Below are 55,780 nucleotides of genomic sequence, written 5' to 3' on the forward strand. Positions count from 1 at the left end.
GCAATGGCTGCACACCTACAATCACCACCGCGGACACACCGCGCTGAAGGGCCAACCACCCGCCAGCCGCGTCCCCAACCTCACGGGTCAATACACCTAGGGCAGGGACGAGCCCGGCGGGAGAAGGCGCGCGAAGAGTGGTCCGCCGCAGAAGCCTGGGTCGAGTCGGACCGGTTCTTCACCCACGAGAACGGCGAGCCGCTCCATCCCGACTGGGTGAGCCGACGCTTCAAGCGCCTGGTGGAACTGTCCGGGCTTCCGCCGGTCCGCCTTCATGATCTCCGGCACATCTCCGCCAGCCTGTCGCTGCTCCAGGGGAACGACATCAAGGTCGTCCAGGAGCGGCTGGGGCACAGCTCCCGCCAGATCACTTCGGACACCTACACCAGCGTCCTCCCCGAACTGGCACGCCGCGAGGCCGAGTCCATGACGTCCGTGATCCCGCGCAGCGTGCCCTACGACGTGCTCCGTCCGCTCACCCTTCCCAAGAAGCTCTTCAGCGACGGCATGGCCGTCGTCTATGCCGACGCCGCCCGCAGCGCCGAGGGGGCCTGGACGATCAGCGTAAAGGCTCGGCACAACAGCCGCTCGCTCGGCAAGATCAGGACGGCCGCCGCCAGCCAGGAGAACGCGACGCAGGCCGCGATCCACTGGGTGCGAGACCACTGCAGGGAAGCCGGCCTGAGGATCTTGTCGGCGGACAAGATCACCGCACACCTTCCAGAGCCAGGGAGGCGTCAGCATCACCTTGCCCGCTTCGTCATCGACGGCGGGATGGAGATGGGACCCGAAGCGTGGGCGCCGGTCCCTGTTGCCCCGGGCGACTCCGAGGTCGGCGAGGAAGATCGAGAACCATCTCAGGAAGCCGCGTAGCCCCTCGTGACCCGAACGGTGCCCTCCGGGCCCCTGTAGGGTCCCTGGATCTTGGTTCGGGCGAGTGAACGGGGGTCGCCACCCTGGAGTGGCGACCCCCGTTCCTACGTTTTCGCAGGTAGAAACGGTTCTGCCCGCGTAGTTGGTGGTGGGGCGGGTGGGACTCGAACCCACGGCCGGCGGATTATGAGTCCGCTGCTCTAACCGGCTGAGCTACCGCCCCATAGCGGCGTGTCGCGTACATGTGTACGCGCCGTCTGCCGCAGCATAGCCGCTCATACGATCTCCTGCTTCGGATGGTCGACTACGCATGCCCTGAAGGACTTCAGCGCACTCCGCACGGTTCCCGAGCGGCTGAAACAGGACACGATCAGGACATGAAAAAGGACCCCTGCGGGGTCCTCGTTCAACCTGCTCCCCCGACTGGACTCGAACCAGTAACCTGCCGGTTAACAGCCGGCTGCTCTGCCAATTGAGCTACGGAGGACCGAGCTCCCCCGACTGGACTCGAACCAGTAACCTGCCGGTTAACAGCCGGCTGCTCTGCCAATTGAGCTACGGAGGAATGCCTCGTTGCATCGAACGTACCTACCTGGGTATTCGCCAGGGGGCGGGCGCTCGCTGCGACACATACATTAGCGCAAGCAGGGGGGTGCTCCGCCAATCGGTACTCCCACGAGGGAAGGCTGGCCGCCATGCGCTACAAGCTCACGTTCGTCGTCGGGCTGGCTCTGGGCTACGTCCTCGGCACTCGCGCCGGACGCGAACGCTACGAACAGCTGAAGAAGTCGGCACGTCAGGTGGCGCAGAACCCCGCGGTCCGCAACACCGCGGAGACCGCCGCGCAGCAGGGCCGCGTGTACGCGGGCAAGGCGTACCACGCGGTCAGCGACAAGGTCGGGGAGCGGGTTCCGGCCTCGGTGTCCGCGCGCCTGCACCACCTGCGCGACCGCCACCCCAACGGCGAGGTCGAGGACGACTGGGGGACCAGCAACACCTGATCCCGTCCGATACGAAAGCGGCCCCAGGTCGGCACACCCCCGCCACGCTCGGCCCATAGAATTTCGCCATGGGGATAGTCGCCGGGTTGGACAGCTCGCCCGAGTTCACTCGTATCGTCGTCTGCGACGCGGACACCGGAGCCGTGCTCCGGCAGGGCTACGCGCCGCATCCCGTCGAAGGACGTCCGTCCGACGTCGATCCCCAGGCCTGGCTGCTCTCCCTCGGGGAGGCGGCCGGCGGGGGTCTGCTGGAGGGCGTGCAGGCCATCGGCGTCTCCTCGCAGCAGAACGCCGTCGTGCCGCTGGACGCCCAGGGCAACACCACCCGGCCCGCGATGGTCGGGGGTGACAAGCGGGCCCAGGTCGCCGCGGCCGATCTCATCGACGCGCTCGGTGGCCGGGAGGCCTGGGCGCAGGCCGTGGGGTGCGTGCCGCAGGCCGCCCAGCCGGTGACGAAGCTGCGCTGGCTGGCCAAGACCGAGCCGGACAACGCGATGCGCACCGCTGTTCTCATGCAGGCCCACGACTGGCTGGTGTGGCAGCTGCTCGGCCGGCCGGTGCGCCGCACCACCGACCGCGGCGGGGCCTCCGGCACCGGGTACTGGTCCGCCGCCACCGGCACGTACCGCACCGACCTCGTCGAGCTGGCGCTCGGCCACCCGGCCATGCTGCCCGAGGTCATCGGACCCGCCGACGCCGCCGGTACGACCCCGGAGGGGCTGCTGATCTCCGCCGGGACCGGCGAGACGATGGCCGCCGCGTTCGGGCTCGGCCTCGGGCTCGGGGACGCCGTGGTCTCCCTCGGCGCCTCCGGTTCGGTCATGGCCGTCCACTCCGAGGCGCTGTTCGACCCGAGCGGGACGATCACCACACTGGCCGACGCGACCGGCATGCACCTGCCGGTCGTCACCACCCTGAACGCCGTACGGACCCTGCGCGGCACCGCCGAGCTGCTGGGGGTGCCCGATCTGGAGAGCCTGTCCGAGCTGGCGATGAAGTCGACGCCCGGGTCGCACGGGCTGGTGCTGCTGCCCTATCTGGAGGGCGAGCGGACCCCGAACCTGCCGCACACCGCGGGCACGCTGGCCGGGCTCAGACGGGAGGCCATGCGGCCGGAGCATCTGGCGCGGGCCGCCTTCGAGGGCATGCTGTGCGGGCTCGCGGACGCGCTCGACGTGCTGCGCGGCCGGGGCGTGGCGGTGCGCCGGGTCTTCCTGCTGGGGGCGGCCGCCGAGCTGCCCGCGGTGCAGGCGTCGGCGCCGTCGCTGTTCGGCGCCCAGGTCGTCGTACCGCAGCCCGCCGACTACGCGGCGATCGGCGCCGCCCGGCAGGCCGCCTGGGCGCTGGGTGCGTCACAGGGCACGCTCGACGCGCGTATACCGCCCGCCTGGCAGGGCGCTACGGCCCAGGTGCTGGAGCCGGGCGAGGAGCTGGCGGTCGGGCAGGCGGTGCGCCAGCAGTTCGTGTCGGTGCGGGAGCAGACCCACCCCGGGGCGTTCGGAAGGTGACCCACCACCACCCCGGGGCGTTCGGAAGGTGACCCACCACCACCCCGGGGCCTCGGAAGGTGAGGGGGAAGTAAGAGAACGGTGCGAGCCGTACCTCTAAGGCCGTAAAGAGGGCCGCTGACGGCTTAATCGGTTGAGGTAACGCGGGTGGAGTGTCCGACGATAGGGGCCAGGGGCAACCAAACCGCCCCGCTGCCGCCGACTCCGAGAGACACAGCGTGCTCATACGACTCCTGCGGACCTACCTCAGGCCCTACCGGAAACCCATCGCTCTGCTGGTGCTGCTGCAGTTCCTGCAGACCTGCGCCACGCTCTACCTGCCCACCCTGAACGCGGACATCATCGACAACGGTGTCGTCAAGGGCGACACCGGCTACATCCTCAGCTTCGGCGCCCTGATGATCGGCATCTCGCTGGCCCAGGTCGTGTGCAACATCGGGGCCGTGTACTTCGGCGCCCGGACCGCCGCGGCGATCGGCCGGGACGTCCGGGGCGCCGTCTTCGACCGGGTGCAGTCCTTCTCCGCGCGCGAGGTGGGCCACTTCGGCGCGCCCTCGCTGATCACCCGTACCACCAATGACGTGCAGCAGGTCCAAATGCTGGCCCTGATGACGTTCACCCTGATGGTCTCGGCGCCGATCATGTGCGTCGGCGGCATCGTGCTGGCCCTCGGCCTCGACGTACCGCTGTCGGCGGTGCTGGTCGCGGTGGTGCCGGTGCTGGGCATCTGCGTGACCCTGATCGTGCGGCGGCTGCGGCCGCTGTTCCGCGCCATGCAGACCCGCCTGGACACGGTGAACCGGGTGCTGCGCGAGCAGATCACCGGCAACCGCGTCATCCGGGCCTTCGTGCGCGACGAGTACGAGCAGCAGCGATTCCGGCGGGCCAACGCCGAGCTGACCGAGATGTCGCTGGGCACCGGGAACCTGCTCGCGCTGATGTTCCCGATCGTGATGACGGTGGTGAACCTGTCCTCGATCGCGGTGGTCTGGTTCGGCGCGCACCGCATCGACAGCGGCGGGATGCAGATCGGCGACCTGACGGCGTTCCTCGCCTATCTGATGCAGATCGTGATGTCCGTGATGATGGCCACCTTCATGTTCATGATGGTGCCCCGCGCCGAGGTGTGCGCCGAGCGCATCCAGGAGGTGCTCGACACCGACTCCAGCGTGGTGCCGCCGGCGGCGCCGGTCACCGAGCTGCGCCGGCACGGGCATCTGGAGATCCGCGGCGCCGGCTTCCGCTATCCGGGTGCCGAGGAGCCGGTGCTCAAGGGCATCGACCTGGTGGCACTGCCCGGCGAGACCACCGCCGTGATCGGCTCGACCGGCAGCGGCAAGTCCACCCTGCTGGGTCTGGTCCCCCGGCTGTTCGACGCGACCGAGGGGCAGGTCCTGGTCGACGGCGAGGACGTGGCCGCCGTCGACCCGAAGGTGCTGGCCAGGACGGTCGGGCTGGTCCCGCAGAAGCCGTACCTGTTCGCCGGGACCGTGGCGACCAACCTCCGCTACGGCAATCCCGACGCCACCGACGAGGAGCTGTGGCACGCGCTGGAGGTGGCGCAGGCCAAGGAGTTCGTGGAGCGTCTGGAGGGCGGGCTCGACGCGCCGATCTCGCAGGGCGGCACCAATGTCTCCGGCGGCCAGCGGCAGCGCCTGGCCATCGCCCGGACTCTCGTGCAGCGTCCGGAGATCTACCTCTTCGACGACTCCTTCTCCGCGCTCGACTACGCCACCGACGCCGCACTGCGCGCCGCGCTGGCCCGCGAGACGGCGGAGGCGACCGTGGTGATCGTCGCCCAGCGGGTGGCGACCATCCGGGACGCGGACCGGATCGTCGTCCTCGACGAGGGACGGGTCGTCGGCACCGGACGGCACCAGGAACTGATGGCGGTCAACGAGACCTACCGGGAGATCGTGCTCTCCCAGCTGACGGAAGCGGAGGCCGCCTGATGGCCGGGCCCATGGGGCGGATGATGGCCGGGACGGGGCCGGACCACCGCTCGCTGAACTTCAAGGAGTCGGGCAAACGGCTGGTCGCCCAGTTCAAGCCGGAGCGCGTCACGATCGGTGTGCTGCTCCTGTGCGTGGTGCTCAGCGTGGGGCTCTCGGTCGTCGGGCCGAAGATCCTCGGGCGGGCCACCGACCTGGTCTTCGCGGGCATCGTCGGCCGCGAGATGGAGCCCGGGGCGAGCAAGGAACAGGTCCTGGAGGGGATGCGGGAACGCGGTGACGGCGATGTCGCCGACATGCTCCGCTCCACCGACTTCACGCCCGGCGAGGGCATCGACTTCACCGCCGTCGGCCATGTGCTGCTGCTCGCGCTCACCGTGTTCACCGCGGCCGGACTGCTGATGGCGGTGGCGACCCGGCTGGTGAACCGGGCCGTGAACCGCACGATGTTCCGGCTGCGCGAGGACGTGCAGGGCAAGCTGTCGCGGCTGCCGCTGTCCTACTTCGACAAGCGGCAGCGCGGTGAGGTGCTCTCCCGCGCCACCAACGACATCGACAACATGCAGCAGACCCTCCAGCAGTCGATGGGCCAGCTGATCAACTCCATCCTCACCATCATCGGCGTGCTCGCGATGATGTTCTGGGTGTCGTGGATCCTGGCGCTGGTGGCGCTGGTGACCGTGCCGGTCTCCTTCGTCGTCGCCACCCGCGTCGGCAAGCGGTCCCAGCCGCACTTCGTGGCGCAGTGGCGCTCCACCGGCAAGCTCAACGCGCACGTCGAGGAGATGTACACCGGGCACACCCTGGTGAAGGTGTTCGGGCGGCAGGAGGAGTCGGCCAAGCAGTTCGCCGAGCAGAACGAGGCGCTGTACGAGGCCGGGTTCAAGGCGCAGTTCAACAGCGGGATCATGCAGCCGCTGATGATGTTCGTGTCGAACATCAACTACATCCTGGTGGCCGTGGTCGGCGGACTCCGGGTCGCTTCGGGGGCCCTGTCCATCGGTGACGTGCAGGCATTCATCCAGTACTCGCGGCAGTTCTCCATGCCGCTCACCCAGGTCGCCTCCATGGCGAACCTGGTGCAGTCCGGGGTGGCCTCCGCCGAGCGGATCTTCGAACTCCTCGACGCGGAGGAGCAGTCGGCGGACCCCGTGCCCGGGGTACGGCCCGAGGAGCTGCGCGGGCGGGTGGCGCTGGAGGGCGTGTCCTTCCGGTACGACCCGGACACGCCGCTCATCGAGGACCTGTCGCTGACCGTGGAGCCGGGGCAGACCGTGGCCATCGTCGGGCCGACGGGCGCCGGGAAGACCACGCTGGTCAACCTGCTGATGCGGTTCTACGAGGTGTCCGGTGGGCGGATCACGCTCGACGGGGTGGACATCGCCACGATGTCCCGGGACGAGCTGCGTGCCGGGATCGGGATGGTGCTGCAGGACACGTGGCTGTTCGGCGGGACGATCGCGGAGAACATCGCGTACGGGGCGGCGCGGGACGTGACTCGGGGGGAGATCGAGGAAGCGGCGCGGGCCGCGCACGCGGATCGGTTCATCCGGACGTTGCCCGACGGGTACGACACGGTCATCGATGACGAGGGGGCCGGGGTCAGTGCGGGTGAGAAGCAGCTGATCACCATTGCTCGGGCGTTCTTGTCGGATCCGGTGATTCTGGTGTTGGACGAGGCGACGTCTTCTGTGGATACGCGGACGGAAGTGTTGATTCAGAAGGCCATGGCGAAGCTCGCGCATGGGCGGACGTCGTTTGTGATCGCGCATCGGCTGTCGACGATTCGGGATGCGGACACGATTCTCGTGATGGAGAACGGTTCGATTGTCGAGCAGGGCTCTCATGGGGAGCTGCTCGATTCTGACGGTGCCTATGCGCGGCTGTACAAGGCGCAGTTCGCGGAGGCGGTGGCTGAGGTGGACTAGGCCGTTGCCCGGCGTCGGGGTGCCTCCCCCAGAGGGGGGACCCCCAGCCCACCCGTGCCGCCCTGCGGCACGACTGCCCGCAGCTACGTCGGCAGCGGCGGCACGCCGAGCTTCAGTCCAAGTAGCCCCTCAGTTGGTCTGCGAAAGCGTGGTCCCTCAGTTTGTTGAGGGTCTTTGATTCGATCTGGCGGATGCGTTCCCTTGTGACGCCGAAGATGCGGCCTATCTCCTCCAGCGTGCGCGGGCGGCCGTCGGCCAGGCCGTAGCGGAGTTGGACTACCTTGCGTTCGCGTTCGCCGAGGGTGGAGAGGACCGCTTCCAGGTGTTCCCGTAGGAGGAGGAAGGCCGCTGATTCGACGGGGCTCGCGGCGTCTCCGTCCTCGATCAGGTCGCCCAGCGCCACGTCTTCCTCCTCGCCCACCGGGGCGTGCAGGGAGACCGGTTCCTGGGCGAGGCGGAGTACCTCGCTGACGCGTTCCGGGGCGAGGTCGAGGTGGGCGGCCACCTCGTCCGGGGTGGGTTCGTAGCCGCGTTCCTGGAGCATGCGGCGCTGGACGCGGACCACGCGGTTGATCAGCTCCACGACATGGACCGGGACCCGGATGGTGCGGGCCTGGTCGGCGAGGGCCCGGGACATGGCCTGGCGGATCCACCAGGTGGCGTAGGTGGAGAACTTGTAGCCGCGGGCGTAGTCGAACTTCTCGACGGCGCGGATCAGGCCGAGGTTGCCCTCCTGGACCAGGTCCAGCATGGTCAGTCCGCGGCCCACGTACCGTTTGGCGACGGAGACCACCAGGCGCAGGTTCGCCTCGATCAGGCGGCGCTTGGCCATCCGGCCCATGACCACCAGGCGGTCCAGGTCCAGCGCCAACTGGCTGTCCAGGTCAGGGGTGTTGCTCAGCTTCTCCTCGGCGAACAGGCCCGCCTCGACGCGGCGCGCGAGTTCGACCTCCTCCGCCGCGGTCAGCAGCGGGATGCGGCCGATCTCCCGCAGGTACTGGCGGAACAGGTCCGAGGACGGTCCGCCGGTGTCGGCGCGCGGGACGCGCACCGGCTCGGGCAGGTCGTCCAGGACGGCCGGGGTGTCCGGCTCGGCCTCGGGGTGGAGCAGCGCGCGGTTCTGCGGGGGCACCGCGACGAGAACGTCGGACTCGGCGTCCGGCTGCTGCGGCCCGGCCGTACTGCTCTCGGTCTGGGTGAGGGTCTGGGTCTGCACGGGGGCGACCTCCAGGATGATCGCTGCTGAAGTGTGCGGCAGCGCGGCTTCGAGGGCGGAGTCGGCGGCCTCGCCGCTGTCCGTCCCGTACGCGATGAGCGGAACCGCGGGGGTCTGTGACCCGTGGGGGACGGGTCGGCCGCGCTCCGAGGACTCAGGCACCGGAACCCAGTGTGGGGTAGAACACATCGCCGCCACGAGGGGCGTGCGGTGACTTTTTGCGTCCGGGTCGTGACCGCCCGGTTATCGCGGGGCCCGGAGGGGCTAAAGAGCTGCGGATCCGTGCTCGCGGAGGGCCTGGTCGTACTGCTGGAGAACCCACAGTTCGTTCTGGACCGCGGCCAGTTGGGCCGGGTCGCCGCCGGCCGAGAGGCGGGCCATCTGGGACTGGATGTCCCGGATGCGGCGTTCGACCGCGCGGCGGCGGACAGTGACGAGCTGTTCGCCCGCGTAGTTCTCGTCCACGGTGCGGCGCAGGATCGCCTCGACGGCCAGCTCGGTGACCATGGCGCGCACGGAGTCGTCGGGGGCCGCCTCGCGGACCCGGACCAGGAAGTCCTGCGGGTCGTGGACGCCGTACTCGGCGCCGCCCGCCTCCATGATCGCCTGGCGTACGGCGGCGTAGGGGGCGGCGGTGAACTCGTCGACGCCGTACGCGTCGAAGGCCGGGGAGACCAGTTCGGGGCGCTGGAGGGCGAGCTTGAGCAGTTCGCGCTCGGTGGCGTAGACGGGGTTGCGCAGGTTCAGCGCCGGGCCGCTGCTTCCGGCGGGGCGGGGGGCCGCCTCGTACGGCTGGTGCGGGCCGCGCGCGGGGGCGGGGCCCTTGCCGCCCCGGTCGCGGGCCCAGCGGGCGAGCTGGGCGACGCGCTTGACGACGAACTGGGTGTCGAGGATGCCGAGCATCCCGGCGAGCTGGACGGCGACCTCGTGCTGGGCGCCGCTGTTCTTGATGCGGGCGACGATCGGGGCTGCCTCGTCCAGGGCGGCGGCGCGACCGGCCGGGGTGTCCAGGTCGTAGCGGGAGACGATCTGGCGCAGCGCGAACTCGAAGAGCGGGGTGCGGGGTTCGGCCAGTTCGGCGACCGCCTCGTCGCCCTTGGCCAGGCGCAGTTCGCAGGGGTCCATGCCGTCGGGGGCGATGGCGATGTAGGTCTCGGCGGCGAACTTCTGGTCGTCCTCGAAGGCGCGCAGGGCCGCCTTCTGGCCGGCCGCGTCGCCGTCGAAGGTGAAGATCACGCGGGCCGAGCCGTTGTCCATCAGCAGCCTGCGCAGGATCTTGATGTGGTCGCCGCCGAAGGCGGTGCCGCAGGTGGCGATGGCGGTGGGGACGCCCGCGAGGTGGCAGGCCATGACGTCGGTGTAGCCCTCGACGACGACCGCGCGGGAGGACTTGGCGATCTCCTTCTTGGCGAGGTCGATGCCGTAGAGGACCTGCGACTTCTTGTAGATCGCGGTGTCGGGCGTGTTGAGGTACTTGGGGCCGTTGTCGGCCTCGTAGAGCTTGCGGGCGCCGAAGCCGACGACGTCGCCGCCGATGTCGCGGATCGGCCACATCAGGCGGCCGCGGAAGCGGTCGATGGGGCCGCGGCGGCCCTCCTGGGCGAGCCCGGACAGGAGCAGTTCCTTGTCGCTGAAGCCCTTGCCGCGCAGGTACCGGGTGAGGTGGTCCCATCCTTGCGGGCTGTAGCCGACGCCGAAGTGGACGGCGGCGGCCTGGTCGAAGCCGCGCTCGGCGAGGAAGATCCGGCCGGTCTCGGCCTCGGGGCTCATCGCGAGCTGTTCCGCGTACCACTCGGCGGCGATCTTGTGGGCCTCGACCAGGCGGATGCGTTCGCCGCGCTGGTGGGAGGGGTTGTAGCCGCCCTCCTCGTAGCGCAGGGTGATGCCGGCCTGGGCGGCGAGCCGCTCGACCGCCTCGGAGAAGGAGAGGTGGTCGACCTTCATCACGAACGTGATGGTGTCGCCGCCCTCCTGGCAGCCGAAGCAGTGGAAGAGCCCCTTGCTCGGGCTGACCTGGAAGGACGGCGACTTCTCGTCGTGGAAGGGGCACAGGCCCTTGAGGTTGCCGCCACCGGCGTTGCGCAGCTGGAGGTACTCCGAGACCACGGCGTCGATCGGGACCGCGTCCCGTACCGCCTTCACGTCCTCGTCGTTGATCCGTCCTGCCACGCGTGAATTCTACGGGGCGGCTCTGACACTCCTGACAGCTACGGGGCGAGGCTGTCCAGCGGGGTGCGCGGGTCGGCGAGGGTCTCGGCGGTCACCTGTGTCCTGGTCCGGATCATCCGCTGGATGGGGTCCGTGACGTCCCACACGTTCACGTTCATCCCGGCGCGCACCCGGCCGTCCTTCAGCCAGAAGGCGATGAACTCCCGCTTTCCGACGTCGCCGCGGATGACGACCTCGTCGTAGGAGCCGGGGGGTGCCCAGCCGGAGTACTCCATGCCCAGGTCGTACTGGTCGGAGAAGAAGTAGGGGACGCGGTCGTAGACGACGTCCCGGCCGAGCATGGCGCGGGCGGCGGCCGGGCCGCCGTTGAGGGCGTTGGCCCAGTGCTCGACGCGCAGGCTGGTGTCGAACAGGGCGTGCGGGAAGCTGGCGACGTCCCCGGCGGCGTAGATGTCGGGGTCGGAGGTGCGCAGCCGTTCGTCGACGAGGACGCCGCGGCCGTGGGCGCGGTCGGCGATGGTGAGGCCCGCCGCCTCGGCGAGCCCGGTGCGCGGGGCGGCGCCGATCGCGGCGAGCACGGCGTGCGCGGGGTGCTCCTCGCCGTCGGAGGTGCGGGCGGCGAGGACGACCCCGTCCTGGCCGCTGATCTCGGTGAGCCGGGCCCCGAAGTGGAAGCGCACCCCGTGCTCGCGGTGCAGCTCGGCGAAGAGCTGGCCGAGCTCGGGGCCGAGGACGCCGTGCAGCGGGGTCGGTTCCGGTTCGACGACGGTGACCTCGGCGCCGTACTCGCGGGCCGCGGCCGCGACCTCCAGGCCGATCCAGCCCGCTCCGGCGATCACGAGGTGGCCGTTGTCCCGGCCGAGCGAGGCCAGGACGCCCTTGAGGCGTTCGGCGTGGGCGAGCCGGCGCAGATGGTGGACGCCGGCCAGGTCGGTGCCGGGGATGTCCAGGCGGCGGGGTTCGGCACCGGTGGTGAGGAGCAGTTTGTCGTAGTGGACGACCGTGCCGTCCTCGCCGAAGCGGACCGTCCTCGCCGCGCGGTCGATGGCGTCGACGGTCTGGCCGAGGTGGAGTTCGATGTCGTTGCGCGCGTACCAGGCGGGCTCGTGCACGAAGACGCTGTCGCGCTCCTCCTTGCCGAGCAGATAGCCCTTGGAGAGCGGGGGCCGCTCGTAGGGGTGGTCGCGCTCGTCGCTGATCAGTATCACGCGGCCCGTGAAGCCCTCCGCCCGCAGCGTTTCGGCCGCCTTCGCGCCGGCGAGTCCGCCTCCGACGATGACGAATGTCTGATCCGCGTCGACCACTTGATGCCTCCTCGTAGGGGTGCCGCCACATGGGAGCGTCCCGCACGGAGCGTGATGGGGGAAGAGGGTGTGGCCCGATCAGGCCACGGAGGGTCACATTCGGGCGGGTTTCACTTCACTGTGATCTCCTCGCTGTCAGGGTGCCCCCCATTAGGCGTACACGACTGTCACGGGTGCCCCCGTAGGACACGCACGACTGTCACGAGTGCGCCCCGCCGGACGCGACACGTCTGTCACGGGTGCCCCGTAAGGCGTACATGAAGCGAACGGGCCGAGGCGTCGGTGAGGGACGCGATCTGGTCCACGATCACCCGCTTGCGCGCCCGGTCGTCGGGCGCGGCGTCGAACAGCGCCCGGAACTGCGGGTCGAGCCCGTCCGGTGCCCGCGCGGTGAGCGCCTCGGCGAGTTCGGCGACGACGATCCGCTGGTCGGCGCGCAGCCGCTCCTGTTCGGCGCGCTGCATGACGTACCGGTCGGCGACGGCCTTCAGGACCGCGCACTCCATCCGCGTCTCGCGCGGTACGACGAGTTCGGCGGCGTAGCGGGTGAGGCGGCCGGTGCCGTAGGCGGCGCGGGTGGCGGTCTCGGCGGCCAGGCAGAAGCGGCCGATGAGCTGGCTGGTGGCGTCCTTCAGCCGGGCCTGGGCGACGGCGGTGCCGTCGTAGCCGTGCGGCCACCACGGCTCGTCCAGGAGCCGGTCGAGGGCGGCGGCGAGTTCGGCGGGGTCGGTGTCCTCGGGGACGTAGCGGCCGATGGCGACCGCGAAGACCTCCTGGCGTTCGGGTTCGGCGTGCAGGAGGTTGGGGTCGATGTGTCCGGCGTGCAGTCCGTCCTCGACGTCGTGCACGGAGTACGCCACGTCGTCGGACCAGTCCATGACCTGGGCCTCGAAGGTGGTGCGGGTGCCGGGGGCGCCCTGGCGGACCCAGTCGAAGACGGGCCGGTCGTCCTCGTAGACGCCGAACTTCGGGGAGCCGGGGTCGCTGGGGTGGGCGCCGCGCGGCCAGGGGTACTTGGTGGCCGCGTCGAGGGTGGCGCGGGTGAGGTTGAGTCCGACGGAGCCGTCGGCGGTGAACCGCTTGGGCTCGATCCGGGTGAGCAGCCTCAGCGACTGCGCGTTGCCCTCGAATCCGCCGACGTCCTTGGCGAACTCGTTGAGCGCCTGCTCGCCGTTGTGCCCGAACGGGGGGTGCCCGAGGTCGTGGGAGAGGCAGGCGGCCTCCACCAGATCGGGGTCGCAGCCGAGGGCGGCGCCCAGCTCCCGGCCCACCTGGGCGCACTCCAGGGAGTGGGTGAGCCGGGTGCGCGGGCTGGCGTCCCAGGCCTGCCCGTACGTGCCGGGCGTGACGACCTGGGTCTTCCCGGCGAGTCTGCGCAGTGCGGAGGAGTGCAGGACCCGGGCCCGGTCCCGTTGGAAGGCGGTCCTCCCCGGCCGCTTGTCCGGCTCCTTGGACCAGCGTTCCACTGACGGTGTGTCATACCCCGCGGGCGGGATGTGGTTCTCGTGCGCCATGCGTCGACAGTAAGCGCACGGTGCGCCCTTACGCCGACGCCAGTACCGCTTCCTGGCCAGTGACCGGCAGCTTCAGGGTCTGGTCGTAGCGGTGCAGGAGGAGGCGGGCCATGGCGGGGTGGGCGCCCAGGGGGGCCGAGGCGATCCAGGGGGCCTCGGCCGCGCACTCCGTGGCGAAGCGGCCCGGGGCCGTGAAGTAGGAGGCGACGGCGATGCGGTCGTGGCCGCGGGCGGTGAGGTGGGTGAGGGCCGCGCGGACCGTGGGGGCGGCCGTGGTGGCGTAGGCCGGGACGACCTCCACGCCCAGGCGCCGGGACAGCAGGGACGCCGTGCGGGCGGTGTCCGCCTTCGACTCGGGGTCCCGGGAGCCGGCGGCGGCCAGGACCACGGCGGTGCCGGGGCGCTCGGCCCAGCCCGCCTCGGCCAGCCGGTCGTGCAGGGCCTCGACCAGGAAGGGGTGCGGGCCGAGGGCTTTGGCCACCCGGGCCCGTACGCCCGACTCGGCGGCCATCTCGGGGATGTCCCGCTTCACGTGGTAGCCGCGGCTGAGCAGCAGCGGCACCAGGACGGCCTCCTCGCTGTCGAGGGCGGCGAGGGTGTCCGGGAGCAGGGGGGCGTTCAGTTCGATGTGGCCCAGGTGGACCGGGAGGCCGGGGCGCATCGCGCGGACCCGGTCCAGGAGGGACCGCACCGTGCTCAGCGCGCGCGGGTCGCGGCTGCCGTGGGCCACGACCACCAGCGGGGGCGGTGTGGGGCGGCGCCGCCCGTCGAGCGAGACGAGGCGGAGCTGGCTGGCGAGCTGGCTGCTGATCCGGTTCATGAGATGCGCCGTACTGTCGAGGGACGTGGACTCGTCGGGACGTGGTTTCGACGCCGTCATGAACCGATGGTGGGGGCCGGAGGTTGCCGCCTCGTTGCGCGGGCGTCACGGGTCTTTTCCGTGGGTTCACCGTCCGGGCCCCAGGCGCTGTGAGCCGTCTTGACCTGCGCTTTCTCGACGTCACGTGACCTTGCTCACGCAACCCCCACCCCCGTCCCGGCGTCCTAGGGTGCATGAGGATCCGCCTCCCGCGCCTCCCCCGTACCCGCACCGGACAGCGCCGGGCGGTGCAGTCGCTGATGGCCGTGTGCGTGCTGGCGCTGCTGCCGTCGACCTGGCTGTACCTGAGCACCGGCGACCGCCTGCGCACCCTGGAGGACGCTCCCCGCACCGACGTGGCCGTCGTCTTCGGCGCGGGTCTGTGGCAGGGCGAGCCCTCGCCGTACCTGGCGCACCGGCTGGACGCGGCGGCCGAGCTGTACCGCGCCGGGCGGGTGGAGGTCGTGCTGGTCACCGGGGACAACAGCCGCGAGGACTACGACGAGCCGGACGCGATGCGCGCCTATCTGACCCGGCACGGGGTGCCCGACGCGCGGATCGTCAGTGACTACGCGGGCTTCGACACCTGGGACTCCTGCGTGCGCGCGAAGAAGATCTTCGGGGTCGACGAGGCGGTACTGATCAGCCAGGGCTTCCACATCCGGCGCGCGGTCGCGCTGTGCGAGGCGGCGGGCGTCACCTCGTACGGCGTCGGCGTGGACGACCTGCACGACGCGACCTGGTACTACGGGGGCACCCGGGAGATCCTCGCGGCCGGCAAGGCGGCGCTGGACGTCGTGTTCCGCCCGGACCCGCACTTCCTCGGGCCGAGGGAGAAGGGCGTGGCGGAGGCGCTGGCGAGCGCCCGGTGAGCGGTCCCTCACCGGCGCCGGACGGCGACGGGGAGGTCGCCGTGCGCTCCGCGTAACAATCAGCCGCATCGGCGTGTAACACGGACGAAGCACGCTGGTGAGCATGGAGAACACCGCCACGCCCACGCACTGCCCGTACTGCGCCCTGCAGTGCGGGATGAATCTGACGCCCTCCCCCGACGGGACGGTCGAGGTGAGCGAGCGGGCGGACTTCCCGGTGAACCGGGGTGCGCTGTGCGGCAAGGGGCGTACGGCGCCGGCGGTCCTGTCGTCGAGCGTCCGCCTGACCTCGCCTTTGGTGCGTTCCGGGGACGGCGAGCTGGTGCCCGCCACCTGGGCGGAGGCGCTGGACCGGATCGCCGGGGAGCTGGGCCGCGTACGGGCGGAGCACGGTCCGGACGCGGTCGGGGTCTTCGGCGGCGGCGGTCTGACGAACGAGAAGGCGTACACGCTCGGCAAGTTCGCGCGGGTGGTGCTCGGCACCTCCCAGATCGACTACAACGGCCGCTTCTGCATGTCGTCCGCGGCGGCGGCCGGGATGAAGGCGTTCGGGCTCGACCGGGGGCTGCCCTTCCCGCTGGAGGACATCCCGAAGTCCGGCTGTGTGATCCTCGTCGGCTCCAACCTCGCCGAGACCATGCCGCCCTCGCTGCGCTTCTTCAACGAGCTGCGCGAGAACGGCGGCAGGCTGATCGTCATCGACCCGCGCCGCACGAGGACCGCCGAGCAGGCCGATCTGCACCTCGCGCCCCGGCCCGGCACCGATCTCGCGCTCGCGCTGGGCATGCTGCACCTGGTCGTCGCCGAGGGTCGCACGGACGAGGAGTACATCCGTGAGCGCACCACCGGCTGGGAGGAGGCCCGCGCGGAGGCGCTGGCCCACTGGCCGGAGTACGTGGAGCGGATCACCGGCGTCTCGGTGCCGGAACTGCGCGAGGCGGTACGGATGTTCTGCGAGCCGGAGTCGGCGATGGTGCTCACCGCGCGCGGCCCCGAGCAGCAGTCCAAGGGCACCGACACCGTGGGCGCCTGGATCAACCTGTGCCTGGCCACCGGCCGTCCGGGCCGCCCGTACTCCGGCTACGGCTGCCTCACCGGCCAGGGCAACGGCCAGGGCGGGCGCGAGCACGGCCAGAAGGCCGACCAGCTCCCCGGCTACCGCAAGCTGGACGACCCCGAGGCGCGGCGGCACGTGGCCGAGGTGTGGGGCGTGGACCCGGACTCGCTGCCGGGCCCCGGGCGCAGCGCCTACGAACTGCTGGACGCGCTGGGCTCGGACATCAAGTCGCTGCTGCTGATGGGCTCCAACCCGGTGGTGTCGGCGCCGCGGGCCGCGCACATCGAGGAGCGGCTGCGGTCGCTGGACTTCCTGGCCGTGTGCGATGTCGTCCTCTCGGAGACGGCGGCGCTGGCGGACGTGGTGCTGCCGGTGACGCAGTGGGCGGAGGAGACGGGCACGACGACGAACCTGGAGGGCAGGGTGCTGCTGCGCCGCCGGGCGATCACCCCGCCCTCGGGGGTGCGCAGCGACCTGGAGGTCATGCACGAACTCGCGGACCGGCTGGGCGTGGAGAAGGGCTTCCCGACCGACCCCGAGGAGGTCTTCGAGGAGCTGCGCCGGGCCAGCGCGGGCGGCGCCGCCGACTACTCCGGGATCACCTACCGCCGGCTGGCGGAGGAGAACGGGGTGTTCTGGCCGTGCCCGGCGGAGGGCGGGGACACCGAACACCCCGGGACGCCGCGCATGTTCGAGGACCGGTTCGCGACGCCGGACGGGCGGGCCCGGTTCGTACCGGTCACGCACCGGGCGACGGCCGAGGAGCCGGACGCGGAGTACCCGGTGCTGCTGACCACGGGACGGGTGGTGTCGCAGTACCAGTCGGGCGCCCAGACCCGCCGCGTGGACGAGCTGAACGCCGCCGCGCCGGGCCCGTTCGTGGAACTGCACCCACGGCTCGCGGCACGGCTCGGGGCGGCCGAGGGCGACCCGATCGCGGTGACCTCCCGGCGCGGGCGGGCGGTGGCCCCGGCGCGGATCACGAACGCCATCCGCCCCGACACGGTCTTCATGCCCTTCCACTGGCCGGGCGAGGGCCGCGCCAACACGCTGACCAACCCGGCGCTGGACCCGACCTCGCGGATGCCGGAGTTCAAGTCCTGCGCGGTGCGCGTGGAGGCGGTGCGCGGCTGATCAGCGGCGGGTCTTCCGGTCGACTGATCAGCGGCGGGTCTTCCCGTCGCCTGATCAGCAGCGCGCCTTCCCGTCGGCTGATCAGCAGCGCGCCTTCCCGTCGACTGATCAGCAGCGCGCCTTCCAGTCGACTGATCAGCAGCGCGCCTTCCAGTCGCCGCCCTCGATGAGCCTGCCTTCCTTCCGCAGGCGGGCGGCGACGCGCGGGGCGGCGACGTAGACCCAGGCGCGCACCCGGCGCGATCCGCTGAGGACGACGTCCCGCTCGATGCGTTCGTAGAGGTTGCGCGGGTCCCCCGGCCGGTACTCCTCCAGCCGGTCCAGTACGGCGAGCAGGGCGTCGTACTCCTCCGGGCGGGCGGTGACCAGCTCGCCGTGCACGCTCGGCCCCGGTTCCGCCACGACGTAGGGGTAGCCGGGGCCGTCGTAGAGCAGGGCGTCGGGCAGGACCGCCGGTTCCTCGGCGAGGACGCGGCCGTGCAGGAAGGCGGCGTGGTTGGGCTGGCCGGGGCGCAGGGTGCCGTAGACGAAGAACGGCAGGGGCGGGCTGGTCACGGAATCCACGGAAACGATTCTGTCCTCTCACACATCTCCACGGGACCGCCCTGGCCACCGACCTGTCATGGCCCCTTAAATCGCAGGACAAGATCGCAGGACAAGATCGCGGGCCGAGATCACCGCCCCGTCTCCGCCCGTGTCCCCAGGCGCCCTCCCGAGGAGATCCATGAGCCGGATACGGCCGTACGTCCGAGGTTCCCGTCTCGCCACCGCAGGTGTGGCCGCCACCGCCGCCGGGCTGCTGGCCGCGACGCTCACCCCGAGCGCGGGAGCGGCCGGTGCGCCCCGGCCGACACGGGCGAAGGCGATCGAGAACGCGGCCGGGGCGCTGGCCGGCCACGCCGCCGAACTGGACCTGACCTCCGCGCAGGAGACGAAGGTCCGGGACGTGATCGTGGACGCGGACGGCACCCAGCATGTGCGCTACGACCGCACGTACCGCCGACTCCCGGTGCTGGGCGGCGACTTCGTGGTCCACCTCGCGAAGGACGGCACGTACCGCAGCGCGTCCCGCGCCGCCCGCGGCTCCGTCGCCCCGGCCGGGGGCGTCACCCCCGCCCTCCCCGCCACCCGCGCCGCCGACCTCGCCCTGAACGCCCTGCGCGCCGCCAACCTCGGCGAGGCGCTGCGCCAACTCACCGCGAAACCCCGGTTGGTGGTCGACGCCCTGCACGGCGAGCCGAGGCTGGCCTGGCGCACGGAGGCGGTGGCCCGCGACGCACGGGGCAACCCGGTCGGCCGGACCGTCCTGACCGACGCCCGCACCGGCGCGCAGATCGACATTTGGGACACGCTGGAGACGGTGGGCGGGGACGGGAAGTCGCTGTACAGCGGGACGGTGCCGCTGAACACGACGGAGTCGGGGTCGTCGTACGAGCTCAAGGACGCCACCCGCGGCGGCACCTACACGGGCGACGCGGCGAACCGGACGGACCTCTGCCTGCTGGTCACGATCTGCCTCACCCGCGCCCCGGCGACGGTCTTCACGGACGCCGACAACCACTGGGACGCGGGCGCCGCGGTGGACGCGCAGTACGGCACCGACATGACGTGGGACTACTTCGAGGAGGTCCACGACCGCACCGGCATCGCGGGCGACGGCAAGGGCTCCTTCAACCGGGTGTACTACGGGACGCGGTACAACAACGCCTTCTGGGACGACAGTTGCTTCTGCATGACGTACGGCGACGGTGACGGGACGACGTTCGGCCCGCTGGTCTCGCTGGACGTGGCGGGCCACGAGATGACCCACGGCGTCACCTCGAAGACGGCGGCCCTGACGTACTCCGGCGAGTCCGGGGGCCTCAACGAGGCGACCTCGGACATCTTCGGCACGCTGGTGGAGTTCCACGCGCGGAACGCCTCGGACCCCGGGGACTGGATGATCGGCGAGAAGGTCGTCCGCGACGCCTTCGGCCGCTCCGCCCTCCGCTACATGGACAAGCCCTCCAAGGACGGCAGTTCGGCGGACTGCTGGACTTCCAGAACCGCCTCCCTGGACGTCCACTACTCCTCCGGAGTCGGCAACCACTTCGCCCACCTCCTCGCCGAGGGCAGCGGCGCCAACTCCTCCACCTGCGACGGCTCGACGGTACCCGGCATCGGCCGCGCCAAGCTGGGCGCCATCTGGTACCGGGCCCTGACGGTCTACATGACCTCCTCGACCAACTACGCGGGCGCCCGGACGGCAACCCTGAACGCCGCGAAGGACCTCTACGGGGCGGGGAGTGCGGAGTACGCGGCGGTGGGGGCGGCGTGGGGGGCGGTCAACGTGGGCTGAGGGCCGCGTCGACCACCAGGTCGTGCACGCGGCGCGGGGCCGTGCCCAGAAGTTCGGGCAGGTCGGAGTGGCCGGAGGCCAGGAAGCCCGCTGCCGTGTTGGAGAGCAGGGACAGGGTGTGGGTCATCTGGTAGGGCTCCAAGGGCTGGGTGAGGAGGGCGGCTCGGGTGCTTGTCAGGGTTGTGGGGTGGTACGTGATCGGGGTGCCGTGGTGCTTGGTCAGGAGGTCGGCTATGTCCTCGCCGCCCAGGGCTGTCGCTCCCTCCAGTTCGTAGGTGCGGTTCGCGTGGGGGGTGGGGGTGCCGGCCGCGAGGGCGCGGTCCGACTCCGCCGCCACGCGCACCGTGACGTCCGCCAGGTCCTGCCTCGCCACGACCGACATACGGCCCGTGCTCCCGTACGCCGCCTCGAAGACGCCGGTCTCGGCGGCCCGTGCGGCGGACTGGGACGAGAGGGCGCCCAGGAGTTCGGCGTAGAGGCCGTTGCGGAGGACGGTGGTGGTGAAGGGGGACCGGGACAGGCGGGACTCCGTCCACCGGTGCGGGGCGGCGAGGGTGGTGTGGTCGCCCGATGCGGCGAGGCTTGTGTAGATCACGTGGCGGATTCCGGCCGCTGCCGCCGCTTCGGCCGCCGCGTCGTGGCGGGCCATCACGATGTCGTCCTCGGCGTATCCGGCGGAGATCAGCACCAGGACGTCGACCCCGGCGAAGCCCTCCGTCAGGGTCGCCGGGTCGTCGAAGTCGATGCGGCGGGCGGTGCGGGCGTCGGGGGTGCGGGTGCCGGGGATCGCGTCGATTCCGTCCAGTTCCGACAGGCCCCGGTACACCAGGCCGCCGAGGGCTCCGGACACTCCGGTCACGAGAATCATTCGGGCGCTCCATGCGTTGGTTGCTGTTGAACAGCACCGAGCATCCGTCGAGTTCGGCGGTCCCGTAAGGAGGCACTTTCGTGTCAGGCCCTAACACCGCGGTTGGTTCCCAGGTCAGCGGCGTTCCACAGCACGGACCTTGTGGTGACGACGACTGCGGCATTCGCGATGTGCTGGACCGGCTCGGCGACCGGTGGACCGTGCTCGTGGTCGTCGAGCTCGCCAAGGGGAGCCGTCGTTACGGGGAGTTGGAGCGCGCGATACCCGGCATCTCGCAGCGCATGCTGTCCCTCACCACCAAACGGCTGTGCCGCGACGGACTCACCGAGCGCATCGTGCACCCCACGCTCCCGCCCCAGGTCGAGTACCGGCTGACCCCTATGGGCCGCAGCCTGTCCACCATGATCTCGGCGCTGGCCGACTGGTCCCGAGACCACAAGGGCGCCATCGCGGAAGCACGGGTGCGCTGGGACGGGAGTGTGATGTGAGAAGTGCTCAAGCCGCGTACGGGCTGCGCTCCTTGGCCTCCTTCAGTGCCCTCCCCCACCACTCCAGCTGATCCAGCATCGTCTTGGCCGCCGCGTCCGGCGCCGTGGGGTCCTTCAGGCGGCCGGAGTCGTCGAAGGCGGCGCCCGCGTTGTGGAAGGAGACCGTGTCCCGGACGGTGACGGCGTGGAGCTCGGCGAAGACCTGGCGCAGGTGTTCCGCGGCGCGCAGTCCGCCCGCCAATCCGCCGTAGGAGACCAGGGCGACGGGCTTGGCCCGCCACTCCTCGTAGTGCCAGTCGATCAGGTTCTTCAGGCCGGCCGGGTAGGAGTGGTTGTACTCCGGGGTCAGCACGACGAACGCGTCTGCGCGGGCCAGCTTCGGGGTGACGTCGGCCAGGGCGGCGGCCGCCTCCGCCGTACGGGCGAAGGAGGTCGGCAGGTCGAGCGCGGCCACGTCCACGACCTCGGGTACGAGGTCCTCGCGGCGCTCCACGTGCTCCAGCAGCCAGTCGGCGACGACCGGGCCGAACCGGCCGTGGCGGTTGCTGCCGATGACGACGGTGACAGTCAGGGGTTCCGTTGCGGAAGTCATGCCGTCAGGCTCGTACCTCAAGCTTTGTTGAGGTCAAGCGGCGTCCCCGGCCCGTCTCGGGTCACCCGTTCACACCCGCCGCGCGCACACTCGCCGGACGCCCGCCAGAACACCGTCTGACCTGGACAAACACCGAGCGCGGCCGATGTGCCTGACACCCATTCACCCCAATTCTGACGCCCACTCAGGAAGCGGCGCGCGCCCGCTGCCCCTACCTCTGGAGGACAGTGACCCACCGCTGACCCAGGGAGCAACGATGCGCCTGACCGCCCGTCTGCTGACCGGGACCGCGCTCGCCGTCTCCGCCGCCGGACTGGTCTGCGCCCCGGCGTACGGCGCGGGGTCGGGCGGTCTGGGGGTCTCCCCCGCCTCGGTCGTACCGGGTGACCCGGTCACCGTCACCACCACGGCCTGCGCGGACGGCGGTACGGCGGCGGGCGACGCCAGCGCGGTGGGCGCCGGGGCGTTCACGCTCACGCCGGGCGCCCCTGGCCGGGGCGCCGTCGGGCAGTTCCAGGTGCCGGAGAGCGCGCAGCCGGGGACGTACGAGATCACCGCGGCCTGCGCCGGGGGCGGCCGGAAGGTGACCGGTGACCTGGTGGTGACGCTCACCGCGCACCCCACGCATCCGCGGGGTGGCGTGAAGACGGGGGTCGGTGGCGCGCTCGGCCCCGACCCCGTGCAGACCGCGGCCGGCGTGGCGGCTCTCGCCGTCGCCGCCGCGGGCGGTACCTGGCTCCTGCATCGCCGGGCGAGAGGCGACGGGATCTGACGGGCACCCTCCGCTGTCCGTCCCGCCGGTACCGCATGTCCCCTCCCCCTCCGGGTCCGACGCCCCTCGCGGCCCGGAGGGGGAACAGGGCCCGTCCGTCCAGGAGGCCGAAGCGTGTTCGCGAAGCGTGGCAACACCGCGAAGCCCCGTGATACCACGGCCAAGCGTGGCAACTCCGCGAGGCCCCGTGACACCACGGCCAAGCGTGGCAACACCGCGAAGCCCCGTGACACCACCGAGAAACGCGGCACCACCGCGATAGCCGCCGTCACCGCCGTCGCCCTCTGCTCCGGTCTCTGGCTGCTGCACAACGGCACCGCCCCGCACCCCCCGCCGCAGCCCACCGCCGCCCAGGCGCACCCCGACCCCGACCCCGCCGCCCGCCGGCCGTCCGCCGCGCCCGCGCTGCCGCCCTCCCCGCCGGACCGCATCCGCATCCCCACGATCCGGGTCGGCGCCCCCCTCATGGGCCTCGGCCTCACCCCGTCCGGCAGCCTGGACGTGCCGCCGGCCGAGCGGGAGAACCTGGCGGGCTGGTACGAGTCCGGCACCACGCCCGGCGAGCGGGGCACCGCGATCGTCGCGGGCCACGTCGACAACGCCGAGGGCCCCGCCGTCTTCTACCGGCTCGGCGCGCTGAAGAAGGGCGCCACGGTGGAGGTGGACCGGCGCGACGGCTCCACGGCCGTCTTCACGGTCGACGCGGTCGAGGTGTACGACACCCACGCCTTCCCCGACGAGAAGGTCTACGGCGCCGCCCGCCGCCCCGAACTGCGGGTCATCACCTGCGGCGGGGGCTGGTCACGCAGTACCGGGTATCAGGGCAACGTCGTCGTCTTCGCGCACCTCACCGGCAGCCGGTGAGCCCAGGACGTGCCGCTTCCCCCAGGTTCCGAGCGGCACCAGGGCGTCGTTGAGGGTGAGGCCCCTCGGGGTCAGGGAGTACTCCACGCGCGGCGGCACCTCGTCGTACTCCTCGCGGTGCACGATGCCGTCCGACTCCAGCTCGCGCAGCTGGGCGGCGAGCACCTTCTCGGTCACGCCCGGCAGCCCGCGCCGCAGCTCCCCGAACCGGTGCGGGCGCACCGACAGCTCCCACAGGATCAGCACTTTCCACTTGCCGCCGATCACGTCCATCGCCGCGTCCACACCGCAGACGTACGAGCCCGGCCGTCGCGCCGTCGCCATCCCTGTTCCCCGTCCCTCGCTCTGCCCCGATCGCTCTGCCTCGATGCTTACGTCGAGGTAACCACCCACTCCAAAGTACGTACTTGAGCAGGCAGTTCAGCCTCCTTGAGGCTAAACGACATGACTGACAGCACCTCTTCCCCGCTGACCAAGACCCCCCTCACCCTGCTCGGCACCGGTGCCATGGGCACCGCCCTGGGCCGGGCCTGGCTCGCCGCCGGGCACCCCCTGACCGTCTGGAACCGCACCCGCGCACGTACCGAGGAGCTGGCCGCCGAAGGCGCGACCGTCGCCGACAGCGCCGCCGCCGCGGTGGCCGCCAACCGCCTTGTGATCGTCTGTCTCCTCGACGACGACTCCCTCGGCGAGGCCCTCGCCGGCGCCGATCTCACCGGCCGGGACCTGGTGAACCTCACCACCGGCACCCCGGCCCAGGGCCGCGCCCGTGCCGCCTGGGCCGAGGCGCGCGGGGCGCGGTTCCTGGACGCCGGGATCATGGCCGTACCGCCGATGATCGGCAGCCCGGAGAGCGGGGCGTACGTCTTCTACAGCGGCTCCGCCGCGCTGTTCGAGGAGCACGGGGCGACCCTCGCCGTCCCCGCCGGTACCGCCTACGTCGGCGCCGACCCGGGCTTCGCCGCGCTGCACGACGTGGCGCTGCTCAGCGCCATGACCGGCATGTTCGCGGGGGTCTTCCACGCGTTCGCGCTGGTGCGCCGGGAGGACATCGCGCCGAAGGAGTTCGCCGGGCTCCTCCAGAGCTGGCTGACCGCGATGGCGCACTCGGTCCACAAGACCGCCGACCAGTTGGAGACCGGCGACTACGGCAAGGACGTCGTCTCCAACCTCGCCATGCAGGCGGCGGGCAACGCCACACTGCTGCGCACGGCCCAGGAGCAGGGGGTGAGCGCCGAGCTGCTGAAGCCGTACATGAACCTCATGGACGAACTGCTCGCCCAGGGGCGGGGCGAGGAGGACACCACGGGGATGGTGGACCTCCTGCTCCGGCGGAGCAGCTAGGCCAGCCACTGCTCGTACGCCATGTTCGCCACGAGCGCGAACACCACCGTCAGCAGGACGATCCGGACGAAGCCGCTGCCCTTCTTCAGGGCCGTGTGGGCGCCGAGCGTGCCGCCCGCCAGGTTGAAGACGGCCATCAGGGCGGCGAGCTGCCACAGGACCGTGCCCTGCCAGGCGAAGGTGGCGAGGGCGCCCGCGTTGGTGCAGCAGTTGACGATCTTGGCGGTGGCCGAGGCGGTCACCAGGTCTAGGTGGAGTACCGCGGTGAGGGTGAGGACGAGGAAGGTGCCGGTGCCGGGGCCGATCAGTCCGTCGTAGAAGCCGATGCCGAGGCCGGCCAGGCCGATCGCGGCGAGGACGCGGCGCGGTCCCGCCGGGCCGGTCGCCGGGGCGGTGCCGAAGGCGGGGCGGAGGATGACGAAGGCCGCGACCGCCAGCAGGACCACCATGATCACGGGTTTCAGGACTTCCGTGCTCATCCCGGCCGCCAGGAACGCCCCGCCCGACGAGCCCGCCAGCGCGGCCACGCCGATGCGGACGGCGAGGCGGACGTCCACCGTGGTCTTGCGGGCGTACGTCACCGCCGCGCCCGTGGTGCCTACGATCGCGACCGCCTTGTTGGTGCCCAGGGCGTAGGCGGCCGGGGTGTTCGCGGGCAGGCCCAGCAGCAGGGCCGGGAGGAGCAGGAGCCCGCCGCCGCCGACCACGGCGTCGATCCAGCCCGCCGCGAGGGCGGCGATACAGAGGACGACGATCATGGCCAGGGATATGTCGGGCATGATCGCGACCCTATGGGACGGGATACATGCGCTGTCCATCTACCTGAGGGCCTTCTGAGGTTCCGGGCAGGCCGCGTCCCGTCCTCACAGCCCACGTCGGGCGGGGTCCGGGAACCCTCACACCCGGACCCCGGCACCGCTGAGGGCAGAGTTCCCCGCGTGAAACAGACGTGATGCTGCCGGGTAACACCCGCACCGCACGCTCAATGGCATGACCTCGAATACGCGTGTGGTGGTGATCGGCGCCGGCCTCGCGGGCGTACGGCTCGCCCGGCGGCTCGGCGAGCTCGGCACGCCCGCGCTGCTGATCGGCGAGGAGGAGCACCGGCCCTACAACCGGGTGCTGCTCGCCGAAGTGCTGGCCGGGCGGTACGCCCCCGAGGTGATCGCGCTGCCGACGCCCGACGGACTGCTCCGCACCCGGGTCACCGGCATCGACCGCGAGGCGCGCACCGTCGCCTGCGCGGACGGCTCGGAGATCGCATACGACACGCTGGTCCTGGCCACCGGCTCCAACCCGGTGCTGCCGCCGCTGCGCGGACTGTTCACCCCGGACCACGAGCTGCCCGAGGGCGTGCACGCGTTCCGGACCATGGACGACTGCCTGGGACTGTCCAAGGCGGTACGGCCCGGAGTGCGCGCGGTCGTCATCGGCGGCGGGCTGCTCGGGGTCTCCGCGGCCCGCGCGCTCGCCGTGCGCGGCGCCCAGGTGATGCTCGCCCAGCAGTCCGAGCGGCTCATGGAGCGCCAGCTCGACCCGGGCGCCTCCAAGCTGGTGCTGCGGCACCTGAAGGACCTCGGGGTCGAGGTGCACACCGAGTGCCGGGTGCGCGACGTGCGCTGCGTCGGCGGGGCGGTCCGCTCGGTGGAGATGGCCGACGGCTACGCCCTCGACGCCGACCTGGTGGTACTGGCCTGCGGGGTGCACCCGAGGGTCGGTCTCGCCAAGGACGCCGGGCTCGCCGTCCACAAGGGCGTCCTCGTCGACGACGAGCTGCGCACCTCCGACCCGCACATCCGGGCCATCGGCGACTGCGCCCAGCACGACGGCGCCCTCTACGGCCTGGCCACCCCGGCCCTGGAACAGGCCGACGCGCTCGCCGAGCTCCTCGCCGGGGACGGCACCGCCCGCTACACCGGCACCCGGTCCCTGACCCGGCTCACCCTGAACGGCAACACCGCCTTCGACCTCGCTGCCTTCGGCGAGACCGAGGCGCTCCCGGGCGACGACGTCGTCCAGCTGACCGACGCCACCCGCGGCACCTACCGCAAGGTCGTCGTCCGCGACGACCGCGTGATCGGCGGGGTACTGGTCGGCGAACTCGGCACCGTCGGCGCGCTCGCCCGCGCCTGGGAGGGAGCAGAGCCGCTCCCCGCGGACGGCGCCCCCCTGCTCCACCTGCTCACCAACGATGGAGGCTCCTGATGACCGCCACCCCGGGGGCCACCCCCACGATCGCGCTCGTCGGCCACGGCATGGTCGGCCAGCGCTTCCTGGAGGCACTCGCCGAGCGCGGCCTGACCGCCACGCACCGCGTGGTCGTCCTCTGCGAGGAGCCGCGCCCCGCCTACGACCGCGTCGCGCTGACCTCCTACTTCTCGGGCAAGACGCCCGAGGACCTGTCGATGACCGACATGGAGTTCATCGAGAAGCACGGGATCGAGCTGTACGTCGGCGACCCCGCGCTGAGCGTGGACCGCGAGGCGAAGAAGGTCACCGCGAAGTCCGGCCGGGTCTTCGACTACGACATCCTCGTCCTCGCCACCGGATCCTTCCCGTTCGTGCCGCCCGTACCGAACAAGGACGCCACCGGCTGCTTCGTCTACCGCACCATCGAGGACCTGCTCGCGATCGAGGAGTACGCCAAGCGCTCCACGACCGGCGCCGTGGTCGGCGGCGGTCTGCTCGGCCTTGAGGCGGCCGGCGCGCTCAAGGGCCTCGGACTGACCTCCCACATCGTGGAGTTCGCGCCCCGGCTGATGCCGGTGCAGGTCGACGAGGGCGGCGGCGCCGCGCTGCTGCGCACCATCGAGGACATGGGCCTGAGCGTGCACACCGGTGTGGGCACGCAGGAGATCGTCGTCGACGAGTCGGGCACCGTCACCGGGATGAAGCTGTCCGACGGCTCCGAACTCGCCACCGACCTGGTCGTCTTCAGCGCCGGTGTCCGCCCCCGCGACCAGCTCGCCCGCGACTGCGGTCTGACGGTCGGCGAGCGCGGCGGCATCGCGGTGGACGAGCAGTGCCGTACGGTCTCCGACCCGAGCGTGTTCGCGATCGGCGAGTGCGCGCTGGCCGCCGACGGCCGGGTGTACGGCCTGGTGGCCCCCGGTTACGAGCAGGCCGAGACGGCCGCCGCGACCATCGCCGCCGACGAGGCCGCCTTCACCGGCGCCGACCTGTCCACCAAGCTGAAGCTGCTCGGCGTGGACGTGGCCTCCTTCGGTGACGCGCACGGCACCACCGAGGACTGCCTGGACGTCGTCTACTCCGACTCCCGCGCGGGCCTGTACAAGAAGCTGGTCATCGGCCGCGACGGCACGCTGCTCGGCGGCATCCTGGTCGGCGACGCGGAGGCGTACGGCACCCTGCGGGCCTTCACCGGCTCGGTCCCGCCGGTCTCCCCCGAGTCCCTGGTGCTGCCCGCCGGCGCGGGCGCCCCGGCGCAGCTCGGCCCGTCGGCACTGCCGGACGAGGCGGTGATCTGCTCCTGCCACAACGTCACCAAGGGCACGATCCGCGGCGCGGTCACCGAGCACAAGTGCACCACCGTGCCCGAGGTGAAGAAGTGCACCAAGGCCGGTACCGGCTGCGGCAGTTGCGTCAAGGTCCTCGGCCAGCTGGTCAACGCCGAGCTGGAGGCGTCCGGCGTCGAGGTCGACAAGGGCCTGTGCGGCTGCTTCGCGCAGACCCGCGAGGAGCTCTACGAGATCGTCCTCGCCCTGCGCATCAACACCTACCAGGACCTGCTGGACCGCTACGGCCGCGACGGCGCCAAGGGCGGCGACGGCTGCGAGATCTGCAAGCCCGCGGTCGCCTCCATCATCGCCTCGCTCGCCCCGACCATCGGCGCCGAGCCGTACGTCCTGGACGATGTGCAGGCGCCGCTGCAGGACACCAACGACCACTTCCTGGCGAACCTGCAGAAGAACGGCTCGTACTCGGTCGTGCCGCGCATCCCCGGCGGTGAGATCACCCCGGAGAAGCTGATCGTGATCGGGGAGATCGCCCGCGACTTCGGGCTCTACACCAAGATCACCGGTGGTCAGCGGATCGACATGTTCGGCGCGCGGGTCGAGCAACTGCCGCTGATCTGGACCCGGTTGGTGGACGCCGGCTTCGAGTCCGGCCACGCCTACGGCAAGTCGCTGCGCACCGTGAAGTCCTGCGTCGGCCAGACCTGGTGCCGCTACGGCGTGCAGGACTCCGTCCGCATGGCGATCGACCTGGAGCTGCGCTACCGGGGGCTCAGGTCGCCGCACAAGCTGAAGTCGGCGGTCTCCGGCTGCCAGCGCGAGTGCGCGGAGGCCCAGTCCAAGGACTTCGGCGTGATCGCCACCGCCAACGGCTGGAACCTCTACGTCGGCGGCAACGGCGGCGCCACCCCGCGCCACGCGGACCTGCTCGCGCAGGACCTCTCCGACGCCGAGCTGATCCGCCTCATCGACCGGTTCCTGATGTTCTACATCCGCACCGCCGACCGCCTGGAGCGCACCTCGACCTGGCTGGAGCGGATCCCGGGCGGCCTCGACCACGTCCGCGACGTGGTGGTGGAGGACTCCCTCGGCATCTGCGAGGAGCTGGAGAGCCTGATGGCGGCGCATGTCGCCCACTACCGCGACGAGTGGGCCGAGACCATCAACGACCCCGAGAAGCTGGCCCGGTTCGTGTCCTTCGTCAACGCGCCCGACACCCCCGACCCGGTCGTCGGCTTCGTCCCCGAGCGCGACCAGATCAAGCCCGACCTGCCGCTGCTGTCCATCGGCGTCCGTCCCCTGGAAGGGAGCAACCAGCGATGACCCTGGCCCCCGAGACAACCGACCTCAAGGTCCAACTCCGGCTCGGCGACGACGAGTGGTTCACCGTGTGCGACCTGGGCCGACTGCTCCCCGGACGCGGCGCGGCGGCCCTGCTGCCCGACGGCAGCCAGGTGGCGCTGTTCCGGGACCGCGCAGGAGAGCTGTACGCCATCGACAACCGGGACCCGTTCACCGGGGCCGGGGTCCTCTCCCGGGGTCTGACCGGCAGCCTCCAGGGCCGCCCCTTCGTGGCCTCGCCGCTGCTGAAGCAGCGCTTCGACCTCGCCACGGGGCAGTGCCTGGACGACGAGACGGTACGAGTGCGGACGTACACCGTACGCGCGTCCTGAGTACCGCGCCGGGCCCGGCCGACCTCGTTCGGCCGGGCCCTCGGCATGCCCGCCGACGCCACAGTCCAGGCTACGCCCCGGCGCGCGCGGCACCCCGCACCACCGGCCCCGACCTGCGGCTGTGCCCCTCCCGCCGGGTGTGCCGCACCACCTCGCGCGCCTTGTCGCCCCCGCGCTACCGCAACCCGGCGCCGACGGCCCGCTGTCCCTGGGACTGCCGGCCGCCCACCTGGGTCGCGGCCGTTCGGACATCGGGGGATGACCATGCGCATCGCACGCACACACCGCCGCGCCACCGCGCTCGGCCTCGCCGCTCTCTGCACGGCCGTACTCGCCACCACCACGGCCTGCGGCTCCCCGGACGACGGCTCCACGAAAGGCCGCTCGCCGAAGGCCGCCCGGACCTCCGGCGGCTCCGGACAGGCCCTGGAGAACAAGGCGTACGGCTACAACCCGGCCATCTGGGCCACCCGCCGGGACAGCAGCATCGGCGTCTACGGCATCAGCCTGCACGGCCGGAGCTTCACCATCGGCGGGCAGGTCAAGCTGGTGCTGTTCCGGGACGGCGGGGTCCCCGGCGTGCCCGTCTGGTACCGGACCACAACCGCCCGCTCCAAGCCGAACCGGCACGGCGGCGCCTTCGACGTCACGACCGGGCTGCTGGACTGCACGGCGTACGGCTACGGCACGGACTCCACGCTGATGGCCCTGGACGTCACCACGAACACCTGGTCGAGCAAGGCCCGCGTCTCCACGGGGTGCAGCCGCTGAAAAACTCGGTGGCCGACCGGGGCGGGCGCTGCTTCCATGGCGGACATGGTGTCCTCCGACCGTCTCCTCGCCTTCGCGGCCATGTCGTTCCTGCTGATCGTGGTCCCCGGCCCCAGCGTGCTGTTCGTCATAGGCCGGGCCCTCGCGCAGGGGCGCAGGGCGGCGCTGATGACGGTGGCCGGGAACACGGTGGGGGCCTACGCTCTGGTCCTCGGTGTGGCCCTGGGCGTCGGCCAGGTCGTGGAGCGGTCGGTGCTGGTGTTCACGCTGCTGAAGCTGGCGGGCGCCGCCTACCTGGTGTACCTGGGCGTGAAGGCGTGGCGGGAGCGGGGCGCGCTGCGGGCGGCCTTCGCCGAGGAGACCCGGGCGGCGCCGCACGGGGGGCTGCGCACCTTCCGGGAGGGGTTCGTGGTCGGGGTGACCAACCCCAAGACGATCGTGTTCTTCGCGGCCGTGCTCCCCCAGTTCGTGGACCCCGGCGCGGGGCACGCGACGGCCCAGATGCTGCTCCTCGGCCTGGTCTTCAACCTCATTGCCCTGACCTTCGACAGCCTCTGGGGCCTGGCGGCGGCCACCGCCCGCACCTGGTTCGCCCGCTCCCCGCGCCGTCTGTCGGCGGTGGGCGGAGTCGGCGGCCTGACGATGATCGGCCTGGGTGTCACGGTCGCGGTGACGGGCCGCAAGGACTGACGCTCACGCGAGTACGTCGCAGGCGACCCCGGTCAGCCGCTCCGACGCCTCCCACAGGAGCCGCCCCATCCGGTCGTCGAGCGTCCACGGGGCGCGGCGGGCGGGTGCCGGGGAGACGCCGACGAGGGGCGGCCCGGTGAAGGAGTCGGGCCGGACGCCGGGGGCGGTGGCCGCGTACAGCGTGGGCAGGGCGCCGGACTGCGCCGAGCGGGCGAAGAAGCGGTTGCCGGTGCGCATGAGGGTCTCGGTGACGCGGCGGCCGGTCATGCGGGGGGCGGCGGTCTGGAGGTTGGTGGCCGCGTAGCCCGGGTGGGCCGCGGCGGCCACCACGTCGGAGCCGTGGGCGGCGAGTTTGCGGGACAGTTCGTGGGTGAACAGCAGGTTGGCGGTCTTGGAGCGGCCGTAGGCGAGCCAGCGGTGGTAGCGGCGCTCGCTGTTGAGGTCGGTCAGGTCGACGTTGGACACGGCGTGCATCCAGCTGGAGACCGTGATCACCCGGGCTCCCGGGGTCCGCAGCAGGGCGGGGAGCAGCAGTCCGGTGAGGGCGAAGTGCCCCAGGTGATTGATCCCGAACTGCTGCTCGAACCCGTCCGCGGTCGTGCCGTACGGCAGCGCCATCACCCCGGCGTTGTTGACGAGCAGGTCGAGCCGGCCGTACGGCAGACCCGCCGCGAACTCCCGTACGGAGGCCAGGTCCGCCAGGTCCAGCCGGGCGAACTCCACGTCCGCGCCCGGTACTTCGGCGGCCAGCCGGTCCCCGGCCTGAGTGCCGCGCCGTTCGCTGCGGCAGGCGAGGACCACCCTGGCCCCCTTGCGGGCCAGTTCGCGTGCCGTGACGTACCCGATGCCGCTGTTGGCGCCGGTGACCACGGCCACGCGTCCGCTCTGGTCGGGGATGTCCTCGGTGTTCCAGCCGGCCATGGACGGCTCTCCCTTTCGCCGGAGGGGATCCCTTCAGCGTACGAGCGAGGAGTTCTCCGCGTACCCGTCCGGCATGGGCCTGGTGTCCAGGTAGAACCACTCGGCCCCGGGGCCCGGGAAGGTGGCGGGCTGCGGCTCGGCCGGCGCCGCGGCGGGCGGCTTGGGCGGGGTCGCCGGGCCCGGCATGAGCAGTTCCACGCGCAGTCCCAGCTTGCGCTGCTGGGCGGTGAACTCCTCCACCTGGTTGCGGCAGGCGTGGTCCAGGTGGGTCACCCCGGTCAGGTCGAGGCGGATGCGCGGCTTGCCGGCCGCGGCGGCGTTCTCCAGCGCCTCGATCACCTGGGGCAGCCGGAGGAAGGTGGCGTTGCCCGCCATGACGACCTTCGCGGTGTCCTCCTCCAGGTGCTGGCGGATCACGGTCCGCGACATGCGCAGCGCGGCCAGCACGATCCCGGCGACGAGACCGACGATCACCCCTTCCAGCAGGGCGGTCGCCACGATCACCAGGGTGGTCACGGTCATCACCACGAACTCGCCGCGGTCCTGCCGCCACATCTTCGGGAACTCGTCGGGCGCGAACAGCTTCCAGCCGCTGTGCACCAGCACCCCGGCCAGCACCGAGATCGGGATGAGCGCCAGCACCATCGGCAGCAGCAGCGCGAAGGCGAGCAGCCACAGGCCGTGCAGGGTGCGTGAGAGCCGGGTCTTGGCGCCCGCCTGGACGTTGGCCGAACTGCGGGCGACGACCGCGGTGATGGGCAGCGCGCCGAGGAGTCCGGCGACGGCGTTGCCGGTGCCCTGGGCGATCAGCTCGGTGTTGTACTGCGTGCGCGGTCCGCTGTGCATACGGTCCACGGCGGCAGCGGTGAACAGGCTCTCCGCCGAGGCGATGACCGTGAAGGTGAGGATGGAGGTGAGGATCGCCGGGTCCGCGAGCCCCGCGAACTGCTCGGCTCCGGGGAACTGGATCGCGGCGGCCAGATTGCCGACCTGGAGGGTCTTCACCTCCACGCCGGGCAGCGCCGCGACCGCACAGCCGAGGCCCACGGCGACCAGTGGGGCCGGCGCCTTGCCGAGCGGCGCGGGCACCTTCTTCCACAGGAAGCTGAGCACGATGGTGACCACGCCGAGCCCGACCGCGATCATCATCTGCGGGTCGGCCAGCACGGCGGAGAACAGTCCGGGCAGCCCGGCCATGTTCTCGATGGGGGTGCCGGGCGCCTTCGCGTCGGACATCGGGTAGAGCTGGCTGACCATCAGCGGCAGTCCGATACCGGCCAGCATGCCCTGGACCACGGCGAGGGAGATCGCCTGGAACATCCGGCCGAGCCGGATCAGTCCGAGCACGATCTGGAAGATGCCGGAGAACAGCACGATCACCCCGAGGACGGCCACGCCGTTCTCCGCGACCGTCTCCGCGACCAGCGCGGCGAGTCCGGCGGCGGGGCCGCTGACCTGGAGCGTGCTGCCCCGGATCGCGCCCACCACCAGACCGCCGATGACCCCGGAGACGATGCCCAGCTCGGCCGGGACCCCGGAGGCGACGGCCACGCCGATGCACAGCGGCAGGGCGACCAGGAAGACGACGAGGGAGGCGTTAATCTCGGCGCCGAGGTCGAACCCGGCGCCCTTGCCCCCCGGTTTGATCCCCGCCGCCTTCCTGGGGCGGGCGTGGCCGCGTCCCCGTGCGTGCGCCCCGCTCATGCGGCGTGCACCCGGAAGCGGTCGTCGGCGTCCAGCTCGTGCACACGGCCGGTGTCGACCTCGTAGTACCAGCCGTGCAGCCGCAGCTCGCCCTTCGACAGGCGACGGCGCACCACCGGGTGACTGCGCAGCGCGGCGAGCTGGTTGACGACATTGCGCTGGGCCACGTCGGACAGCGACGGATCGTCGTCGGCGGTGGAGGTGAGCACCTCGGCCAGCGCCGGGCGGGCCGGGCGCAGCCAGGCGTCCACGCCGGGCAGCGCGGACAGGTCGTCGCCGTCGATGAGCGCCCGCATCGCACCGCAGTGTGAGTGACCGCACACGACCACGTCCTGAACGCCGAGCACCTCCAGCGCGTACTCGACGGTGGCGGCCTCCCCGGAGGCCCCGCTGCATCCGTACGGGGGCACGATATTGCCCGCGTTGCGCAGCTCGAATATCTCTCCGGGGCGCGCGCCGGTGATCAGCGCGGGGATTACACGCGAATCCGAGCAGGTAATGAAGAGCGCTTCGGGGCATTGCCCTTCGGCCAGTTTCCGATATTCGTCGCTCTCGAAATCGACGCGCCGCCCGAACGCACGGGCACGGTCCAGCAATGCCTTCAACTCTGCCTCCTGCAAGGGGAGTTCGGCCAGATGACAGCAGCGTAGAGAGGCCCGCACCAGACGAAGGTTAAGAGAAGGCCAGGGCCGGGAAAGAAGCTGGACATTGTTTGTCGGGCACCCGGCTCACATAGACCAACAACCGCTTACTGAGCGTCTTGTCACACCCGGTCGCTCTATCGTGTCGTAGCGTTGAACCGCTGTAGGTTGGCAACTCCACGACACTTCATTCGTGTTGTCCCGATTCCACGGAGAGACAGGACGTATGGGCATACGAGTGCTGCTCATCGAGGACGACGAGACGATCGCCGAGCCGCTCACCGAGGGGCTGGGACACTTCGGCCTGACGGTCGATCACGTCGCCACGGGCACCGAGGGTCTGAGAGGCCCCTACAACGACGTCGTCCTGCTCGACCTGGGGCTGCCGGACATGGACGGCATCGACGTCTGCCGGGGCATCCGGCAGGTCTCCGACGTGCCGATCGTCATCCTCAGCGCGCGCGGCGAGGAGGCCGACCGGGTGCTCGGCCTGGAGCTGGGCGCCGACGACTACCTCGCGAAGCCGTTCAGCGTACGGGAGTTGGTGGCCCGGGTGCGGGCGGTGACCCGGCGCTCGCAGCGCACCCCGTCGGCCGTCCCCTCGGCCGCCGCCGGACACTCCTCCACCGGGCACTCCTCCGCCGGGCACTCCTCCACCGGATACTCCTCCGCCGCCTACGAGCCGGTCCCCGAGCCGGCCCCCGTACCGCCGCTGGACGCCGCGCTCGAACCGCCGCACGATCCGGGCCCGTTGGTCGTCGACCGCCGCACCCACCAGGTGTGGGTGGGCGAGACACCCGTCGCGCTGACGCCGAAGGAGTTCGAACTGCTGGCGCTGCTCACCGAGGACCCTGGCGCGGTGTACTCCCGGCAGCAGATCCTGGACCGGGTGTGGGACCCGCACTACACCGGGCCGACGAAGACCCTGGACGTCCATGTCGCCGCGCTGCGCAAGAAGTTGGGCCACCCCGCGTGGATCCAGACCCTGCGCGGGGTGGGGTTCCGGCTGGCGGTGCAGGGCGGGCCGGGACCGCAGGACTCCGCATGACGACTCGGCTGCTTCTCACCTACGTGGGCCTGACCCTGCTGGTGCTGCTCGGCCTGGAGATCCCGCTGGGTCTGCGCTACGCGGCCGACGCCCGGGACCGGATCACCGACGCGGCGCGGGCCGAGGCCGAGTCGGCGGCGGCGTACACCGCGCTCAGTATGTCCGGCGGGCAGGGCGGCTCGGGCCTGTCGAAGCGGGCGGTGCACTGCGCGGAGCGCGTCGGCGGGCGGATGGTGATCGTCGACGGCGCGGGCCGGGTGCTGGCCTCCTCTCACCCGCTGTCCGCCGAGGCGGCGGGTGAACTGCCCCGGCGGCCCGGGATCGCAGCGATGCTCAAGGGCGCGGACACCATGGACGTGCGCACGGCGACGGTCGACGGCGCGGAACAGCTGTCGGTCACTGCTCCGGTGGCCGACGGCATGCAGGGGGCCGTCTGGCTCACGGTGCCGACGAGCACCGTACGGGACCGGGTGAACCAGGTGTGGCTGCTGCTGTGGGTGGGCGGGCTCGTGGTGCTCGGCGCGGTCGCCGTGGTCGGCCTCGGCCTCGCCCGCTGGGCCGGGCACCCGATCCGTGAACTGGAGCGCGCCACGCACGCGTTGGCCGAGGGCGGGATGCCCGCGCCGGTCCCGGTCACCAAGGGCCCGCGGGAAGTGCGCAGGCTGGCGGCGGCGTTCAACCGTACGGCCGCCCGGCTCGCCCATCTCCTCGCCGCGCAGCGGGCGTTCGCCGGCGAGGCCTCGCACCAGCTGCGGACGCCGCTCGCCGCGCTGAGGCTGCGCCTGGAGAACCTGGAGCCGAATGTGCGCGCGGCCGGCCGGGGCAGCCTCGCCGCCGCGGTGACCGAGACCGACCGGCTGGCCCGGATGGTCGAGGGCCTGCTGGCGATGGCCCGCCTGGAGGAGGACGCGGCCACACCGCTCCCGGTCGACGTGGGTGAGGTGTGCGCCGAACGGCACGCGACCTGGCTGCCGTTGTTCCAGCGCGAGGGCGTCGACCTCGTCCTCTTCGCGGGCAGTGTGGGCCCGGTACTGGCGGTACCGGGGGCGGTCGAACAGATCCTGGACAACCTGCTCTCCAACGCCCTGCGGGCCTCCCCCGTCGAGAGCACGGTGACGATCGAACTCCGGCTCTCCCGCAACGCCCGCGCCCTGCGCGACAGCCGCCCCCACTGGGTCGACCTGCATGTCACCGACGAGGGCCCCGGCATGAACCCGGAGCAGCGCAAACGCGCCTTCGACCGCTTCTGGCGCGCGCCGGGCGCCCCCAAGGGCGGCACCGGGCTCGGCCTCTCCCTGGTCCAGCGCCTGGCGATGGCGAGCGGCGGCTCGGCCACCCTGCACGCGGCGACGACGGGCGGCCTGGACGCGGTGGTCCGCCTGCCGTCCGCCCAGCCACCGGCCGTACCGCGACCGCGGGGCCGCCCGGGAAGCCGCCGCAGGGAGGCACCGGCACTGCCCGCGTAACGCTCCGCCGCGAACGGAGAGCTACCGCTCGGTCACGTCACGCTTGCATCACAGGTCCGTCCAACCGCCGTTTCCCCACCGGCACTCCTCAATACGGTTCAACACCTCACAACCATTGGGGGGTTGCCATATGAGGCATGTCCGCACATCCACGGCGCTGGCCGTGGCCGCTCTCGCCCTGACCCTGTCCTCCGGCGCGGCCGTGGCGCACGACGGTGACCATCCGTTCGCGAACTGCCCGGAGGCGTACGAGAACGGGTACGCCAACATCACCGCGGACGACGAACACTACGGCGGGCATCTGGACCGCGACAATGACGGCATCGGCTGCGACCAGCCACCGGCGGACTTCGAACCGGCCGCAGACGCCGCCGAGGACGACAGCACCGACCTCGCCGCCACCGGCGGCAACAGCACCACGCCCTATCTCGCGGGCGGCGGAGCCGCGGTCCTGCTCGCGGGCGGCGGCGTCCTGCTGGCCGTCCGCCGCCGCCGCGGCGCCCCGCAGTAGGCAACACGGAGGGGCGGCGCCCCCGCACGGGCGGCGCCCCTCCGGAATCAGGGGTGTTACTTCGTCGCCGTCGTGCCCGTGCTCGCGGTGCCGCCGCTGTGGAACAGCGGGAACAGGTCGCTGAGGTCGATGGGCAGCAGCCGGACGCTTGTGCCGCAGTCGGAGTCGCCCAGCACGACCACGGACGCGGTGACGGCGCAGAGCACCTCGCCCACGCGGGGCTTCGCAGCGCTCGGCTGCGGTGCCGCGGAGGCCGGGGTCGCCCCGACCGTCAACGGCAGGGCGAGGCCCAGTGCCAGAGCGGTGCCGAGCGTGCCGATGCGGCGTCTGAGGGTGTGGACGGCCATGGTCGTGGCTCCTGTCGCGGGAGAGGGGGTCCGGTCGCGACGGCCACTGTGCCCCGACGGCCCCCGGTCCTCCCTCGACCGACCGCGATGACCTGCGCCAATGCACTCGATCGGCACGCCCCGGTGACACGACCGGAGCACGCCCAACGCCGAGGGGCGGCACCCCCGCACGGGTGCCGCCCTTCTTCTGGCGATCCGGAGCCGCCGTGGATCGGTACTGAGGGTCGGGGACCCACAGCGGCTCCGGAGTCGGTGAGGTCAGCGGTGGTCGCTGCCCTCCGACTGGGTGGCCGCGCGGCCCGCTTCGAGGCGGGCGACCGGGATGCGGAACGGGGAGCAGGAGACGTAGTCCAGACCCACCTCGTGGAAGAAGTGGACCGACTCCGGGTCACCGCCGTGCTCGCCGCAGACGCCGAGCTTGAGGTCGGGACGGGTCTCGCGGCCCGCCTTCGCGGCGGACTTCACCAGCGAGCCCACGCCGTCCTTGTCGATCGTCTCGAACGGGCTGACGCCGAAGATGCCCTTCTCCAGGTAGGCGGTGAAGAACGAGGCCTCCACGTCGTCGCGGCTGAAGCCCCACACCGTCTGGGTCAGGTCGTTCGTGCCGAAGGAGAAGAACTCCGCCGCCTCCGCGATCTGGCCCGCCGTCAGCGCGGCGCGCGGCAGCTCGATCATGGTGCCGATGGCCAGCTTCAGCTTGGTGCCGGTCGCCGCCTCGACCTCCGCGATGACCGCGTCGGCCTCCTCGCGGACGATCTCCAGCTCCTGGACCGTGCCGACCAGCGGAATCATGATCTCGGCGCGCGGGTCGCCCTTGGCGTTCTTGCGCTCGGCGGCCGCCTCGGCGATCGCGCGGACCTGCATCGTGAACAGGCCGGGGATGACCAGGCCCAGGCGGACACCGCGCAGACCCAGCATCGGGTTCTGCTCGTGCAGCCGGTGCACGGCCTGCAGCAGCCGCAGCTCGTTCTCGTGCGGGTCCTTGCGGGCCTCGGCGAGCGCCACGCGTACCGACAGCTCGGTGATGTCGGGCAGGAACTCGTGCAGCGGCGGGTCGAGCAGACGGATCGTCACCGGCAGGCCGTCCATCGCGGAGAACAGCTCCACGAAGTCCTGCTTCTGCAGCGGCAGCAGCGCCTTCAGGGACTCCTCGCGCTCCTCCTCGGTGTCGGCCAGGATCAGCCGCTCGACCAGCTCGCGCCGGTCGCCGAGGAACATGTGCTCGGTACGGCACAGGCCGATGCCCTGGGCGCCGAAGCGGCGGGCGCGCATCGCGTCCTCGGCGTTGTCCGCGTTGGCGCGTACTCGGAGCCGGCGCTTGCGGTCGGCGAACGCCATGATCCGGTGCACGGCCTCGACCAGCTCGTCGGCGTCGTTGGCGCCGGCGTGCATCCGGCCCTCGAAGTACTCCACGACCGGGGACGGGACCACCGGGACCTCGCCCAGGTAGACCTTGCCGGAGGAGCCGTCGATGGAGATGACGTCACCCTCCTCCACGACGTGCCCGCCGGGCACGGTCATCCGGCGCCGCTTGGTGTCGACCTCAAGCTCCTCGGCGCCGCAGACACAGGTCTTGCCCATGCCGCGCGCCACGACGGCCGCGTGGGAGGTCTTGCCGCCGCGGGAGGTCAGGATGCCCTCGGCGGCGATCATGCCGTCCAGGTCGTCGGGGTTGGTCTCCCGGCGCACCAGGATGACCTTCTCGCCCGAACGCGACCACTTCACCGCGGTGTACGAGTCGAAGACGGCCTTGCCGACCGCCGCGCCCGGCGAGGCGGCGATGCCCCGGCCGATCTGCTCGACCTTCGCCTCCTCGTCGAACTTGGGGAACATCAGCTGCGCGAGCTGCGCGCCGGTGACCCGCTGCAGCGCCTCGGCCTCGTCGATGAGGCCCTGGTCGACGAGCTGGGTGGCGATCCGGAAGGCGGCACCGGCGGTGCGCTTGCCGACCCGGGTCTGGAGCATCCACAGCTGACCGCGCTCGATCGTGAACTCGATGTCGCAGAGGTCCTTGTAGTGGTTCTCCAGGGTCTCCATGATCGTCATGAGCTGGTCGTACGACTTCTTGTCGATCGTCTCCAGCTCCGCGAGCGGGACGGTGTTGCGGATGCCCGCCACCACGTCCTCGCCCTGCGCGTTCTGCAGGTAGTCGCCGTAGACGCCCTGGTGGCCGGAGGCGGGGTCGCGGGTGAAGGCGACGCCGGTGCCGGAGTCGGGGCCAAGGTTGCCGAAGACCATCGAGCAGACGTTGACGGCGGTGCCGAGGTCGTGCGGGATGCGCTCCTGGCGGCGGTAGAGCTTGGCGCGGTCGCCGTTCCAGGAGTCGAAGACCGCCTTGATGGCGAGGTCCATCTGCTCGCGCGGGTCCTGCGGGAAGTCCCGGCCGGCCTCGGTCTTGACGATCTTCTTGAACTTGGTGACCAGCTTCTTGAGGTCGGCGGCCTCCAGCTGGGTGTCGTCCGTGACCTTCTTGGCGGCCTTGGCCGCGTCCAGCGCGTCCTCGAACAGCTCGCCGTCCACGCCGAGGACGGTCTTGCCGAACATCTGGATGAGGCGGCGGTAGGAGTCCCAGGCGAACCGGTCGTCGCCGGCCTGCTTGGCCAGACCCTGCACCGACTTGTCGGAGAGGCCGATGTTCAGGACCGTGTCCATCATGCCGGGCATGGAGAACTTGGCACCGGAGCGGACCGACACGAGGAGGGGGTTGTCGGCCTGGCCCAGCTTCTTGCCCATGCGCTGCTCCAGCGCGTCGAGGTGCGCACTCACCTCGTCACGCAGTGCCGCGGGCTCCTCGCCGCTCTCCAGGTAGACCTTGCAGGCCTCGGTGGTGATGGTGAAGCCGGGGGGTACCGGAAGGCCCAGGTTCGTCATCTCGGCGAGGTTCGCACCCTTACCGCCAAGAAGGTCCTTGAGGTCCTTGTTGCCCTCGGTGAAGTCGTAAACGAACTTTTTGTTTTCCGACACGGGTCCCAGCTCCTAGAGGACTCGGTGGCTGCCCTGACGGCGAGGAACATACCCAGATCGAAGGCGTCTGGGTACGTCCACTTGTGCGTCATGAGCCTGTAACCAGCGCTCTTCCAGGAGATCGAAAGTCAAGGCTTGGCAAGGAACGGGGGCCGAATGCGTTCACTTCTTGAAGGCTCCTATCGGCCCCGAGCGCCCAGGGTGCTCATATGAGCACCCTTTGCCACGTCTGATTTCGATCGATGAACGATCAAGGGGTGGCACCGAGTGCCACCCCTTGAGGAAGTGCAGTAGCCCTTCAGGCGCTCATCTGAGCGCAACCCCTATCAAGAGTGGCGAGAATCACGCTTCCGGCGGCGGCGAAATTTCACCATGCGGACGCGTCGTGGGACCGCAACACGGATGTCATACGCGGAACCGGAACCCACGCCACCGGTCGCTTCCCAGGGCCGAACCGGAACGCACACCATCGGTCGCTTCCCAGTGCCGAACCGGAACCCACGCCACCGGTCGCTTCCCCGTGCCGAACCGGAACCCACGCCACCGGTCGCTTCCCCGTGGCGAACCGGAACCCACGCCACGGGGGCGCCGCCGCGCTCACACCCCCAGCGCCGCCAGCCGCTCCTCGACCCGCTCCGGCGCGTACAGGTACTCGACGACCAGCGCACCCGCCCCCACCAGCCCGGCCCGCTCCCCGAGCCGGGAGGTGACGACCTCCAGGTGGGCCGTGGAGCGCGGCAGCGCACGCTGGTAGAGCAGCTCGCGCACCCCGGTCACGAACGCCGTCCCGGCGAGATCGCCAGCGATCATGAGCACCCCGGGGTTGAGCAGCGTCACCACGGTCGCCAGTACGTCCCCGACCTGCCGCCCCGCCTCCCGGGCGAGCCCCAGCGCCTCCGGGTGCCCGGCCGCCAGCAGGTCCCGTACGTCCGAGCCGGAGGCCGCCCGCACCCCCGCCTCGGCCAGCTTCCGGGCGACGGCGCCGCCGCTGGCGACGGCCGCGAGACAGCCGTAGGACCCGCACCGGCACAGCGCGTCGGCGCCCACCCGGATGTGCCCGATGTCCCCGGCGCCGCCGTCGATGCCCCGGAAGAGCGAGCCGTCCACCACGACGCCCGCGCCGATACCGGTGGAGACCTTGACCAGGACGAACGCGGAGCAGTCCGGGTAACCGGTGCGCTGCTCGCCGTACGCCATGAGGTTGGCGTCGTTGTCCACCAGGACCGGTACCCGGGGTGCGCCGGTGTGCTCGGTGAAGGCCCGGGCGAGGCGGCCGGTGATGTCGTAACCGTCCCAGCCGGGCATGATCGGCGGCTGGACCACGCGCCCGGTCTCGCTGTCCACCGGTCCGGGCACGGCGAGGCCGATCCCGCACACCTCGTCCGCCGTGTGTCCCGCCTTCTCCAGCAACTCGGCGAACCAGCGGCCCAGTTCCCCGAGGACCGTCTCCGGGCCGTCCTCGACGACCAGCGTGCCGCCGTGCTCGGCGAGGATCTCGCCGGTCAGCGACAGGACGGCGGCGCGGGCGTGCCGGGTGTCCAGGTCGGCGGCGAGGACGACGGCGTGCTCGTCGTCGAACTCCAGGGTGATCGACGGGCGCCCGCCGAGCGGGGAGCCGACCGGTCCGCCCGCGCCCTCGCGCAGCCAGCCCGCCCGGAACAGCCGGTCCAGGCGCTGCCCCACGGTGGCCCGGGAGAGCCCGGTGACCTGTTGCAGGGCGCCGCGCGTGGTGGCCCGGCCGCTGCGGACCAGTTCCAGCAGATCGCCGGCGCTGACCTGACCTCGACCCGTCATGCGCACCCCCTTGTGTTTCTCAAGCTTGCATTACATATTGAGTTTTGCGTGTTAAATAGACGTAACCCTACGGTAGCTACCGCTGAACCGGCAGCACAGTCGTCTCCCGGGGAGTCCCGAGTGGATCGCACCGCCCAGCTGGTCCTCCGCCCTGCGCGGGGGGCGATTGCATACGATCCGGCCGTTGAGGCCGATTCCCTGCACGCCGGGGCCGCCCGGGTGCTGGAGTCGAACTGGACCGGCCGCTCGACGGTCCCCTCACGCGGCCTGTATCCGCACCAGTGGTCCTGGGACTCGGCGTTCATCGCGATCGGCCTGCGGCACCTGTCGCCGTTACGGGCCCAGACCGAGCTGGAGACCCTGCTGTCCGCCCAGTGGGGCGACGGACGGATCCCGCACATCGTCTTCAACCCCTCCGTACCGCTCGACGCCTACTTCCCGAGCCCCGACTTCTGGCGCTCCTCGACCGCGGGGCGCGCTGCGGGCGCCCCGCGCACCGTACAGACGTCCGGCATCGTGCAGCCACCGGTGCACGCGCTGGCCGCCTGGCTGGTGCACTGCGCCGACCCCGGGCTGTCGCACGGGCGGGGCTTCCTGGCCCGGGTCTACCCCGCCCTCGCGGCCTGGCACCGCTATCTGCTGCACCGGCGGGACCTGGGCGGCGGCGGGCTCGCCTCGGTGGTGCACCCGTGGGAGCAGGGCATGGACAACAGCCCCTGCTGGGACGCCCCGCTGGCCCGGGTGCTGCCCGCCCCGGCCCGCTCCTTCCGCCGCGCCGACCTCGACCACGGCGCCCCCGAGGACCGGCCCACGGACCTGGACTACGGGCGGTACGTACGCCTCGCCACCGACTACCGGGACGCGGGGTACGCCGACGACCGGGACCGGGCGGGTCACGGGCGGCCCGGGCACGGGGCTGGCTCCTTCGCGGTGGAGGACCCGGCGTTCAACGCCCTGCTCATCGCCTCCGAGCACGCCCTGGCCCGTATCGCCCGCGAACTGGGCGCCACCGGCACCGCCCGGCACGCCCGCGCCGAGCGCCTGACGACCGCCCTGCTGGAGCGGCTGTGGGACCCGGAGCGCGGCATGTTCCTGTGCCGGGACGTACGCGGCGGCACCCTGGTCCCCGAGCGGTCCGTCTCGGGGCTGATCCCCCTCCTCCTCCCCACACTCCCGAGGGAGATCACCCAGGCCCTGGTGCGCACCCTGCGCGGTCCGCACTTCTCGCTCGGCACGACCACCAGCCTGGTGCCGAGCTACGACCTGCTCGGCGAGGCCTTCGACCCGCACCGCTACTGGCGGGGACCGGCCTGGTTCAACACCGCCTGGCTGCTGGAGCGCGGTCTGCGCACCCACGGCGAACGGGCCGCCGCGGACGAACTGCGGGGATCAGCACTTGAGTTGGCGCACTCGTCGGGTTTCGCCGAGTACGTCGACCCGTACACCGGTGAGGCCTGCGGCACCGCCGACTTCAGCTGGACGGCCGCGCTCGCGCTCGACCTGCTGCACGACGAGCCCGTACGGGACTCGCACGGCGTCAACGACATCAAGGGAGGGGACCGGGGATGACGGACCGGCATCATCTGCTCGTGCACGGGGAGACGTTCGCCGCCGTGGGCGACGGCGGGGACATCAGCGGCGTCCGGGGCGGCGCCGGCTTCCCCGACGGGTTATTCGTACGGGACGGCCGCCACCTCAGCCGCTGGCAGCTGACGGTGGACGGGGCGGTGCCGGAGACGCTGTCGCCGGTGGCCGACGGGGACACCGCCCGCTGTGTGCTGGTCCCCCGGGGCGGCCGTCAGGAGCCGCCCGCGTACACGCTCTTCCGCGAACAGGCGGTCGGGGACGGCTCGTTCGTCGAGTCACTGCGGGTGACCAGCAACCTCCCCATCCCGGCCACGGTCCGGCTGGCGATCACCGCCGACGCCGACTTCGCGGACCAGTTCGAACTCCGCTCCGACCACCGCACCTACACCAAGACCGGCGCCACCCGCTCCCGCCACGTGCTGGAGCACGGCGTGGAGTTCACCTACCAGCGCGGCGAATGGCGGTCCTGTACGACCGTGTCGGCGGAGCCCGCCCCGGACGCCGTCGAGGAGACCGGCACCGGGGCCCGGCGCCTGGTGTGGACGCTGGAGCTGGAGCCGCACGGCACCGCGGAGCTGGCGCTGCGCGTGATGGCCCGCGCGCACGGCGACAAACGGGCGCTGCGCGTCCCCAGCTCCCCGGCCTCGCTGAACAAGCAACTCCTCGCCCTGGAGGGCGACTTCGTGGAGGGCGTGTCCTTCCCGACGGGCTGGCCGGAACTGGCCGCGGCCTGCGCGCGGGGCCTGGCCGATCTGGCCTCGCTGCAGATCCCGGCGGCGGGTCTGGACGGCGAGGAGGTCAGGGTCCCGGCGGCCGGGGCCCCGTGGTTCCTCACCCTGCTGGGCCGGGACGCCCTGCTCACCTCCCTGTTCGCCCTCCCCTACCGCCCGAGCCTGGCGGCGGCCACGCTCCCCGCGCTGGCCGCGACCCAGGCCCAGGAGTCCGGCGCGGCCTCGGTGGCGCAGCCCGGCAAGATCGTGCACGAGGTACGGCACGGCGAACTGGCCCACTTCGGCCAGGTCCCCTTCGGCCGCTACTACGGCTCGGTCGACGCCACGCCCCTCTTCCTGGTCCTGCTGGGCGCGTACGCGGAACACACCGGCGACACCGCGCTCGCCCGCCGCCTGGAACCGCACGCGCGTGCCGCCGTCGCCTGGATGCTGGACCACGGCGGCCTGACCTCGCGCGGCTACCTGGTGTACCGGGCCGACCGCGGCGGCCTGGCCAACCAGAACTGGAAGGACTCCCCCGGCGCCATCTGCTGGGCCGACGGCACCCGCGCAAGCGGCCCGGTGATGGCGGCGGGGGCCCAGGGTTACGCGTACGACGCCCTGCGCCGCACGGCGTGGCTCTCCCGCACGGTGTGGGGCGACGAGACCTACGCGGCCCTGCTGGAACAGGCCGCGGGCGACCTCAGGGACCGATTCCAGCGGGACTTCTGGATGCCGGAGCGCTCCTTCCCGGCGCTGGCGCTGGACGGCGAGGGGCGCCAGGTGGACGCGCTGGCCTCGGACGCCGGCCATCTGCTCTGGTCCGGCCTGCTGGACAAGGAGTACGGCGAGCTGGTGGGGCGCCGCCTGCTCGAACGGGACTTCTTCTCGGGGTGGGGGGTACGCACGCTGGCCGCGGACCAGCCCGCGTACCACCCTCTCTCGTACCACCGCGGTTCGGTCTGGCCGCACGACAACGCCCTGATCGCCCTGGGCCTGGCCCGCTACGGCCTGCACGACGAGGCCCGCACGGTGGCCCACGCCCTGGTCGACGCGGCGACCACCACCGGCCACCGCCTCCCCGAGGTCCTGGCGGGCTACGGCCGCGACACCCACCCGGAACCGGTGCCGTATCCCCACGCCTGCGTCCGGGAGTCCCGCTCGGCGACGGCGCCCCTGGCGCTCCTGACGGCTGTAGGAGGTGCCTGACGTCCTGGTTGGCCTGCCGTTTGCCGGGTGTTTGCCGAGCGCTGCCCGGCCCGGCTGAACAGCGAGGGTGACGGGCCCGTACGAACCTGCGGCGGGCCCAACGCCCTCCACCCACAGGCCCGCACGGAAGGACGACAGGGGTGCCCGTCTCGACGCGCGTCACCGAGGAAGAGTCAACACCTGCGAAGAAGCCGACGAACATGGCACGGCCCGCGGCAGCCGACGACGCGGACGCGGCCACCGCCCCACCCGCAGCCGTGGACGACTCGGACACACCCCCCACCCCACCCCCACCCCCGCCCGCACCCGACGACGACGCGCACGCACGCCCCACCCCACCCCCACCCGCACCCGCGCCCGCCGACGGCGAGGAGCCCCCACAGGGGCCACCCGCAGCCGACGACGAAGGAGGTACGGGTGGTGCGGATGGGAACCCAAAGGAGGCCGAAGGCGAAGCCGAGGCGGAAACGCCGCACCCCCACCCCATCCGCACCTGGACCCTCACCGCCCTCTCCGCCGCCCTGGTCCTCGCCGCCCTGCTCCTCCCCAACTCCCTCGCCGCCCTGCGCCCCAACCGCTTCACCCGCATCCCCGCGGAGGCGATCGTCGGCGCCGCCCTGGTCCTCGTCCTCCCCCGCCGCCCGCGCATCGTCGTCGCGGCCACCGCCGGCACCGCCCTGGGCGTACTCACCCTCCTCAACGTCCTGGACATGGGCTTCCGCGAGTACCTGGGCCGAGGCTTCAACCTGGTCCTCGACTGGTCCCTCCTCGACGACGCCCAGTCCTACCTGAAGGACTCCATCGGCGAGGCCACCACCGTCACCGCCACCATCGCCGTGGTCCTCCTGGCCGTACTCCTCGTCGCCGTCACCGCCCTGGCCACCGTCCGCCTGGCGAACGTCCTCGCCGCGAACCGGCACCAGGCGAGCACCGCGACCCTGATCGTCGGCACCGTCTGGGTCACCTGCGCCGCCCTCGGCGTGCAGTTGGCCGGCGTCCCCGTCGCCTCCGACCGCGCCGCCTCCGCCCTGGCCACCCAGGCGGACCGCGTCCGGGACACCCTCCGCGACGAGGCGGCCTTCGCCAAGGAGGCGAAGGCGGACACCTTCGGCGCCACCCCGCCCGACCAACTCCTCACCGACCTGCGCGGAAAGGACGTGGTCTTCGCCTTCATCGAGAGCTACGGCCGCAGCGCGATCGAGGACCCGATCATGTCCCCGGGAGTCACCCGCACCCTGGACGCCCGCACCGAGGCCCTCCGCGAGGCGGGTTACTCCGCCCGCAGCGGCTGGCTGACCTCGGCCACCTACGGCGGCAGCAGCTGGCTCGGCCACTCCACGTTCCTGTCCGGCCTGTGGATCGACAACCAACAGCGCTACCGCACGGTGACCACCGGCGACCACCTCACCCTGACCAAGGCGTTCCAGAAGACCGGCGCCTGGGACACCGTCGGGATCATGCCGGGCGTCCAGAAGGGCTGGCCGGAAGCGGAGTTCTACGGCCTGGACAAGGTCCGCAACGCCTTCCAGCTCGGCTACGAGGGCCCGAAGTTCAGCTGGTCCACCATGCCGGACCAATACGCGTTGGAGGCCTTCGAGCGCCTGGAGCACGGCAAGAAGCGCGACCGCCCCCTGATGTCGGAGGTGATCCTGACCTCCAGCCACCAGCCCTGGGCCCCGATCCCGAAGCTCGTCGACTGGGACGACCTGGGCGACGGCTCGCTCTTCGACGCCGTGGAGAAGGCGGGCAAGAACCCGCGCGACGTCATCACGAGCAAGACCGAGTCCCGCGAGGAGTACGGCAAGTCGATCGAGTACTCGGTCACGTCCCTGACCCAGTGGCTGGAGCGCTACGGCACCGAGGACACGGTCCTGGTCTTCCTCGGCGACCACCAGCCCATAGCCAGGGTCAGCGGCGAGAAGGCCAGCCGGGACGTCCCGGTCTCCATCGTGGCGAAGGACCCGAAGGTCCTGGACCGTATCGCCGCCTGGAACTGGACCGAGGGCCTGCGCCCGGCCCCCGACGCCCCGGTCTGGAAGATGAACACCTTCCGCGACCGCTTCCTCACGGCCTACGGCTCGACACCGCACCCGACGGAGGACTAGGGCGTGTTTCGAAAGTCCCGTCGTCCGCCCGAAGGACGGGCCCTGCGGCGTCTGGTGCGTGCGATCGCAAGGCGCCGGAGCGCCCTAATAGCGGAGCTATTCGGGCGTTCCGGCAACGCCACGAGCGTGCGTGCCAGGCGTCGCAGGGCAGGCGGGACTTTCGAAACACGCCCTAACCCCCGGAGGTGTCCAGCTCCGCGTCCTCGCTCACGCCCGCGCAGTCGTACGGATCCTTCAGCCACCCGTCCGGCAGCACCACCCGGTTGTTCCCCGACGTCCGCCCACGGGGCCCGTCCGCCCCGGTGGGCCAGGGCTGGTCGAGGTCCAGTTCGTCGAGGCCGGACCGGAGTTCCGCCAGCGAGGAGGTGATGGCGAGGCGCTTGCGCATCTCGGAGCCGACGGAGAAGCCCTTGAGGTACCAGGCGACGTGCTTGCGGAAGTCGATGACCCCGCGCGACTCGTCCCCGATCCACTCCCCGAGGAGGGTGGCGTGCCGCACCATGACGTCGGCCACCTCACGGAGGGTAGGCCGGCGATAGTCGTCCCGGCCCTCGAACGCGGCGACCAGGTCCGCGAACAGCCACGGCCGCCCGAGGCATCCCCGGCCGACGACGACGCCGTCGCAGCCGGTCTCGCGGACCATGCGCAGCGCGTCCTCGGCGGACCAGATGTCGCCGTTGCCGAGCACCGGTATCTCCGGCACGTGCTCCTTGAGGCGCGCGATGGCCTCCCAGTCGGCGGTGCCGCCGTAGTGCTGCGCGGTGGTGCGGCCGTGCAGGGCGATGGCGGTGACGCCCTCCTCGACGGCGATGCGGCCGGCGTCGAGGTAGGTGAGGTGGTCGTCGTCGATGCCCTTGCGCATCTTCATGGTGACCGGCAGGTCCCCGGCCCCGCTGACGGCTTCCCGCAGGATCGCGCGGAGCAGGTTCCGCTTGTACGGCAGCGCCGAGCCGCCGCCCTTGCGGGTGACCTTCGGGACGGGGCAGCCGAAGTTCAGGTCGATGTGATCGGCGAGGTCCTCCTCGGCGATCATGCGCACGGCCTTGCCGACGGTGGCCGGGTCGACGCCGTAGAGCTGGAGGGACCGCGGCTTCTCACTCTCGTCGAAATGGATCAGCTGCATGGTCTTCTCGTTGCGCTCGACCAGCGCCCGGGTGGTGATCATCTCGCTCACGAACAGCCCCTTGCCCCCGCTGAACTCCCGGCACAGCGTGCGGAAGGGCGCGTTGGTGATCCCGGCCATGGGGGCCAGGATCACGGGCGGCTGGACGGTGTGCGGGCCGATCCGCAGGGGCGAGGGGGTCGTGGGCATTCCTCCATTGTGCCGTGCAATGAGTTCGTAAAATTCATTAGTTAGCCACACTATCGAATTTGGCGTACGCTGGCCCCATGCCCGAGCTCAGCCACCACCGGCGCCTGCTGGTGCTCGCGATCTGCTGCATGAGCCTGCTGATCGTGAGCCTGGACAACACGGTCCTGAACGTGGCCCTCCCCTCCATGCGCCAGGACCTGCACGCCGACACCGCCGGCCTCCAGTGGACGATCGACGCCTACACCCTCGTCCTGGCGTCCCTGCTGATGCTCGCGGGCTCCACGGCCGACCGGCTCGGCCGCAAGCGGGTCTTCATGGCCGGGCTGGTCGTCTTCTCGCTCGGCTCCCTGCTCTGCTCCCTCGCGCCCAGCCTGGAACTGCTGATCGCGGCCCGGACGGTGCAGGCGGTGGGCGGGTCCATGCTCAACCCGGTCGCCATGTCGATCATCACCAACACCTTCACCGACCCCCGCGAGCGCGCCCGCGCGATCGGCGTGTGGGGCGCGGTGGTCGGCATCTCACTGGCCGCGGGCCCGCTGGTCGGCGGGCTGCTGGTGGACTCGGTCGGCTGGCGCTCGATCTTCTGGCTGAACCTGCCGGTGGGCGCGGCGGCCCTCCTGCTGACCTGGCGCTACGTCCCGGAGTCCCGCGCGCCGCGCCCTCGCCGCCCGGACCCGGTCGGCCAGCTCCTCGTCATCACCCTCTTCGGCGCCCTGACGTACGCGATCATCGAGGCCCCGCACGCCGCCCCGGCGGCGGTCGCCCCCTTCGCCCTGCTCGCCGCGGCCGCTCTGATCGCCCTCCTGCGCTACGAGCCCCGCCGCCCCGAGCCCCTGATCGACCTGCGGTTCTTCCGCTCGGCGCCGTTCAGCGGAGCGACGGTCATCGCGATCAGCGCGTTCGCGGCGCTCGCCGGGTTCCTGTTCCTGTCCACCCTGTACCTCCAGGAGGTCCGGGGCCTGAGCGCCCTGCACGCGGGCCTGTGGATGCTCCCGCTGGCGGTCCCCGCCTTTCTGCGCCCCGGTCTCCGGCCGCCTGATAGGCACCCGGGGCCCCCGCCTGCCCCTCCTGATCGCGGGTACGGGCATGACGGCGAGCGCCCTGCTCTTCGCGACGCTCGACGCCGAGACCTCGAACACCACCCTGTTCCTCGGCTACGTCCTCTTCGGTATCGGCTTCGGCTTCGTCAACGCCCCGATCACCAACACGGCCGTCTCCGGAATGCCCCGCACCCAGGCCGGAGTGGCGGCGGCGGTGGCCTCCACCAGCCGCCAACTCGGCCAGACGCTGGGCGTGGCGGTCATCGGCGCGGTCCTGGCGGCGGGCATGGGCACGTCCTCCTACACCACCGCCTTCACGGCCGCCGCCACCCCGGCCTGGTGGATCCTCACCGCCTGCGGCACCGCGGTCCTCCTCCTCGGCCTCCTGACCACGGGCCCCTGGGCCCGCGGCACCGCCGCACGCGCGGCGGAACGACTGCGGTCCGGGGATCCGCGGGAGCCACAGGACGGGGAACGGCCCGTGTCACCCCGCCCTCACTCGTTCGAGCGGTGAGAAGCCCGGGCCGCCCGATACGCTGACGCCCGGGATCAGAATCACGCCCATGGGAGCGGCCATGACCACCTCCACCGCTGGGCAACCACTCATCCCCCAGCCCCCGGCCACGGTCGCAGCACTGCGGCAAGCCGTCAGACAGATCGCTCCTGCCTCCCTCCCCGCCTTCACCCAGGAACTGGACCAGGTGGCCGACCAGTCCCGGCAGGGCTCCGACCTGGCGCCCCTGCAACGGTTCGTGGCCCAGTGGTCCGTCTACGTCCACATCCAGCGCCACCCCGAGATCGCGGCGGACCTCCGCCGCTGGGAGAACACGGCCGAGTCGGGCAACGCCACCCAGGCCCGCGAGGCCGCGTCCCGCATCGGCCGAATCCTGGACGCGGCCCACGCCGCACACGCAGCCGTGGGATGAACATCCCCGTACCACAAGGAAGTTGAGGGTCGCCCCCGCTCTCCCACCCTGCCGGAGTGGGTGAGTGGCGGAACTGAATGTCCGTTCCGGGCCACACCCCGGACAACTTCACCCCCCAAACCCCCCTGTTGATGTTGGAGTTGCTGCACACTCCTGCACGGGCGTTTCCCGGACTGTGGAGGGTGTCGTGGTGCAGCTCAACGCGAGCAAGGTGACTCGGTGGGACCAGCACGGGCGGGAGCATGTCGTGCGGGTGCGGCGGACCGGGGTGCAGCGGACCGTCAGATGTGACACCTGCGGGTGGCGGATCTCGGCGCAGTTCCTGCCGTGGCTGAAGGCGGAGGAGCACCTCGCGGTGGAGCACCAGGCGACGGTGAACCCCGCGGAGGCGTGAGTCCTCGGCCCCACCCTTGTGGGAGCGCTCCCAAGCACGGCACGATAGGCGCGTGACCCAGCCACCCGCCTTCGTACGCCCGTACGAGCCCCAGGACCTCCCCGCGATCGAGGACATCTGCGTCCGCACCGCGCACAACGGCGGTGACAGCCGCCCCCACTACGCGGACCCGGGCGTCTTCCCGGCCACGTTCGCCACCCCGTACGTCGAGTTGGAGCCGGAGCTCGCCTTCGTGCTCGACGACGGGCGGGGCCGGGCGGTGGGGTACATCGTCGGCACCGCCGACACCCCGCGCTTCGCCGCCGAGTTCCGTACGAAGTGGCTCCCGAGGGTCGCCGACCGCCACCCGGCGCCCGAGGGCGCACCCGCCACCCCCGACGAGGTCATCGCCGACCTGCTGCACCGCCCCGAGCGGATGATCGTGCCCGAGATGGCCGGCCACCCCGCCCATCTGCACATCGACCTGCTGCCCGAGTGGCAGGGCAGGGGTTACGGGCGGGCCCTGATGGAGACCTTCCTGCGAACCCTGCACGGGCGCGGCGTCCCGGCCGCGCACCTCGTCATGTCGCGGGCCAACACCAACGCCCGCGCCTTCTACGACCGCATGGGCTTCGAGGAGGTGGCGGTGCCGGACGAGGAGGAGGTCGCCTTCCTCGTACGGCCGACGAGGACCGGGAGGCCGGGGGCGTAGGCCTCGCACGGACGAGGAGGACCGGGAGGCCGGGGGCGTAGGCCTCGCACGGACGAGGAGGACCGGGAGGCCGGGGGCGCAGGCCTCGCACGGACGAGGAGGACCGGAAGGCCGGAGGCGCAGGCCTCATACGGGCGACGAGGACCGGAAGGCCGGGGGCGCAGGCCTCGCACGGACGACGAGGACCGGAAGGCCGGGGGCGCAGGCCTCATACGGGCGACGAGGACCGGAAGGCCGGGGGCGCAGGCCTCGCACGGACGACGAGGACCGGGGCGTCAGGGGCGTAGGCCTCGTACCAGCAGGTCCACAACGGCCTCGAACTCGTCCAGCACCCCGGGCTGTTGCCACTCGCGGTGGTAGCCGGGGTCGTGGAAGCGGGCCGTGGCCTGGAAGACCGCGCGGGCCGTGACCAGGGAGTCGGCGGAGGCGAAGGCGCCCGCCTCCACTCCGGCGCGGACGATCTCCGCGAGCTGCCCGGTGAGATCGTCCAGGTGCTCGTCGACCGCGTCGCTGTTCTCCCCTGCCAGCGTGGTGTACGTGGCGAACAGCTCAGGGTCGTCCCCCGCCTTGTGCCGCTTCGCCTCGAACAGCGCCAGCAGCCAGGCCCGCAGCCGCTGCTCGGGGTCCTGGTCCGCGGCGGCGACGATCCCGGCCAGCGCCTCGGACGTACGGTCCAGCCAGCGCTTGGTCACCGCCTCGCGCAGCGCCGCCTTGGTGCGGAAGTGGCGGTAGACGCTGCCGTGGCTGACACCGAGCGCGCGGGCCACGTCGACCACGGTGGCCTTGGCCGGGCCGTGGCGGCGCAGCACCTCCTCGGTCGCTTCGAGGATGCGCTCGGCGGTCAGGACTTCGGTGGGCGGTGCCATGGAGGAGACCGTACCCCCGGCCGTTACTTGCTGCCGAGGTGGGCCATCTGCGCGGCCGGGTAGCGGTCGCCCGCGGCGGCGTCGGCCGGTACCGCCTGCTCGATCGCGGCGAGGTCGGACGCGTCCAGGGTGACGTCGAGGGCGCCCAGGGACTCGGTCAGCCGCTCCCGCGTACGGGCGCCGACCAGCGGCACGATGTCCTCGCCGCGGGAGAGCACCCAGGCGATGGCGATCTGCGCGACGCTCACGCCCTTCTGCTCGGCGATCTTCCGCAGGGCCTCGACCAGGTTCAGGTTGCGGTGGAGGTTGTCGCCCTGGAAGCGGGGCGAGAGGGAGCGGAAGTCGTTCGCGGCGAGCTGCCGGTCGGCGGTGAAGTGGCCGGAGATCAGCCCGCGGGAGAGGACGCCGTAGGCGGTGACGCCGATGCCCAGTTCGCGGGTGACCGGCAGGACCTCGTCCTCGATGCCGCGGGAGATCAGCGAGTACTCGAACTGCAGGTCGCTGATCGGGGCGGTGGCCGCGGCCCGGCGGATGGTGTCGGTGCCGACCTCGCTGAGTCCGATGTGGCGGACGTACCCCTGCTCGACGAGCTCGGCGATGGCGCCGACGGTCTCCTCGATCGGGACGTCCGGGTCGAGCCGGGCGATCCGGTAGACGTCGATGTGGTCGACGCCCAGGCGCTGCAGGGAGTACGCGGCGAAGTTCTTTACGGCCGCGGGGCGTCCGTCGTAGCCGGACCAGCCGCCGTCCGGGTCGCGCAGGGCGCCGAACTTCACGCTGGTCAGCGCCTGTTCGCGCAGCGCGGCGGGGGCGGTGCGCAGGGCTTCGCCGATCAGCATCTCGTTGTGGCCCATGCCGTAGAAGTCGCCGGTGTCGAGCAGGGTGACGCCGGCTTCCAGAGCGGCGTGGATCGTCGCGACAGACTCGGCCCGGTCGGCGTCGCCGTACAGCGCGGACATGCCCATGCAGCCGAGGCCGAGGGGGAGGACCCGGGGGCCGGTGGTTCCGAGGGTTCGGGGGGTGTTCGTTCGGGTGGTGTTCGTCGTCATGCCTCCACCATGCCGCAACAGCTGACAGATTTCAATATCTGTCATTCCAACTTTGTCACCCAAGGGCGCTGGTCCAGACCTATTGACGAGAGGTCCAGACCAGGAGCACTGTCATGCCTACGACATCTACGCCACCTCACCGCACCCCCACCGGGAGGCCCGTAATGCTCCGTCGTGCCCTGAGCGCCCTCACCGCGGCGGTCGCGACCGCCTGCCTCGTCCAGCTCCCCGCAGCACCCACCGCCACCGCCGCCGAGACCTGCGCGGTGAAGTCCAGGCCCACCGGAAAGGTCCTCCAGGGCTACTGGGAGAACTGGGACGGCGCCGCCAACGGCGTCCACCCGCCCTTCGGCTGGACCCCGATCACCGATTCCCGGATCGGCGCCCACGGCTACAACGTCATCAACGCGGCCTTCCCCGTCATCCGGTCCGACGGAACCGCGCTGTGGGAGGACGGCATGGACACCGGGGTGAAGGTGGCGACGCCTGCGGAGATGTGCGCGGCGAAGGCGTCCGGCAAGACGATCCTGCTGTCGATCGGCGGTGCGACAGCCGGAATCGACCTCAACTCGACGGCTGTGGCCGACCGTTTCATCGACACCATCGTGCCGATCCTGAAGACCTACAACTTCGACGGCATCGACATAGACATCGAGACCGGCCTGATCGGCAGCGGCAACTTCAACCAACTCTCCACGTCCCAGGCCAACCTGATCCGCATCATCGACGGCGTCCTGGCCCGCATGCCGGCCAACTTCGGCCTGACGATGGCCCCGGAGACGGCCTACGTCACCGGCGGCAGCGTGGTCTACGGCTCGATCTGGGGCGCGTACCTGCCGATCATCAAGAAGTACGCCGACAACGGCCGCCTGTGGTGGCTGAACATGCAGTACTACAACGGCAGCATGTACGGCTGCTCCGGCGACTCCTACGCGGCGGGCACGGTAGCGGGCTTCGTGGCCCAGACGGACTGTCTCAACCGGGGGTTGGTCATCCAGGGCACGACGATCCGGGTCCCCTACGACAAGCAGGTGCCCGGCCTTCCCGCCCAGCCCGGCGCGGGTGGCGGCCACATGTCCCCGTCGCTGGTCGCCCAGTCCTGGAACCACTACAACGGCGCCCTCAAGGGCCTGATGACCTGGTCCATCAACTGGGACGGCTCCCGCAACTGGACCTTCGGCGACAACGTGAAGGCGCTGCAGGGCCGTTGACCGGCGGCCCCTACCGCGCCG

47 protein-coding genes, 3 tRNA genes and 1 pseudogene (1 of these 51 cut by a window edge) are annotated in these 55,780 nt (G+C 71.6%); 28 read left to right on the forward strand and 23 right to left on the reverse strand.

The features are described 5' to 3' along the window. The first annotated feature begins 90 nt into the window (after positions 1-90). Positions 91-873: a tyrosine-type recombinase/integrase gene (locus ACZ7L7_RS03150; RefSeq protein ID WP_472075093.1), complete on the forward strand. Its 783-nt coding sequence runs from the start codon at positions 91-93 to the stop codon at positions 871-873. A 146-nt stretch (positions 874-1,019) separates the two neighbouring features. Here the strand turns inward: ACZ7L7_RS03150 and ACZ7L7_RS03155 are convergent. From ACZ7L7_RS03155 to ACZ7L7_RS03165, 3 genes are all read right to left on the reverse strand, one after another. Then, positions 1,020-1,096: transfer RNA gene (locus ACZ7L7_RS03155), tRNA-Ile, on the reverse strand. Between the two features lie 191 nt (positions 1,097-1,287). Then, a tRNA-Asn gene (locus ACZ7L7_RS03160) sits at positions 1,288-1,360 on the reverse strand. A 5-nt stretch (positions 1,361-1,365) separates the two neighbouring features. Beyond that, positions 1,366-1,438, reverse strand: a tRNA-Asn gene (locus tag ACZ7L7_RS03165). 130 nt (positions 1,439-1,568) lie between these two features. Between ACZ7L7_RS03165 and ACZ7L7_RS03170 the strand changes: the two genes are divergently transcribed. The 4 genes from ACZ7L7_RS03170 (at position 1,569) to ACZ7L7_RS03185 (ending at position 7,262) form a co-directional block, all read left to right on the forward strand. Next, positions 1,569-1,874, forward strand: coding sequence for a hypothetical protein (locus ACZ7L7_RS03170; protein ID WP_093718218.1), 306 nt, complete (start codon positions 1,569-1,571; stop codon positions 1,872-1,874). 68 nt (positions 1,875-1,942) lie between these two features. After that, positions 1,943-3,382, forward strand: coding sequence for a xylulokinase (locus tag ACZ7L7_RS03175; RefSeq protein ID WP_285511247.1), 1,440 nt, complete (start codon positions 1,943-1,945; stop codon positions 3,380-3,382). A gap of 218 nt (positions 3,383-3,600) precedes the next feature. Continuing rightward, positions 3,601-5,334: an ABC transporter ATP-binding protein gene (locus ACZ7L7_RS03180; protein WP_471592047.1), complete on the forward strand. Its 1,734-nt coding sequence runs from the start codon at positions 3,601-3,603 to the stop codon at positions 5,332-5,334. Beyond that, positions 5,334-7,262, forward strand: a complete 1,929-nt coding sequence (locus ACZ7L7_RS03185; protein WP_285511245.1) for an ABC transporter ATP-binding protein — start codon at positions 5,334-5,336, stop codon at positions 7,260-7,262. The genes ACZ7L7_RS03180 and ACZ7L7_RS03185 overlap by 1 nt, the downstream gene beginning before the upstream one ends. Before the next feature lie 112 nt (positions 7,263-7,374). Here the strand turns inward: ACZ7L7_RS03185 and ACZ7L7_RS03190 are convergent, their stop codons facing one another. The 5 genes from ACZ7L7_RS03190 to ACZ7L7_RS03210 all read right to left on the reverse strand — a co-directional run bounded on the left by ACZ7L7_RS03190 (position 7,375) and on the right by ACZ7L7_RS03210 (position 14,345). Further along, on the reverse strand, positions 7,375-8,640 hold the full coding sequence (locus tag ACZ7L7_RS03190) for an RNA polymerase sigma factor (protein ID WP_285511244.1): 1,266 nt from the start codon (positions 8,638-8,640) through the stop codon (positions 7,375-7,377). 102 nt (positions 8,641-8,742) lie between these two features. Continuing rightward, positions 8,743-10,647, reverse strand: coding sequence for a DNA primase (dnaG, locus tag ACZ7L7_RS03195; RefSeq protein ID WP_285511243.1), 1,905 nt, complete (start codon positions 10,645-10,647; stop codon positions 8,743-8,745). A 38-nt stretch (positions 10,648-10,685) separates the two neighbouring features. Next, on the reverse strand, positions 10,686-11,951 hold the full coding sequence (locus ACZ7L7_RS03200; protein ID WP_472074572.1) for an NAD(P)/FAD-dependent oxidoreductase: 1,266 nt from the start codon (positions 11,949-11,951) through the stop codon (positions 10,686-10,688). A gap of 233 nt (positions 11,952-12,184) precedes the next feature. Next, a complete protein-coding gene (locus ACZ7L7_RS03205; protein WP_285511241.1) occupies positions 12,185-13,465 on the reverse strand; it encodes a deoxyguanosinetriphosphate triphosphohydrolase in 1,281 nt (426 codons plus the stop codon). Positions 13,466-13,493: 28 nt separating this feature from the next. Beyond that, complete coding sequence (locus tag ACZ7L7_RS03210; protein WP_472074574.1) at positions 13,494-14,345, reverse strand: sirohydrochlorin chelatase; 852 nt, start codon at positions 14,343-14,345, stop codon at positions 13,494-13,496. Positions 14,346-14,518: 173 nt separating this feature from the next. Here ACZ7L7_RS03210 and ACZ7L7_RS03215 point away from each other — a divergent pair, with 173 nt between their 5' ends. Then, positions 14,519-15,196 (forward strand): SanA/YdcF family protein, encoded by a 678-nt coding sequence (locus ACZ7L7_RS03215; RefSeq protein WP_285511239.1) that lies wholly within the window; start codon positions 14,519-14,521, stop codon positions 15,194-15,196. Positions 15,197-15,299: 103 nt separating this feature from the next. Next, entirely contained in the window at positions 15,300-17,387 is a 2,088-nt protein-coding gene (locus tag ACZ7L7_RS03220; RefSeq protein WP_285511238.1) for a molybdopterin oxidoreductase family protein, read from the forward strand. 135 nt (positions 17,388-17,522) lie between these two features. Here ACZ7L7_RS03220 and ACZ7L7_RS03225 read toward each other — a convergent pair whose 3' ends face one another. After that, entirely contained in the window at positions 17,523-17,942 is a 420-nt protein-coding gene (locus ACZ7L7_RS03225) for a gamma-glutamylcyclotransferase family protein (protein ID WP_471429277.1), read from the reverse strand. Between the two features lie 169 nt (positions 17,943-18,111). Between ACZ7L7_RS03225 and ACZ7L7_RS03230 the strand changes: the two genes are divergently transcribed. After that, positions 18,112-19,725: a M4 family metallopeptidase gene (locus tag ACZ7L7_RS03230; protein ID WP_471429279.1), complete on the forward strand. Its 1,614-nt coding sequence runs from the start codon at positions 18,112-18,114 to the stop codon at positions 19,723-19,725. On the opposite strand, the gene ACZ7L7_RS03235 is transcribed toward ACZ7L7_RS03230, so the two are convergent. Further along, positions 19,712-20,593, reverse strand: coding sequence for a Rossmann-fold NAD(P)-binding domain-containing protein (locus tag ACZ7L7_RS03235; RefSeq protein ID WP_472074577.1), 882 nt, complete (start codon positions 20,591-20,593; stop codon positions 19,712-19,714). The two genes, ACZ7L7_RS03230 and ACZ7L7_RS03235, sit on opposite strands and share 14 nt — an antisense overlap. An 80-nt stretch (positions 20,594-20,673) precedes the next feature. Here ACZ7L7_RS03235 and ACZ7L7_RS03240 point away from each other — a divergent pair, with 80 nt between their 5' ends. Next, on the forward strand, positions 20,674-21,081 hold the full coding sequence (locus ACZ7L7_RS03240) for a winged helix-turn-helix transcriptional regulator (RefSeq protein WP_472074579.1): 408 nt from the start codon (positions 20,674-20,676) through the stop codon (positions 21,079-21,081). Positions 21,082-21,088: 7 nt separating this feature from the next. On the opposite strand, the gene ACZ7L7_RS03245 is transcribed toward ACZ7L7_RS03240, so the two are convergent. Continuing rightward, positions 21,089-21,673 carry an NADPH-dependent FMN reductase gene (locus ACZ7L7_RS03245; protein WP_453602182.1) on the reverse strand — a complete coding sequence of 195 codons (585 nt, stop codon included), beginning with the start codon at positions 21,671-21,673 and terminating at the stop codon, positions 21,089-21,091. Positions 21,674-21,929: 256 nt separating this feature from the next. Here ACZ7L7_RS03245 and ACZ7L7_RS03250 point away from each other — a divergent pair, with 256 nt between their 5' ends. Beyond that, entirely contained in the window at positions 21,930-22,445 is a 516-nt protein-coding gene (locus ACZ7L7_RS03250; RefSeq protein ID WP_471429281.1) for a hypothetical protein, read from the forward strand. A 258-nt stretch (positions 22,446-22,703) separates the two neighbouring features. Next, complete coding sequence (locus ACZ7L7_RS03255) at positions 22,704-23,309, forward strand: class F sortase (RefSeq protein WP_285511306.1); 606 nt, start codon at positions 22,704-22,706, stop codon at positions 23,307-23,309. On the opposite strand, the gene ACZ7L7_RS03260 is transcribed toward ACZ7L7_RS03255, so the two are convergent. Further along, the gene (locus tag ACZ7L7_RS03260) at positions 23,247-23,633 is read right to left on the reverse strand and encodes a winged helix-turn-helix transcriptional regulator (protein WP_471592039.1); all 387 of its coding nucleotides are present in this window, start codon (positions 23,631-23,633) and stop codon (positions 23,247-23,249) included. The two genes, ACZ7L7_RS03255 and ACZ7L7_RS03260, sit on opposite strands and share 63 nt — an antisense overlap. Positions 23,634-23,753: 120 nt before the next feature. Between ACZ7L7_RS03260 and ACZ7L7_RS03265 the strand changes: the two genes are divergently transcribed. Next, positions 23,754-24,653, forward strand: coding sequence for an NAD(P)-dependent oxidoreductase (locus tag ACZ7L7_RS03265; protein ID WP_472074582.1), 900 nt, complete (start codon positions 23,754-23,756; stop codon positions 24,651-24,653). Here the strand turns inward: ACZ7L7_RS03265 and ACZ7L7_RS03270 are convergent. Beyond that, positions 24,650-25,432, reverse strand: a complete 783-nt coding sequence (locus ACZ7L7_RS03270; RefSeq protein WP_285511229.1) for a sulfite exporter TauE/SafE family protein — start codon at positions 25,430-25,432, stop codon at positions 24,650-24,652. The two genes, ACZ7L7_RS03265 and ACZ7L7_RS03270, sit on opposite strands and share 4 nt — an antisense overlap. Before the next feature lie 211 nt (positions 25,433-25,643). Here ACZ7L7_RS03270 and ACZ7L7_RS03275 point away from each other — a divergent pair, with 211 nt between their 5' ends. The 5 genes from ACZ7L7_RS03275 (at position 25,644) to ACZ7L7_RS03295 (ending at position 31,263) form a co-directional block, all read left to right on the forward strand. After that, entirely contained in the window at positions 25,644-26,858 is a 1,215-nt protein-coding gene (locus tag ACZ7L7_RS03275; RefSeq protein ID WP_472074584.1) for an NAD(P)/FAD-dependent oxidoreductase, read from the forward strand. Then, positions 26,858-29,452 (forward strand): nitrite reductase large subunit NirB, encoded by a 2,595-nt coding sequence (nirB, locus tag ACZ7L7_RS03280; protein WP_285511227.1) that lies wholly within the window; start codon positions 26,858-26,860, stop codon positions 29,450-29,452. Before ACZ7L7_RS03275 ends, nirB begins: the two co-directional genes overlap by 1 nt. Then, entirely contained in the window at positions 29,449-29,802 is a 354-nt protein-coding gene (gene nirD / locus ACZ7L7_RS03285; protein WP_285511226.1) for a nitrite reductase small subunit NirD, read from the forward strand. Before nirB ends, nirD begins: the two co-directional genes overlap by 4 nt. 264 nt (positions 29,803-30,066) lie before the next feature. After that, positions 30,067-30,573 carry a hypothetical protein gene (locus ACZ7L7_RS03290; RefSeq protein ID WP_471429288.1) on the forward strand — a complete coding sequence of 169 codons (507 nt, stop codon included), beginning with the start codon at positions 30,067-30,069 and terminating at the stop codon, positions 30,571-30,573. A 45-nt stretch (positions 30,574-30,618) separates the two neighbouring features. Next, positions 30,619-31,263, forward strand: a complete 645-nt coding sequence (locus ACZ7L7_RS03295; protein WP_453602233.1) for a LysE family translocator — start codon at positions 30,619-30,621, stop codon at positions 31,261-31,263. A gap of 3 nt (positions 31,264-31,266) precedes the next feature. On the opposite strand, the gene ACZ7L7_RS03300 is transcribed toward ACZ7L7_RS03295, so the two are convergent. The 3 genes from ACZ7L7_RS03300 to ACZ7L7_RS03310 are packed head-to-tail and all read right to left on the reverse strand — an operon-like array spanning position 31,267 to position 34,493. Beyond that, positions 31,267-32,184 carry an oxidoreductase gene (locus tag ACZ7L7_RS03300; protein WP_285511224.1) on the reverse strand — a complete coding sequence of 306 codons (918 nt, stop codon included), beginning with the start codon at positions 32,182-32,184 and terminating at the stop codon, positions 31,267-31,269. 33 nt (positions 32,185-32,217) lie between these two features. Further along, the gene (locus ACZ7L7_RS03305; protein WP_472074587.1) at positions 32,218-33,888 is read right to left on the reverse strand and encodes a SulP family inorganic anion transporter; all 1,671 of its coding nucleotides are present in this window, start codon (positions 33,886-33,888) and stop codon (positions 32,218-32,220) included. Next, positions 33,885-34,493: a carbonic anhydrase gene (locus ACZ7L7_RS03310; protein ID WP_285511304.1), complete on the reverse strand. Its 609-nt coding sequence runs from the start codon at positions 34,491-34,493 to the stop codon at positions 33,885-33,887. Before ACZ7L7_RS03310 ends, ACZ7L7_RS03305 begins: the two co-directional genes overlap by 4 nt. 262 nt (positions 34,494-34,755) lie before the next feature. On the opposite strand from ACZ7L7_RS03310, the gene ACZ7L7_RS03315 reads away from it, so the two are divergent. The 3 genes from ACZ7L7_RS03315 (at position 34,756) to ACZ7L7_RS03325 (ending at position 37,554) form a co-directional block, all read left to right on the forward strand. Beyond that, the gene (locus ACZ7L7_RS03315) at positions 34,756-35,577 is read left to right on the forward strand and encodes a response regulator transcription factor (RefSeq protein WP_472074589.1); all 822 of its coding nucleotides are present in this window, start codon (positions 34,756-34,758) and stop codon (positions 35,575-35,577) included. After that, positions 35,574-37,043: a sensor histidine kinase gene (locus tag ACZ7L7_RS03320; RefSeq protein WP_472074591.1), complete on the forward strand. Its 1,470-nt coding sequence runs from the start codon at positions 35,574-35,576 to the stop codon at positions 37,041-37,043. The genes ACZ7L7_RS03315 and ACZ7L7_RS03320 overlap by 4 nt, the downstream gene beginning before the upstream one ends. A 130-nt stretch (positions 37,044-37,173) precedes the next feature. Beyond that, positions 37,174-37,554, forward strand: coding sequence for an excalibur calcium-binding domain-containing protein (locus ACZ7L7_RS03325; protein WP_285511220.1), 381 nt, complete (start codon positions 37,174-37,176; stop codon positions 37,552-37,554). Between the two features lie 56 nt (positions 37,555-37,610). Here ACZ7L7_RS03325 and ACZ7L7_RS03330 read toward each other — a convergent pair whose 3' ends face one another. The 3 genes from ACZ7L7_RS03330 to ACZ7L7_RS03340 form a co-directional block, all read right to left on the reverse strand. After that, the gene (locus ACZ7L7_RS03330) at positions 37,611-37,901 is read right to left on the reverse strand and encodes a hypothetical protein (RefSeq protein ID WP_285511219.1); all 291 of its coding nucleotides are present in this window, start codon (positions 37,899-37,901) and stop codon (positions 37,611-37,613) included. A gap of 258 nt (positions 37,902-38,159) precedes the next feature. Beyond that, a complete protein-coding gene (gene ppdK, locus ACZ7L7_RS03335; RefSeq protein WP_472074593.1) occupies positions 38,160-40,865 on the reverse strand; it encodes a pyruvate, phosphate dikinase in 2,706 nt (901 codons plus the stop codon). A 597-nt stretch (positions 40,866-41,462) separates the two neighbouring features. Beyond that, entirely contained in the window at positions 41,463-42,659 is a 1,197-nt protein-coding gene (locus ACZ7L7_RS03340; RefSeq protein ID WP_472074595.1) for an ROK family protein, read from the reverse strand. A 120-nt stretch (positions 42,660-42,779) separates the two neighbouring features. On the opposite strand from ACZ7L7_RS03340, the gene ACZ7L7_RS03345 reads away from it, so the two are divergent. From ACZ7L7_RS03345 to ACZ7L7_RS03355, 3 genes are all read left to right on the forward strand, one after another. After that, positions 42,780-44,228, forward strand: a complete 1,449-nt coding sequence (locus tag ACZ7L7_RS03345; RefSeq protein ID WP_471429301.1) for an MGH1-like glycoside hydrolase domain-containing protein — start codon at positions 42,780-42,782, stop codon at positions 44,226-44,228. After that, positions 44,225-46,165, forward strand: a complete 1,941-nt coding sequence (locus ACZ7L7_RS03350; protein ID WP_453602211.1) for an amylo-alpha-1,6-glucosidase — start codon at positions 44,225-44,227, stop codon at positions 46,163-46,165. Before ACZ7L7_RS03345 ends, ACZ7L7_RS03350 begins: the two co-directional genes overlap by 4 nt. A gap of 200 nt (positions 46,166-46,365) precedes the next feature. Continuing rightward, positions 46,366-48,270 (forward strand): alkaline phosphatase family protein, encoded by a 1,905-nt coding sequence (locus ACZ7L7_RS03355; RefSeq protein ID WP_472074598.1) that lies wholly within the window; start codon positions 46,366-46,368, stop codon positions 48,268-48,270. 172 nt (positions 48,271-48,442) lie between these two features. Here ACZ7L7_RS03355 and dusB read toward each other — a convergent pair whose 3' ends face one another. Then, complete coding sequence (gene dusB / locus ACZ7L7_RS03360; protein WP_453609037.1) at positions 48,443-49,582, reverse strand: tRNA dihydrouridine synthase DusB; 1,140 nt, start codon at positions 49,580-49,582, stop codon at positions 48,443-48,445. 77 nt (positions 49,583-49,659) lie between these two features. Here dusB and ACZ7L7_RS03365 point away from each other — a divergent pair. The 4 genes and pseudogenes from ACZ7L7_RS03365 (at position 49,660) to ACZ7L7_RS03380 (ending at position 52,633) form a co-directional block, all read left to right on the forward strand. After that, positions 49,660-51,136: pseudogene (locus ACZ7L7_RS03365) on the forward strand (MFS transporter). A gap of 61 nt (positions 51,137-51,197) precedes the next feature. Next, positions 51,198-51,548, forward strand: a complete 351-nt coding sequence (locus tag ACZ7L7_RS03370; RefSeq protein ID WP_471592025.1) for a DUF6247 family protein — start codon at positions 51,198-51,200, stop codon at positions 51,546-51,548. Between the two features lie 187 nt (positions 51,549-51,735). Then, positions 51,736-51,942, forward strand: a complete 207-nt coding sequence (locus ACZ7L7_RS03375) for a hypothetical protein (protein WP_285511211.1) — start codon at positions 51,736-51,738, stop codon at positions 51,940-51,942. Positions 51,943-51,994: 52 nt separating this feature from the next. After that, on the forward strand, positions 51,995-52,633 hold the full coding sequence (locus ACZ7L7_RS03380) for a GNAT family N-acetyltransferase (RefSeq protein ID WP_471592024.1): 639 nt from the start codon (positions 51,995-51,997) through the stop codon (positions 52,631-52,633). Positions 52,634-52,908: 275 nt separating this feature from the next. Here the strand turns inward: ACZ7L7_RS03380 and ACZ7L7_RS03385 are convergent, their stop codons facing one another. Together ACZ7L7_RS03385 and ACZ7L7_RS03390 are read right to left on the reverse strand one after the other, a co-directional pair. Next, positions 52,909-53,499, reverse strand: coding sequence for a TetR/AcrR family transcriptional regulator (locus ACZ7L7_RS03385; RefSeq protein WP_285511209.1), 591 nt, complete (start codon positions 53,497-53,499; stop codon positions 52,909-52,911). Positions 53,500-53,522: 23 nt separating this feature from the next. Beyond that, entirely contained in the window at positions 53,523-54,548 is a 1,026-nt protein-coding gene (locus tag ACZ7L7_RS03390; RefSeq protein ID WP_472074601.1) for an aldo/keto reductase, read from the reverse strand. Between the two features lie 164 nt (positions 54,549-54,712). Between ACZ7L7_RS03390 and ACZ7L7_RS03395 the strand changes: the two genes are divergently transcribed. Beyond that, positions 54,713-55,759 (forward strand): chitinase, encoded by a 1,047-nt coding sequence (locus tag ACZ7L7_RS03395; protein ID WP_472074603.1) that lies wholly within the window; start codon positions 54,713-54,715, stop codon positions 55,757-55,759. Positions 55,760-55,769: 10 nt separating this feature from the next. Here ACZ7L7_RS03395 and ACZ7L7_RS03400 read toward each other — a convergent pair whose 3' ends face one another. Continuing rightward, a protein-coding gene (locus tag ACZ7L7_RS03400; RefSeq protein ID WP_285511206.1) for a LysE family translocator crosses the window boundary here: on the reverse strand, positions 55,770-55,780 show its 3' end. The gene runs 601 nt beyond the window's last position; the window shows 11 of its 612 coding nt (coding positions 602-612); the start codon falls outside the window, past its right edge; the stop codon is at positions 55,770-55,772.

The sequence above is a fragment of the Streptomyces sp. NPDC110618 genome (genome assembly GCF_055657065.1).

What these genes read in the sequence shown, in the direction of transcription:
- ACZ7L7_RS03170 (WP_093718218.1), top strand. Translation starts at nt 1,569, where the DNA reads ATGCGCTACAAGCTCACGTTCGTCGTCGGGCTGGCTCTGGGCTACGTC.
- ACZ7L7_RS03175 (WP_285511247.1), top strand. Translation starts at nt 1,943, where the DNA reads ATGGGGATAGTCGCCGGGTTGGACAGCTCGCCCGAGTTCACTCGTATC.
- ACZ7L7_RS03185 (WP_285511245.1), top strand. Translation starts at nt 5,334, where the DNA reads ATGGCCGGGCCCATGGGGCGGATGATGGCCGGGACGGGGCCGGACCAC.
- ACZ7L7_RS03205 (WP_285511241.1), bottom strand. Translation starts at nt 13,465, where the DNA reads ATGGCGCACGAGAACCACATCCCGCCCGCGGGGTATGACACACCGTCA.
- ACZ7L7_RS03210 (WP_472074574.1), bottom strand. Translation starts at nt 14,345, where the DNA reads ATGACGGCGTCGAAACCACGTCCCGACGAGTCCACGTCCCTCGACAGT.
- ACZ7L7_RS03215 (WP_285511239.1), top strand. Translation starts at nt 14,519, where the DNA reads ATGAGGATCCGCCTCCCGCGCCTCCCCCGTACCCGCACCGGACAGCGC.
- ACZ7L7_RS03220 (WP_285511238.1), top strand. Translation starts at nt 15,300, where the DNA reads ATGGAGAACACCGCCACGCCCACGCACTGCCCGTACTGCGCCCTGCAG.
- ACZ7L7_RS03230 (WP_471429279.1), top strand. Translation starts at nt 18,112, where the DNA reads ATGAGCCGGATACGGCCGTACGTCCGAGGTTCCCGTCTCGCCACCGCA.
- ACZ7L7_RS03235 (WP_472074577.1), bottom strand. Translation starts at nt 20,593, where the DNA reads ATGATTCTCGTGACCGGAGTGTCCGGAGCCCTCGGCGGCCTGGTGTAC.
- ACZ7L7_RS03245 (WP_453602182.1), bottom strand. Translation starts at nt 21,673, where the DNA reads ATGACTTCCGCAACGGAACCCCTGACTGTCACCGTCGTCATCGGCAGC.
- ACZ7L7_RS03250 (WP_471429281.1), top strand. Translation starts at nt 21,930, where the DNA reads ATGCGCCTGACCGCCCGTCTGCTGACCGGGACCGCGCTCGCCGTCTCC.
- ACZ7L7_RS03260 (WP_471592039.1), bottom strand. Translation starts at nt 23,633, where the DNA reads ATGGCGACGGCGCGACGGCCGGGCTCGTACGTCTGCGGTGTGGACGCG.
- ACZ7L7_RS03265 (WP_472074582.1), top strand. Translation starts at nt 23,754, where the DNA reads ATGACTGACAGCACCTCTTCCCCGCTGACCAAGACCCCCCTCACCCTG.
- ACZ7L7_RS03270 (WP_285511229.1), bottom strand. Translation starts at nt 25,432, where the DNA reads ATGCCCGACATATCCCTGGCCATGATCGTCGTCCTCTGTATCGCCGCC.
- ACZ7L7_RS03275 (WP_472074584.1), top strand. Translation starts at nt 25,644, where the DNA reads ATGACCTCGAATACGCGTGTGGTGGTGATCGGCGCCGGCCTCGCGGGC.
- nirB (WP_285511227.1), top strand. Translation starts at nt 26,858, where the DNA reads ATGACCGCCACCCCGGGGGCCACCCCCACGATCGCGCTCGTCGGCCAC.
- nirD (WP_285511226.1), top strand. Translation starts at nt 29,449, where the DNA reads ATGACCCTGGCCCCCGAGACAACCGACCTCAAGGTCCAACTCCGGCTC.
- ACZ7L7_RS03290 (WP_471429288.1), top strand. Translation starts at nt 30,067, where the DNA reads ATGCGCATCGCACGCACACACCGCCGCGCCACCGCGCTCGGCCTCGCC.
- ACZ7L7_RS03295 (WP_453602233.1), top strand. Translation starts at nt 30,619, where the DNA reads ATGGTGTCCTCCGACCGTCTCCTCGCCTTCGCGGCCATGTCGTTCCTG.
- ACZ7L7_RS03300 (WP_285511224.1), bottom strand. Translation starts at nt 32,184, where the DNA reads ATGGCCGGCTGGAACACCGAGGACATCCCCGACCAGAGCGGACGCGTG.
- ACZ7L7_RS03305 (WP_472074587.1), bottom strand. Translation starts at nt 33,888, where the DNA reads ATGAGCGGGGCGCACGCACGGGGACGCGGCCACGCCCGCCCCAGGAAG.
- ACZ7L7_RS03315 (WP_472074589.1), top strand. Translation starts at nt 34,756, where the DNA reads ATGGGCATACGAGTGCTGCTCATCGAGGACGACGAGACGATCGCCGAG.
- ACZ7L7_RS03320 (WP_472074591.1), top strand. Translation starts at nt 35,574, where the DNA reads ATGACGACTCGGCTGCTTCTCACCTACGTGGGCCTGACCCTGCTGGTG.
- ACZ7L7_RS03325 (WP_285511220.1), top strand. Translation starts at nt 37,174, where the DNA reads ATGAGGCATGTCCGCACATCCACGGCGCTGGCCGTGGCCGCTCTCGCC.
- ACZ7L7_RS03330 (WP_285511219.1), bottom strand. Translation starts at nt 37,901, where the DNA reads ATGGCCGTCCACACCCTCAGACGCCGCATCGGCACGCTCGGCACCGCT.
- ACZ7L7_RS03340 (WP_472074595.1), bottom strand. Translation starts at nt 42,659, where the DNA reads ATGACGGGTCGAGGTCAGGTCAGCGCCGGCGATCTGCTGGAACTGGTC.
- ACZ7L7_RS03350 (WP_453602211.1), top strand. Translation starts at nt 44,225, where the DNA reads ATGACGGACCGGCATCATCTGCTCGTGCACGGGGAGACGTTCGCCGCC.
- ACZ7L7_RS03355 (WP_472074598.1), top strand. Translation starts at nt 46,366, where the DNA reads ATGGCACGGCCCGCGGCAGCCGACGACGCGGACGCGGCCACCGCCCCA.
- dusB (WP_453609037.1), bottom strand. Translation starts at nt 49,582, where the DNA reads ATGCCCACGACCCCCTCGCCCCTGCGGATCGGCCCGCACACCGTCCAG.
- ACZ7L7_RS03370 (WP_471592025.1), top strand. Translation starts at nt 51,198, where the DNA reads ATGACCACCTCCACCGCTGGGCAACCACTCATCCCCCAGCCCCCGGCC.
- ACZ7L7_RS03385 (WP_285511209.1), bottom strand. Translation starts at nt 53,499, where the DNA reads ATGGCACCGCCCACCGAAGTCCTGACCGCCGAGCGCATCCTCGAAGCG.
- ACZ7L7_RS03390 (WP_472074601.1), bottom strand. Translation starts at nt 54,548, where the DNA reads ATGACGACGAACACCACCCGAACGAACACCCCCCGAACCCTCGGAACC.
- ACZ7L7_RS03395 (WP_472074603.1), top strand. Translation starts at nt 54,713, where the DNA reads ATGCTCCGTCGTGCCCTGAGCGCCCTCACCGCGGCGGTCGCGACCGCC.